Consider the following 57,671-nt stretch of genomic DNA (forward strand, 5'->3'; position numbering starts at 1 on the left):
GAAAAAAAATAAAATTTAATGCAAAAATGCCTGAGTACATCTCAGGCATTTTTTATATTCACACTATTTACAAAAAGATCTCAAAGATAGAACAAACTCTTCTCCAATTTACTTATTAGTCGCAATTAGTATAACATCCTTTAATGCTGCAGCAGCTGCGGCACGAGGATCTGATTTACCTCCTACAACAGTTAAATCCCCCATTGTATCTGTCACATAGTGAATTCCTTTATTTGTACCTTCTACATTGTACAAAGGGTGGTCTGCTGTGAGCTGTTTTAATACTACACTTGCTTCTACTTTCCCTTCAATCGATCTTATTTCTCCGATTAATTTAACCTTCCCCCCTGCTTTTTTAGCAGATTTCACAGCTTCAAATGTACTGCCTGTTATCCCTTCTACATGAATATCATCTATACTAAGTTCTGCACCCATAATCGTATTAGCAAGAATTAAAGTTTTAGCAGCCGTATCCCATCCTTCTAAATCCGCCTTAGGGTTATGCTCGGCAATTCCCTTCTCTTGCGCTTCTTTGATTGCTGACTCCAAGTCTATTTCCCCATTGTACATTTCAGACAAAATATAGTTTGAAGTTCCGTTTAGAATCCCGTGTATTCTAGAAATTGTGGTCCCTGCTAAACTATAAAAAGCTACATCAGAAGTCGGTAATGCCGCAGCAGTTGCACCACTATATTTAAGTTGACTATTATTCGCTTGTGCTATTTTTGCTAATTCTGGATATTTTAATACAATTGGTCCTTTGTTTAATGTAGCTACGCTAATCTTATGTTGTAACGATTTAGCAATATGTGAAATTGCTGGTTCACCGTTTTGTAGATTTGTCGGACTAGCTTCTACCAAAATGGTAGCTCCAGATTTTTCTATAGCATCTAAGGTGGTTCCGATAAAGGACTCTCCATCCTGATAAGTATTTACCTTCCTCTTCGTTTCTTTGATATCAATAATCTTTTTCAGATCTAATCCAGTACGATCTATTACTGCTCCTGACGAATCTGCCACTGCAACAAGTGAGATATCTAATCCATATTCTAGTTTTAATAACTCTTTCTTTTCCAAAAGTAAACTAATAAAATTCCGACCAACCTGTCCCAATCCTAGTAAGGCAATGGGTATGTTAGTTGTTTTATTTTCCATCTTGTATGCCCCTTCCCTATTACTATCCTAATATATTATAAAGTATCTATGATTGTTGGGCGAATTACTCGTTAAGATTTAGCAACCTTTTGATAAAGATAATCTGTGATTTTTTTTGCCATTTTATTACAAAGATTGGAATAGAGTGCATACTAATAGAGATAGATCGTTGCGTTTTTTTAAAGCCTACGATTTTTTCCCCACTAATAATTCCCAATCGTTGCGGTATTTCCAATCCCTACGATTTTTCTGCACTAATAATTCCCAATTGTTACATTACATCCACAGTCGAGAGAACCACAATCATTCAAAGGAAATAATAGAAGCCCAAATCACAGTGATTTGGGCCTAAGAAGAATCTTGTCTTAATTAAGATTTAACTTTCTTAATCATATTATGAACTTTCTCTATTTCTTCAGCAGAAACTACTAAATAATAAACACCATCAATTTTGGTCCCCGTGCCTTGCATCATATAGCTAACAACACTTTTGCGCGTATCACGGTAATTTAGCACTAGATCTTGCATATCCTTAAAATCCATATTCGTAACAACATTATCACCTAGTACTTCAATCATATCGTCAATTTTATTAATAGATTTAATGCTAGCACCTCTGTCTATAACTGCCTGAATGACTTGTCGTTGACGTTTTGTTCTTCCGAAGTCTCCATCAGGATCTAAGTGTCTCATCCTAACAAACCCCATTGTTTGTGCTCCATTTAGTTCAAGTTCACCTTTTGCATAGTGGTAATCCTTTTTATAAAAACCCTCATCATACCAATCTAGTTCGTTATTTACTGTAATTCCACCAACAGCATCAACCATGCCTGATAAGCCTTCCATATTCATACGAACATAGTAGTCTAATTCGATATCTAATAGATTCTCGACCGTATTAATACTCATATCAACACCACCGAAGGCGTAGGCATGATTAATTTTGTCTTCGGTTCCCCGTCCGACAATCTCCGTTCGTGTATCACGGGGGATGCTTACAATTTGCATGCTATCACCATCAGGATTAAGGGACAATACCATTAAGGCATCTGAACGACCACCGTCCGTGCTTCTTTCATCAACACCAAGTAATAATATATTTAAAGGCTCTTTATCTTCTATTTTCTGCTTCGCTATCGATGTATCAATTGTATCGACTTGTTGATGAATTTCATCATTTACTGTCTGTTTTGCATTGTTCCAAACAGCGAAAATAAATCCACCACCTCCAAGTAATACCATGAACACCACTGCCAGACTAATAGTTAACCAACGTCTTTTCTTTCTTTTTTTAGTAGACAATCTACTCTTTGCCATTAATAATCTTTTTCTCCTTTAAAGGAACATGTTTTGGAAATATTATACTATAATCCCAAAAAAAATATCTAGCTAATGAATATTTTTTTCACACAGAATAACTAGAGTTATAATCTTTTAATTACTGCCCGAACAGGACTTCCATCCCCTTCCACGATGTTAAGGGGTAACGCACTCAAAAAGTAAGCACCTTCATCCACATGTTCCAATACAAGGTTTTCTAAAATATAAATGCCATTATCATATAAAGCATGATGGGTGAATAGGTCTTTACTATCTAATGGATCGACTGATGGCATGTTTACTCCTAATAACTTAACACCCTTTTCTGCTAAGAACGGTGCAATATCAGGATCAAGAACAGGTATTTCTTCTGGAAATTGTTTCGGGTTACTTGGTAACGAAGTTCGTAATAGTACCCGTTCAACCCCTTCTAGATCAAACTCCTGTAGTGTACTTGCTTTGATAATTGATGTGTGGGACACGTCGAGTACTATCGACTCACCAATATATACATCAACGTCAACAGCAATGATCTTTTCTCCGTTATTTTCAAAATGAAATGGGGCATCAACGTGCGTTCCCAAATGTAAGCTACCTGTCATTTGTCCAATGTTTGCCGAACCAGTTTCCTGCTTCGTATATGTAGTCTTGTACGAAAAAGGTTGGTCTTCTGGCCAGTGAGCTATATCATCGGTTAAGGGTTGTGAAATATCGATCCATTTACTCATGCTATAATACCTCGTTCATTTGTATATTTTTTATACGATTGCTCTTTAATTATTTGTTTCAGAATCGCAACAGTTCTCCATACATCCGCAAAGCTATTGTATAAAGCTACTGGTGCAATTCTAATACCATTCGGAGCTCGGAAATCAGGGACTACCCCTTCTTCCTTTAGCGCCTTACAAATACGAGCTGCCTCTTTATGTTCTAAAAATAGATGTGCTCCTCGTTTCGACTCTTCCACTGGGCTTTTCACTGAAAAGCCACATCCGCTCAATTCATGCTCCATCAATTCCAATAAGTAACTCGTTAACTGAAGTGATTTGTTTCTTATTCTGTCTATACCTGCTTCTTCAAATAAGCTTAATGAACCAATAATTGGAGCAATACTTAGCACATGTGGTGTCCCTATTTGATAAGCTCCCGCGTGCACTTCTGCTGTTAATTCATGCTCCATGTCAAATTGTTTATCCTTCCTAGAGCTAAACCAACCGGCCAATCCTGGCTGTTTTCCAAAATGCTTTTCGTGTACAAATAATCCACCAACACTTCCTGGTCCGCCATTTAAGTGTTTATAATTACACCAGAAAGCAAAGTCAACTCCCCAATCATGCAGTTCATGTGGAATAGCACCAATCGAGTGACACAAATCAAAGCCTATAATAATACCACGACTATGCGCTTCTTTTGTTATCCGCTCCATGTCTAAAACTTGACCACTACGATACAACACTCCTGGTAAGACAATTAACGCAACCTGCTCCGTCATCGCCTCGATAATGTCATCCTCACAAAGTAAATGCCCATCAGGACTCTTCACCTGGACTAGGCCTTTGACTGGATTAATATTTCTTAATTGTAATTGACTTTTTAGAGCGTAAATATCCGATGGGAAATTAAGTTCATCTGCAAGAATTTTAAATTTTGTTTCATTCGGTTGAAAAAAAGTAGCTAATAGTTGGTGTAAGTTCACTGTTGTTGATCCAGTTACCAATACCTCATCGGGTTTAGCACCAATTAATTCAGACATTTTATTACCTAATTCCTCCGAAAGATAAAACCATGGATTTTCACCCTTAGTCCAACCATCAATACCATATTGCTTCCAAGCATCTATCATCGACCCAACGGTACTTTCCGCTCTCTTTGACAATAAACCTAACGAATTACCATCCAGATAAATTGTGTCTTTTTTGATAAAAAATTCATCTCTTAAATAATGTAAAGGGTCTTCCTTATCAAGGCTTTGTGCATAGGTAAGTGTATATTTTTCAATCATTTTAATCCCTCCAATAGTGTAGTCGATTTGATATTAAAGTCGTTACATCTATTTTAATCGATTTTCGCATGTTTTGTTGCTTAGAGTTCTCAACTATAGCATTTTGACTAGTAACTTCCCTAAATAACACATTTTCCACATGTATATCATAAGTGAAAAGTTATCAAATTTAGGCATATCCTAATTTGTGTTAACCCTTAATAACTTGAACAGATCGTGTTTTTACGATAAGATTTTACATAATAATAGTCTTGCAAATCATACTAAAGTCGAGTATACATTTCCATTTTAGTTAAAAAGATAAAGAACGTACATATTGGGAGGGACCATTTTGTCTAATGGATATCAAGATTCAAAGTTAAAAGTGTTTTCACTAAGCTCAAACCGACCACTAGCGGAAGAAATTGCATCAACGATTGGAATTGAACTAGGTAAATCTTCGGTTAAAACCTTTAGCGATGGAGAAATACAAATTAATATTGAAGAGAGTATTCGAGGTTGTGACGTTTTTGTTATCCAATCTACAAGTGAACCCGTTGATCAGCATATTATGGAATTGCTAATCATGACTGACGCATTAAAAAGAGCATCTGCTCGGACAATAAATGTTGTAATTCCATACTATGGATATGCTCGCCAGGACCGAAAAGCAAGAGCTCGTGAGCCAATAACCGCAAAACTAATTGCAGATCTTATCCAAAAGGCTGGTGCCTCTAGAGTAATTTCGGTTGATTTACACGCACCTCAGGTTCAAGGATTTTTCAACATTCCTGTAGACCAGCTTGCTAGTATTCCAATTCTTGCAGATTATTTAATTCAGAAAAGTTTAGAAGACGTTGTAGTCGTTGCACCTGATCATGGAAGTGTAACAAGAGCTAGACAGTTAGCTGACCACTTAAAAGCACCAATTGCCATTATTGATCGTCGCGGCCCACGTCATAACATTGCCGAAATCAATGTTGTAGGTAATATTGATGGTAAAATCGCTATTATTATGGACGACATTATTGATACAGGTAGAAGAATAACTGTCGCTGCTAATGCACTATTACAAAATGGTGCAAAAGAAGTGTATGCTTGTGCTTCCCATCCTGTGTTATCAACTCCCGCAACTGAAAAGATCCAGGAATCTGATGTAAAGGAATTAATTGTTACTAATACGATTCGAATTGATGACGAGAAAAAATTCGATAAGCTTACTGAATTAACGGTTGCTCCATTGATTAGTGATGCTATCATTCGAGTATTTGAAGAAAAATCATTAAGTTCTTTATTGAACGAAAAATAATGTAAAACCCCCTTCGCAACCAAACGAAGGGGGTTTTGATTATATCAATTTTCTACGGTTATGAACATGAAATGCAAATCCAGCAACGATTAAACTAATCCCCAGTACTAACCAGTTATAGATAGTAGTAGCAGTATTAGCCAAATCTTTTCCTTGTTCTGAATTATGATCCGCTGTATTACCAGATTGATTGTCACTTTGGTCTATCTGCTTTTCTGTATTATCCCCATGATCACTGTCATGATGAGTAGGTTGATCATTTGGAATATCAGGTTCCCCTGGTGTTGGTACAGATGGATTACTAGGTTCTGGATTACTTGGGTCAGGATTACTAGGTTCTGGGTTATCTCCGCCCTCTCCTCCATCATTAGGATCTGATGGGTCAGTCGGTGGCTCTTGATCTAGTTGCTTTCCTTTTACGAATGACCAGATGTTTGATCTCGTTTCACCCGTGAATTGATCAGAAGCGACCGTGTACCAAGAATACGTTTTCCCTTCTTCTAACCCCTTCCAAGTTACCTCTGCATAATCACCACTAGACACATTCTTAACTTTGCCGATTTCGTTATCCGTATAAACATTCACTTCAAAATAATCTGTTGCTACACGTTTTTCTTCCGGTTGTAAATCCAAGGAAAGCTCAAACTCATCTTTACCAGGATACACGTCAGAATCATAATAATTGTAATCATCCATATATGGTGAGTACGTGTTAACGATAATTCGGTTATTGTCTGTGTCAAAGTGTAAGAGACGCATATAGCCTTGTCCACCTTCTGGACCTGCTTGATAATCAGCTAGAATTTGATAAACATTACGGTCAGCTTTCCCATCACCATTATCATCAATCTCATCAACCAACAGCTGACTCTCATGATAGTGACCACTTAGAACAGCAAACACATTTTCATTTGGTACCACTACTTTTTCATAAATTTTATCCCCTAGTGGATGTCTGGTACCAGTTGCTTGCAAATATTCATGGAAGCTAAGAATCGCTTTACGATCTGGATGAGCGGCTAGTACTTCATTAACCCAATCAAGCCCTTCTTCATCAACACCCCATCCAAGATAAACCATGATATAGTCATTCCCACCAACAGACATTAAATCATAGTGTCCTCGGTTGTTTAAGTATGAATCACCGTAATATGGCTTAGCTTCAAAGCGGTCAGCGCCAAAGTACTTGTAATACTCCGTATAATCATTTGTCTTTTGACCAACATCATGATTTCCTGCTAATACACCATAAGGAATGTTGGCATCATCTAGAGTCTTCATAAATGTATCTGCATGCTCCCACTGGTACGGTTGGTCATACTCATCTACTAAATCTCCCGTATGGAAAACATATTGAATTTTCATTTCTTCTTGTTTTTCCGCAATCCATTGTGTTTGTCTTTCATAAATATTTGGATAACTTTCTGAGTAATATTGTGTATCAGACATCCAGACAAACGTATAGTCGTATTCTTCTGGACTAGTAGGTATTTCATCCTGGACCATTACATTTACCTTACTGTTCTTAACATAATCTCCAACTGGAACGGTTCCTTTTAATTGAAAATCCTCTTGTCCTGCTATTTGGTAATCAATGATTTGCCATCCACCAACTGAATGGTTCCAAGCATACATCGTCACCTTTCTTCCTTCTAGAGAATTACCGTTCCAAACCAATTCAACAATATCATTCTCATCAACATTACTATCAACCGTTACATCAAAACGATGGTAAGGAAACTTCTCTACAGAATCGGTTACCATGTATTTCTGATCCAATTCTGAGACATTAGTAATATCCTCTTTTGTTAATGTTGTTTCACCAGATGGTACCTGAGTATTCGGGGGTTCCACATCCGCGGCATTACTATAGGATTTTACTGACTCGGTATTACTTGGATCATAACGATACCCCTGATAGAAGCCTACATCGAGTGGATCACCATTTGGATCAGTTACCTTCACCTTTAGAACTGGATCTCCTTCAATAGGACTACCTGTTTCTAATTCACTCTCTGGCAATTGTGGATTTTCATCAACAACAGTAAACGTAATTGTCTTTTCAACATGATTCCCTACTTTATCTGTTGCCGATATTTCCAACTTGTGTTCTCCACCAGTTAGTTCTCCGGATGAAGTTTGATATGGAGTTGTAATAGTCTGGCCATCTAATTTAATTTCACTTTTATCCAAACCAGCAATCTCATCCACGATTTCTATGTCTACATCAATTATACCTTTATATTCCTTGCCGTCTTCTATTTCAGAAACTATAGTTGGTGCCGTATTGTCAACCAAGACCTCAGCCTTGACCTCTTCGTCTTGATCTACAGCACTAATTACGTGTGTACCGTCTGAAAATTTTGTAGTATCCCATAGATATGATTTAGACTGCGCTTGTTCTGTAGTTACGTTGAAAATAAAGTCTTGAGATGGTCGGTAATTTCCGTCATCCCCCATATCAATTACCTCTTCTGGATTGCTAAATGTTGCATCCTTAAGTATGGTCCCATCAGATAGTACTAACCGAACATTTCTAACATTATAATCATCTCGATTATCCGTTGATTCCAAATCAAATGGAGATGCTTTTGTGCCTGCTCGAATCGTTATCGCATTTTCCCCTACCGCTAATTGATCTGCCCCAATCGGAACAGTAATCGTCTGCCACTGTGCAATCCAGTCATCAAAAATTTGAATTGCTTCGTCGCCGATCGTCACACCATTCTGAAAATACGTATTGACTCCACTTACTTCAAAAGCAAAATATGCAGGGTGCTCTAGCGACTGAAATGTGCTTTCTGTTACCTGCTGTCCATCAATCGCCAGGTTAACATTGTCTGGACTATCTTTCTTTGATGTCCCTTTTATAACTACATCTCTAGTTAAAACTTCTCCATTTTCAACATTCAAACGTAAACTCGCATCACTCAAGTCACTTGTTATATCAATTCGAAACGTTTCACTCGTAACCTGGTTCGTACCATCTGATACGACATAATAATATTCGACAAACTCCTTAGCAATAATCTCAGGTGAATAAATAATGTGATGGTACATCAAGTCATCATAATCTTGTTGCAATAAAGCTGTAGAAAAACCCTCTTGATCATTAGTTCGGTAAAAAAGTTCCACGGTTTTAACAGCAATATCATCCTTGACATCTGCTCTCAAATGAATATCTTGTTTTTGGTTAACCTCAGTTACCTCGGTTAGATTTTCTATAGTTGGATCTACTGTATCGACAGGCTTAGTAACAGTTTGCTTAGGAACTTGAAATGCTTCCACTGTCCCAGGAGTAGCATCGGTAACTCCTGCACTAACTTTTTCCATAACATTTGTTCCATCAACTGGATATTTATAAACAATCCCCTTGTCTGGCAAAGTGTCATCCGCAGATTCTACATCGTTGTAGTAACTTACAGATAGTTCAGTCCCCGCGTTACTAGCAATAATCAATCCTCTCATACTGCTGTTAGACATACCTGCAGAGTATATTCTAACGATATCCTTATTTTCAACAAGATTTGTTCCGAAATTAGCATTAAAGTCTGCAACAGTCTGGTTATCATTTTGACCATTGATAATCCAGAACACCAACGTTTCCTTAGAAGGTATTTCTACATCTTCTGGAATAGATGGCCATACGATATCACTTTCAGGATCTGTTCCGTATCGATACTGGATTTTATAGTCCTTTAAACTTATAGGTTGATCCGTATTGTTATAAATCTCAATGAACTCATATCCATCAGCAGAACCAACATTTGTAGTATCTGGAACTACCTCTGTTAAAAGCAAGGATGGTAGTTTACTATAATCTACATCTTCTTCGATAACTGTTATTGTTTTTTCTTCAGTCTTAGTAGTATTTATACCATCACTAGCTTCAATGAAGTAAATGATGTCTTCTTTTACTTGCACGCCAGGAATTTCACCACTGTATTTGTTCGGCGTCACTGCGTCTACACTCATTGCCAAAGACTTAAAATCAGTGTCTCCCTTGGATTTATAATAGATAGTAGCCGTTGGAACAGCGGTGTTATCCTCCACAATTGCCTCTATATGGATAGAAGAGTAGGCATCAACTTCACTTACAGCTTGATGATTAATTGTTGGCGATTCGTTATCCTCAGGGATTTCTGGAATGGTAGCCGGTTGTGTTGGAACTTGTTCAGCCTCGATAACACCTGGTGTTGGTGTAGTTTGAGAGACCATCTTGACCATATCTGTCCCTTGCTTCGGATAAGTATAGTGTATATCCTTTCCACTATTGTCATTATCCTTACTTAAATAAGAAGCGGCAACAATCTCATTGCCTTGGTTATCTTTTATCACAACAGCACGGTCCCCACTGTTTGCGAAACCAGGTAGGTTTGTATCCGTGATTTCAATAACTTGGTTGCTAGTTAAATCACTAGCAAAATTACTATTAAAATTTTCAAATGTTTTTCCACCATTGTTATTCCACAAGACCAACGTTTGTTGCGATTCGATTGTCGTTTCAGGAATTTGAAACGTAACTTCCTTTCCAGTATCCGTATAACGATAAACGAATGTATAATTATTTAACGGGAGCGCCCGATTCGAATTGTTATAGATTTCAAAGTACTCAAAGTAATCTGTTCCTCCACCTTGGGAGTTAGGTGCGAGTTCAGTCACGAGTAGATGTGGGTAACTGTCAAAGCTTTCTTCCACTGGTTGCTTTATCGTAACTTCTACAGGCGACTGGAAATTCGTTGGGTACGTAATACGATGATTCGGATCGGTTACCATAATCAAGTAACTTATAGAATTAGAGACTAGTTCTTCCTTTGGAATGATAGCTTCATAGCTATCACCTTGTTTTGTCATTTTGATAACTTGATAATTAGAATCATTTGGTAATTGATAAAATACCTTTGCAGTAATATCTTCGGTATCATCTGTGATGTGTGCCTGTATTTTTAAATCTTCCCCAACCCCAATTTCTTGGATTGATTCATGAATGATAGTGGGTGCACTTTGGGTCGGAATATCAACTGGTTGCTCTGGTAGTTGTTCCTTAACCGTACTACCTGGCTTAGGCTCCGTAATAGCTTGAAATTTATTCATTTCTATACCAGACTCTGGATACTTATATTCGATCACCTTGCCGCTAGCAATATCCTCTGCTAGATAGTTAGCTAGGACTATATCTTTATTATCATTAGATTTTATAACCACGGCACGGTTACCATTATTGTAAAAACCTGGTGCACCAGTGTATTCTACTATTTGTCCCTTCGTTAGAGAACTCTGATAATAATTATTAAAGTCTTCTAACGCTTTACCTGCGTTGTTAGCCCAGAAAACAATCGATTGGCCTGCTTGCAATGTCGTCGGGGCAAAATCCATGCCTACATCTTCTTTACCGCTACCATCCGTATAGCGCAAGAAAAATTGATAATGGTCTAACGTTATAGATTGATTGGTATTATTATAGACTTCAAAATACTCGTAATTATCAGCACCATCATTATTAGCCATTATTTCTGTAATTAATAAAGGGGCTAATTGGTTATAGTCTACCTCAACAGTTTCTTCGGGCTGTGATGCAGCTTCCGTTTCAGTACTAACATCTTCCTCCTTATTTTCTGTGGATGGCTGACTAGCTAATGACGGTTTGGACTTTTCTAATGAAGCTTCAGCCTCATCATTCGGAGTGACCTCTGTATTACTTTGTTCTTCAACTTGCTTTGCAGAGTCGTCTTGATCTGTGGTCGTTTCCTCAGTTGTTGGAGTTTCCTGTTCAAACGGCAGTGAAGGAAGCTCTGCCTTGTCTTGATTACTAGATTCTGTGGATTCGGCTGGTTGATCAGCCTGCTGGGAAGTTGGAGTATTTTCTTGTTGTAGTGGTGAGTATTCCTGGGTTGCCTGCTCACTATCATTGGCTGATTCAGCTAAAACACTAACACTTGGAAGTATAAATGAAACATTCATAAATATAACGGAAAAAATTAAGAAAGATGACACCGTTCTCCTAAGTCGAGACTTCGTTACCTTCTTCATATGTACCTCCTCGTAAGTTTTTGTCATACTTTGTATTGTAAGCCTCAAACTTTAAGCGATCGTAAAACTAATGTAAATCTATGTAAAGTTATAGATTTAATCTACCTATAAATTACTATCTACCTTTACTAAATACTCTTGTTTCAATTAAGTTTACTTTGCCTCTCTTTTACAGTCTTGTTCCTATACATCCCTCTAAACTCACAAAAAAATTTCACACCTTTCTGGGCGAATGCATAGGATATCAACGTGAGAGGTGGTGACAGCATGAAAGAACAACAGTTAAATGAATCTGCAATACAGGTGGAAAAAGAAGAATTTAAAAAACGTCAGCGTCGTGACAAATTAAAGCAATTACTTACGATTTCATCTCCTATTTTCATTTTACTTTTATGGGAGCTGTTATCGCGAACTGCCTTAATTGATCCGCGCTTTTTTCCACCACCAACAAAAATATTAGCAACACTTTATCAAATGGGATTAAGCGGAGAACTATTTACTCATCTACAAGTAAGCTTACTCCGGATCTTTGCTGGATTCTTACTTGGTGTCATTCCGGCAATTTGTATCGGGCTATTGATGGGGATGTATTCTCCTATTCGCCATTTCTTTTCACCACTAATTATGGCCTTAATGCCAATACCAACACTGGCCATGCTCCCAATTATTTTGATTGTATTTGGGATTGGTGAATTTTCAAAAATGGTTACCATTGCTATTAGTGTCTTTTTCCCTGTAGCCATTAATACAGCTGCCGGGGTTACGAATATTGACAACATATATGTAGATGTAGCCAAAAACTATGGAGCAAATGCAAAACATTTCTTTTTCAAAATTGCTTTACCCGGTTCACTTCCAGTCATGCTTGAAGGTATCCAAATGGGGCAGGCCATTGCGTTATTAACCATTGTGGCAGCTGAAATGATTGGTGCTAATTCAGGGATTGGTTATGTAATATGGATGAACTATAAAGCCTTCTTGCTTCCAGAAATGTACGTGGGTCTTGTACTGATTTCATTCTTTGGTTATTTCTTTTCTCTTGTCATCCGCGGTCTTCAGAGTAAATTACTACCATGGAAGTAAGTGTTTATCAGGAAGGGAGTGTTCCGATTGTCTAGCAATACTAAAATTGAGCTAGATCAGTTAACTAAAATCTTTTATAAGCGAAATGAAAGTGTGGAAGCAATTAAGAACATTTCCCTGGACATTGAGGACGGAGAATTCGTTTGTATTCTCGGTCCCAGTGGCTGTGGGAAAACTACCTTGTTACGTATCTTAGCAGGTCTAGAAACACCGAGTACTGGTGATATTCAAATTCATCAAAGTGAAAGTGAAAAACCATTACAATCAATGGTCTTTCAAGAACGTGGGGTTATTCCATGGATGACCGTTGAAGAGAATGTCGCCTTTGGCTTAAAAATGCGTCATTTGCCTAAAAAGGAAATCAAAGAACGCAGTGATTATTATATTAAAAAGGTTGGTCTCGAAAAGTTTGCCAAATTGTATCCAAAAGAATTATCTGGTGGTATGAAGCAGCGTGTAAGTATAGCTAGGGCCTTCGCTAATGACCCAGAGATATTGTTAATGGATGAACCATTTGCTGCATTAGATGAGCAAAATAAATTTATATTACAGGAAGAACTTCTAAATATTTGGGCAGAAACAAAGAAAACAGTTTTATTTATCACGCACAGTATTGATGAGGCAATGTTATTAAGTGACAGGATCCTACTAATGAGTTCACAGCCAGGTCAAATAGTTAAGGAAAAGAAGATCGATTTACCTAGACCAAGAACGATGGAAAGCATTCGTTCTAATGAAGAAATGGCACAGGAATTTGTTGATATCTGGCAGCATTTACAAAAAGAAGTGCAAGGCTCTCGTGCCTAGTAAAGAATGTATGGAGAAAGGAAGATTTATTTATGAAACAAAGTATGATGAAATGGTTGGCTATTCCTTTTCTTGTCCTAACTTTGGCACTATCAGCATGTAGCTCCAATACATCAGAGCAAAATGAAGAGGATCAAAAAACAGATCCATCAGATGGTAATACAACTGAAACCGGAGGAGAATCAGGGCAATCAGATGATCCACTTGCACCTTTAGAAGAAACGGCTAAGGTAGTCATTGCTGAAGATGGATCAGCATCAGGTGCAGGCTTTTACATTGCTAAAGAAAAAGGATATTTTGAAGATTACAACATTGAAGTAGAGTTCGCGACGTTTGGTAACAGCGATGAGATGCTACCGGCTGTTGCTGCTGGAGAAGTCGATGTAGCTGGCGGAATTTCATCTGCCTCTTTCTTTAACTCAATCGCACAAGGTATTGATGTTCGCTTTATTGCCGATAAAGGACACAACATAAAAGGCAACTCCTACTTTTCTTTTGTACTAAGAAAAGACTTACAGGATGAGATTAAAGACTATAAGGATTTAAAAGGGAAAAAAGTTGCTGTTTCTACTAAAAATGCAGTCGATGACTATATTTTCCAACAGATGTTAGAGCATGCAGGATTAACTAGAGATGATGTCGAGTTTGTTTTAATGTCTGACTTCGGTAACATGATGGCATCCTTAGGTAATAAACAAATTGATGCTGCTTTGCAAATTGAACCATTAATTGCACAAGGCATCACAAATGATATCCATGTCCGTTTTGGGGATGCAACTGATTTTGCACCAAAAGCCCAGATCGCTATGGTACTAGGTTCACCTAAATTTTTAACTGAGCGACGAGATGTAGCTACACGTTTCATGGCAGCTTATCTTAAAGGGGTTCGTGACTATAATGATGCATTCGTAAAAGAAACAGGAACTAAAGATGAAATCATCGACATTATGACAAAGCATACTGCAACAAAGGACCCAGAGGTTTGGAAAAACATCGGTGTCGTTGGCTTAGATCCAAATGGAGAAATGTTCATCGATGATATTAAGAAGCAATACCAATTCTATAAAGAAAATGGCGCTATTTCTTCGGAATTGGATTTTGAAAAAGTGATTGATACTTCCTTGGCTGAAGAAGTCGTAGAAATCATCGGCGAATACGAATAAAGTCAATATTAAAAGCACCTCTCATTACTTTGGAGAGGAAAAAGCACCCCCTGAGTCGTATTTAAATTAAAACGACATTGGAGGTGCTTTTGTTTTGTCTTTCACTTATGTTGCAGCACACTCATTTTTATCTCAAGCCAATTTCACATACCTTACTATATCCATAATGACGCAGTTGAGGTTAAATCTGCAGTAACTTCTTATTTTTTAATTAGTTGAGTGCAAATCCGACGTTGTGGATTGTGAATCGAAAGGAGTTCTAACGTCGCGAATTAGATAAATATCAAGAATTCTCTATGTAAAGGGCTCCTTACATTGCGAAATTAGCGGAACAATAAGATTTCGCTTTGTTAAAGGGCAGCTAACCTCGCGAAATTAGAAATATCATAAGATTTCGCTTTGTTAGAGGGCACCTAACGTCGCGAAAATAGAAATATCATAAGATCTCGCTTTGTTAGAGGGCAGCTAACCTCGCGAATTTAGAAATATCATAAGATCTCGCTTTGTTAGAGGGTAGCTAACCTCGCGAAATTAGCGGAACAATAAGATTTCGCTTTGTTAGAGGGCAGCTAACCTCGTGAAATTAGCGGAACAATAAGATTTCGCTTTGTTAGAGGGCAGCTAACCTCGCGAATTTAGAAATATCATAAGATTTCGCTTTGTTAAAGGGCACCTAACGTAGCGAAATTAGAAATATCATAAGATCTCGCTTTGTTAGAGGGCAGCTAACCTCGCGAATTTAGAAATATCATAAGATCTCGCTTTATTAGAGGGCAGCTAACCTCGCGAAATTAGCGGAACAATAAGATTTCGCTTTGTTAAAGGGCAGCTAACCTCGCGAATTTAGAAATATCATAAGATCTCGCTTTGTTAGAGGGTAGCTAACCTCGCGAAATTAGCGGAACAATAAGATTTTGGTTCGTTATATTGCCTATCCAACTTCTTACTGGTGATTCTATAGATACTACGACAAAAATAATTACGATGCTGGCCCTTCTTTATTACATTCAAATCTTAAGTATACTTCCCTACTCTACAACCTTTGTTTTAATTCCTTCAATTCCTGTTGCAAGTTGGTGATCAACAACTTCTGCATCCTCTATATGTTGCATGATTGCCTGATTAATTTTATCAAAAATTGCATTAGTCTCCTCGATATTGCTGATCATCCCACTAGATAATTGATTCTGTGTTTCAATGGAAAATGAAGCAGATTTGGTATTATCTCTCACGATCTGGACAATCGCCATCATATCTTTCATTGTAACCCTAGTTTGTTCGTTTATTTCCATTGAATCTCTTAATACCGCTTGATTCTGTATCGAATCTGCTTGTGCCTCTGCAATTTTATCTTGTATTGTACTCGTTACTTCTGCAATATGTCTTGTGCTATCCGCTGTATTTTCTGCAAGCTTACGAACCTCTTCTGCTACAACAGAAAAACCTTTGCCATGTTCACCTGCACGAGCTGCTTCAATCGACGCATTTAAGGCTAAAAGATTTGTTTGTGAGGCAATATCATTAATTACATTCACTATTTCTTTAATGGTATTAGAATGATCTGATAGTTCCTTCATACTCGATGCTGTTCGGTTCATTTGATTCTCTAAGCTATCCATCAGCCACTTATTTTGTTCCATCTTGTGTTCATTCTTATCCGTGATATCGATAAGCTGCTTAGAAGAATCAAGTAATTCTTCTCCTTTTATAGCCAATCCTGTTGCATGTTGACTTGATTCAGCTCCTAATGTTCGCACCTGATCAAACCTAGACTTAATCTCCAAAACTAAGTCAGATAAATCATGATGCTGTGAATTTACATGCTCATGCTGTTTAACCGTACCAAGTAAATCTTCCTCTATTTTTTTATAAACATTTGCCTGCTCCTGTAACATAGATTCTTTTTCGTGTTCCAGTTTTAATATATAGTTGTTTGCCTGTTCTAATTTTTCATTCAATTGACTTATTTCTCTTTTTTTCATTACCATCTGATTGCCCTCCTAGTTACTATCTTTGTTGATTTTATCAAACAATCAGTTGTTTAGTAGTGCGCAAGATTACACCACGAAAAACTCTAATAAAGATTACTTGTTTATTTCTATCAAATGCCACACAAAAAGGATTAGATTGATTAAAAGTCTAATCCTTTTTGCCCCATTATTCTGTTAGCCTAACTCCACTTCGATCGCAGAAACTAATCCTTCCCTTATCGCTAAAGCTTCTTTTTCATTTAAAAATGGTTGATCAATCTTCCTTTTATTTCCATCATAGAATAATAGTGTATAGGATTTTACTTCAGCCTTCCTATCACCAAATGTATGTTTCTTAGAAAGGTTTCGGTAAGTCACATCTATTTTGCCTAAGAACGTAAAGGAAACTTCCCCATGATCATCAAACAACCAATTAGGTAAGATTGGCGTTAATTGTAACCTTAATTCACCCTCTTCTTGGAGGAATACCTTTTTACCGATAAACATGTTTTTCCACATTCCTAAAAACTCTGCTGTTGAGCCACTCAAACGTGCTACAAAGCCCTGGCCGTGGAAATTTGGATTTGGATTAACAGAGCTAGCAAGGAATGATGAATTTTCTAACGTACTTCTTCCATACACTTTCGGATCTAAAAATGGAATAAGTGATGTTTGGATATCGTTATAAAATTCTTCATGTAAGCCAGCCTTTATCAACTCTAATAAATATTTATACGACATATGCAAAAATACCGATTCCCGCTCTAACCATCCCGGAGTAAATGCTTTTATTCTTCCGATTTCAAATGATTCTTCATTCAAGCTTACGGATGTTTTATACATGTGTATCTGCTTGTCAAATAACTCTGTTTCTTTAATAGTTTGATAGATTTTCTTGGCCTTTTCCTGTTCACCGACTGTTTTCATTGCTCGTGCCGGTCCTTCTAAAAAGTATGGAAGCACTTTAGGGGTAGAGAACTCCTTCACTGTTACCTTAGGCAATCCATAAGCAGTCAGAACTTCTTGACCACCTTCATCCTTCAACACTTCATAATCAGCGACATCGTATGCTAGATATGTTGGATATAGCCCATTACCAAGTTCTTCAGCTTTAGCAATTCCTAAATTGATTTTCTCTAAAAACTTCTGATAGATTTGGACAACAAGTGTTAGCGGTACAGTTACCTCTTCTCCCTTTATTCCAAATCTAATTTTCTGACGATACGTTTCTCTTAATGTAGCGACATGATTCCAATAAGTAAAATCATCTAGTTCTTTGTCAAAATATTGGTCTAGCTCCCCACTAACACAGTTTAATAAATCATTCATTTCAATAGGTAGTGTCATCTCTTCTTGTGAAAATTCTTTAGCAGTAGACAAAATAAATTGAATCATTCGTTTAAGCTCGAAGGTTTCACTAACTCCTGAACCAAACAATCCAGGAAGACCATTCATCGCATCATTCCAACCTGGCTTATTTGCTTCCATCTCAATTCCTATACCGAATGGATCGAGCGTGGCAAACTTAATCAAAGACGAGGACACTAGCTTCACAAACAGGTTTGAATGATAGATATCTCCATGCCCATTATCGGTTTTTAACCAATTCGTTTCATCCAGGCTTACTCCTAATTGGGACATCTTTTCTTCGTCTTCGGTTACAGATCCATACTGTCTTACATTACCTTTCGAGAGAACGTATTTTTCACTCCTAGGTAATACCATTACAGGACTATCAAAATACTTGTAACTATTATCCCTAAAAAGAAATTCCTCTAATTTATCTGGAAAAACATCAAGGTAGCTTTCTACTAAATCTAGGTTATATGTCCAGTGATCAATCCAGAATCCTTCCCCAAAAGCTGCTTCAATATTTTGCTCAGAAAGTTTTAGAACTTCTTTTAAAAATTCCTGTTTATCAACCTTTAAGTGAACCTCTTTATCAGAAATAAAGTTAATAAGCTTACCCGGTGTAAATTTTCCAGAAAGAAGCTGTAGTAATTCTTTATGATCGCTTAATACATTTGTCCTAATGATCTTTTCTAAATTAGATTGTTCCTCAGCTCTTATTTCAAACGAACAACCTTTAACTAAAAGTGGATTATAACCATCCGCTTGAATTAAACTCATGAACATTTTCGTATTAAAGCTACCTATTGCTGGGTTAAAATAAATATCATTTCTTCTATTTTGATTCATATCTCGGAAATTACCATTCCCCTGCGAGTAGTACTCTGGAGCAATGGTAAAGAAGTTATAATCTCGCTCTTGGTCTCCATGTTTGCGAGAATATAGATGATAAACAAAACCATCCTGACCATTATCTAAAATATAAGGGTAACCTCCACGTAAAAAGTTATCCAAATAGTTTTGGCGGCAGTACTCATCAAAGATGTTATGACTCGTTTTGGTTTGGACATTATTAGTAAGGTCTCTTACTAGTTTGTTAGCAACATTCTGCTTTTTCTCTATGTAGTTAAAGCTAGCAATTTTGTTTGCTTGTTTATTAATTGTACTAATATCAGCAGTATGACCTATTACAGTACAGATCCTCATTTTTTGTTTTGAATCCAATGTTCTCGCAACTGGGGTAAACCCACAAGGTACTTTATTAGCAGTGATCTGTTCCTTATCCATTAACGCTTCTAAACTCTCCATTCCAAAATTATCTGGATGAAGCAATGAATTGTTACTACCAAATATTATGTCTGCATCCACGATCGGACTGATTAGCTTCCCCTCTTCACTAAAAGATAAATAGAAGTGGCCACCATTGATTTCACTTACCTCTGCTTCATCCCCCATACTTGCTCGCACATGATAGTACGGAATCTTTGCATCTAGGTTATACACTTCCATCCAACTTCGTAATAGATTCCCAACTTCCTTGTACCCTGCATTTTCTACCCCAAACGGAAGAATTTCTGGCAATCCATCTAAGACTTCCACCTCTATCGTCTCTTCATCTAAATTAGAAATTTCCACTTGTCTAACCAAACCAGCAAAGTTTGCTTCAGGTAAATTGAAATAGTGCACCTTCACCTTTAGATTTAGGTCTTGATTGACTTCCTCAATACTGAGTTGATTTGGCTGGATGTACATATTTCTTTTAATATTTTTATTTGGTGTCGGTTGAAAGGGTTCATAGATATCTCCTGAATTGGTAAACTTTATAAAGGTTCGAAAACCACTCGTCGAGACATTTTTATAAGCAATATTTGCTGGCGAAAACTCCATGATTGGAGCGTTTTTATCTTGTACACCAAAACTTGAAATCGCCTGTCCTCGGTTAACATAAAAGGTCCACATCGGAATTCCCATTACACCAGCTATTCCTGGTAAAAAACTAGAAAATGTTTTTGCCTTATCAAAATCCTCAATAATAAATCTTTTCTTCTCATCAAAACGATAGCTTCCATAATCCATAAAGTAATAAACTCCTTTTAAAAAACTAATAGATTTGTTCTAAAACATAATTAAAACGTTTCCATTCATTCTTTTTGCAAGGTACTATTGCTGATTTAAAATTGCATTGAGCGAGAAAACATGTCATTAAAATAGTATTCTAGGTTTGAAACAATCCAAGTAAATTTTATAAACAATAACAAAGAAATCGTTTTCTTTCGATATGCTACCATTATATAAATAATACAAAAATATTTAAAGAACTACTTTTGTCTATTTGAATTTTTTTAATCATTTAGTTCTTAATACCTACTATATAGTAGTGATTTATTATTAAAACTTAGTGTTGTCTGTTGACGTTTTTAAAATTTCATGGAATAATTTAAATGAATGCGGTTTCATAAATTTTGTAAATCTTGTTTATCACGAAGAAAGGAGGTCTGTATGCATATTGAGGAAACCGTTTTCTATAACTGTAAATAGGAGGATCTTATGAAGAAAACCTTATATGTTTTACTAGCTTTACTATTAGCAATGACACTCATCCCTATACAATCGTTAGCATTTCAAGGTGAAGTAACATCCGGTGCTGGTTCCTATTCTACCGTTCTCCCACCCGGTGCTACAAATGTTCAGGAACAAATCTACAAAACAGACAATTACCAAGGAAAAATGCCAACGAATGACTGGTGGAGTAACCTAGCTTGGGATAAGTACTCAGAAGCACAGTACCCTCACCCCCTTGCAGTTAAAAATCAAGAGGATGGATTTAGAATTTATAACCCTAGCTCTAGAATTACTGCTAACTCTTCTTGTGTCTGTGGCTGGATTAATGATATTCATGATTTCACGGTAGGTCACTCTAATGCATCTACTTTTCCAGACGCTAAAGTCAACGATTCTGACGATTGGTTTGTAAGTGCTTTGTATGAAAGTGGTTCAAACTCTATGGAGGTTACTTACGGACACGGTTCGCCATATGTCTATTTTGATTTTGGCGGAGGAAACCCTGAACTATCGTTTTATACTGCACCTAATGTTTGGTATGGGGACAGTTCAGGTTCTGTATTAGGTGTCACAATAGAAGGCAGTCACTATGCTTTATTCGGGCCATCTGGAAGTACTTGGGCTGGCGTTGGGAGTAAAACATTGACTAACAATCTCAATGGTAAAGATTATTTTTCTATATCAGCACTTCCAGACAATTCACCTGAAACATTAGAAAAATTTAAACAATATGCATACTCCCATATAACAGACACGAAAGTAGAGTGGGCATATGATGAACAAACAAGCTCTGTAACAACCAATTACACATACACCACAACTGCAAAAGAAGGTTCGCGAACAGGTACAATCTTTGCCTTGTATCCACACCAATGGAAAAATATGAATCGATCCCTTCTTCCATATACCTATAACTCTGTTAGAGGACTAATGAAAACAGCGGAAGGTTCTTCTTTCCAAACAAGCATGACATTTACTGGAGTATTACCTTCATTACCTAATAAAGGTTCCTATGACGTCAATCAACTAGCACAATATGTAGATGAAGCAGAGGCAGAAGAATATTCAGAAACACCCGATACGTATTGGGTCGGAAAACGATTAGGTAAACTAGCAACACTAGCTCCTATCGCCGATCAAGTTGGCGATACGACCGCTTCTAGTAAATTTAGAAATGAAATTAGAAATAGACTAGAAGATTGGTTTACAGCGAGTGATGCCTCAGGAAATATAAATAGTTCTGAACTATTTTACTACAATGAAAACTGGGGAACCACAATCGGTTATCCTGACAGTTTTGGAACAGCAGATCAACTTAATGATCATCACTTCCACTATGGATATTTTATTAAGGCAGCAGCCGAAATTGCCCGTGTAGATAAAGATTGGGCAAGTGATTCCAACTATGGTTCGATGGTAGACTTTTTAATTCGTGATATAGCTAACCCAGATCGTAACGACGACCAATTCCCGTTTTTACGTAATTTTGATCCATATGCAGGTCATTCATGGGCATCTGGGCATTCACGATTTGGCGATGGTAACAACAATGAATCCTCTTCTGAAGCAATGAATGCATGGGCCGGTCTAATTTTATGGGGGGAAGCAACAAATGATGAGAAAGTTCGTGATCTAGGAATCTACCTATATACCACTGAAATGAATGCAATAAATGAATACTGGTTTGACGTAAATGAAAATACACATCACCCCGATTTTGGACGTTCTACAGCTAGTATGATATGGGGTGGTAAAACAGTTGGAGATGGTGTATGGTGGACAGCTAACCCAGAGGAAGTTCACGGTATTAACTGGTTGCCTATCACTGGAGCATCTTTATATTTAACCCACTATCCTGAGTACACAGCAACGAATTACAATGCACTAGTTTCTGAAAATGGTGGTACAAACTTTGATGTTTGGGAAGATTTGATTTATATGTATCGAGCCATATCAGATCCAGGAGATGCCAAGTCCTTATATAACGAAAATATTGCGGACATGGTTCCTGAAGCTGGTAATTCGAAAGCAAATATGTATCACTGGATATACAATTTAGACGCAATTGGAAATGCAGATCCTACAGTAACAGCTGATTACCCGATTTATGCAGTATTTAACAAAAACGGTCACAAAACGTATGTCGTTTACAATATGACAGATCAAACAAAAACAGTTCATTTCTCTGATGGCCACTCTGTTACAGTCGCACCAAATAGTTTCAGCACAGGGAACGGAGAAGGTAGTGGAGACCCTGGTAATGACGGAGATCCAAGTGAACCATCACCAGACGCAGTTACCTTACCTGCGAAGATTGAAGCAGAAAACTATACTGCCATGAATGGCGTTGAGCACGAGACAACTACTGATGATGGCGGTGGCGAAAACATAGGCTATATTCACACTGGCGATTGGTTAGAGTATTCCATTAATGTTCCAGAAGCAGGCACATACAATCTGGAATACCGAGTAGCTAGCCAAACTTCAAACGGTCAAGTTCAATTCCAATCTGTTTCTAATACGTTAGCTACAACAGATATTCCTAATACTGGCGGATGGCAAAATTGGCAAACTGTTACCGAAACAGTTGACTTAGCTGCTGGTGAACAAACGGTTAGAATTTACGCAACTGGTTTCGACTTCAATATTAATTGGTTTAAAATGTCACCGAGTAATACAGGTGGTGGAAACGATGGCGGTAGCCCCGATGAGCATGTAACAGAAGATTATACAGCTGGAGTATCTAGTAATTCTGCTGAAGAAGCAATTGTTTATTTCACACCAACAACTACGTCTAACTATGTCGATTTACACTATACGATTAATGGTGGTAATCAACAAAACTTTAGAATGACAAATAACAGCGGAACATGGAAGAAAACAATTTCTGGTCTAAATAGTGGAGACACGATAGAATATTGGTTCACTTACGAAAAACAAGGACCACAATATGATTCACCACATTATACGCATACGAAATAGATAACTAAAAAACTCGCTAAACAAATTTGAAATTGTTTAGCGAGTTTTGTTATGCCTTAACCATATTTTTTAGTGTGAGAAGATGAAAAAAAATTCCAGTCCCAATTAAATGATGGAACTAGAATTATAGCTTTACTTTTCAAACCAACCGTTATTTATTGTTTGTTTATACCAATAAAAACTGTCCTTTTTCGTTCTCTCCAATGTATTAAAATCAACATGGACTAAGCCAAAACGCTTGTCATAACCTTCTGCCCACTCAAAATTATCTAATAAAGACCACGTTAAATAACCTTTTATATTTACACCTGTATCGATACTGCGTCGAATCGATATTAAATGCTGTTTTAGGTACTCAATTCGCTTCTCATCTTTAACGCGACCGTTTTCTACTCCATCATTATAGCATGCACCATTTTCCGTTATATAGATTGGTATCTGTCCATACTGTTCGGTAATCTTTGCTAATATTTTATAAAAACCTTCCGGGTAAATATTCCAGCCAATATCCGTTTTCTCATAGCCTATATCTAGCTTTTCTACATCCAACAAGTCTTCATTTGGCTTATATCTTCCAACGCTACCTGTATAGAAATTGATCCCTAGAAAGTCGATTGGCTGACTGATAATCTCTAAGTCGTTATCTTCTATAGTAAGCGTAGCACCCTTTTTACTGAACCAATTTATCATAAAATCTGGATAACGACCCTTAATTACAGGATCTAGGAACCAATCCTTGAAAATTCCCATCCCCCGATTACTCGCATCTATATCTTCTTGTTTAGAAGAAAAAGGTTCAATCCACTCTACATTTGGTGCATATCCCACTTCACCTTCTATGCCCGAGTTTCGGAATTCTATGACAGCTTTTCCATGCGCAAGCATTAAATGGTGCGATATGTTTACTGCAAGTTGAAGGTCTTGGTTTCCAGGCGCATGTACTCCATCGTAATTGGATAAAAAGGAAACACACCAAGGTTCATTGATCGTAATCCATTTTGAAATCTTTCCACCAAACTCCTGAAACATCAACTTAGCATAATCTGCAAAAGCATCGACTACTTCTCGGTTATTCCAGCCTCCGATATCCTGAAGTGACTGGGGAAGATCCCAATGATATAGGGTACACATTGGCTCAATTCCATTTTCCAAAAGAGCATCAACAAAATCATGATAGAATGCTAGCCCCTTTTGGTTTACTTCCCCTCGTCCATCAGGAAAAATCCGTGGCCAAGATACTGAAAAGCGGTACATATCAATACCAAGTTCCTTCATTAATTTAATGTCTTCTTCATAACGATGATAGCTATCGCAGGCTACATCCCCATTATCACCATTCTGTACTTTGCCTGGAGTATGGGAAAATGTATCCCAAATGGACATCCCACGTCCGTCTTCATAGGCTGCGCCTTCAATTTGATAGGAAGCCGTTGCAGCCCCCCACTTTATATTATCCGGAAACTTTATTATCGCCATAATTCTTACCCTCCGTCTATTGCCTATATAAAAGGGGACTAGGCAGGATTTCTCAACCAGTTACATCCCCCCACACGATTCTCTAACAACTAACTCGGAATCAATAAATATAGGTTTTATCTGTCTTTCTTCATTAATTAGGTCTACTAGCATATGTGCTGCTAATTTACCAAGTCTATCTTTATGCTGTTTCACAGTAGTTAACGTTGGATAGCTAAATCGACAGGCATCAATGTCATCACATCCGATAACCCTTATATCTTCTGGAACTCGTAATCCTTTGTCCTTAATGGCTCTTATTGCACCGAAAGCCATCATATCGGACGCAGCGAAAATCGCTTGAGGATAGGAACCCGAATCAAACATTTTATTCATCGACTCATAACCACTAGTCTCATAAAAGTCACCTTCATGAATCCAAGCTTTATTAATCGGGATACCCAACTGTTTCATCGTATCCTCAAATCCAATTTTTCGATTTCGAGAAACGACTGAATCTGTTCCACCACCAATGTAACCAATATTTCTTTCACCATATAAATATAGTTGCTGAACTACTTTAGCAGCTAGGTTTTTATTATCTGTCATGACGTAACTAGCCCTATTTCCTTGCAACTCGATATCGATCCCTACACAAGGTATATCATGCTTAGCTAATTCATAGATAGCCTCTTCAACCTGATCACCAGCTATAATCACGCAGCCATCAATATTAAAATGACGACACCTTGCTAAATAGCTTCCATTATCCTGATTAAAGCTCTCGTTTGAGAACATTAGAATATCATACCCCAAAATCCCAACCGCTTTCTTAAAAGCAGTTACAACCTCATTAAAGAATGGGTGTGTAAAATCAACATTAATTTTACCTGCATATATTAAACCGATTAGTTTAGATTTCTTTGTAGCTAGTGCCTTAGCAGAAAAAGTCGGCTGGTATCCTGTTTCCTCAATAATAGTCAATACCTTTTTCTTCGTTTTCTCACTAATGCCACTATAGTTATTTATAATTTTAGATACAGTCCCTGGTGTCACGCCTGCCATCTTAGCTATATCTTTTATTGTAAGGTTCATTTTTATCTCCTTCGATCATTTAAGAAATTGGTTTCCTAAATGTAGGTTACTAAATTTCCTAACAAAAATCAAAGTAAATTTACTTTACAGCACCATCTGTGATACTGGAGATAAAAAGTTTATTGAAGAATAAGAAAATAATGACTAGTGGAACTGTAGCCCAGAATACACCAGATAGCAACATCCCAAAGTCTACTTTGAATGTATTATTTAGTGATGCTAAAGCAACTTGAATGGTGTAAACCTCAGGATCTCTTAACACAGTAAACTGCCATAGGAATTCTCCCCATACAGCCGTGAAGACAATAATCCCCAACGTAGCAAATGCTGGTAGAACTATTGGTAAAACAATACTTCTATAAATTTTAAAATTGGAACAACCGTCTAGTTTGGCAGCTTCAATTAATTCATCGGGTACTGATTCACTTATATATTGTCTCATCAAAAAGATCCCTAACGGATTAAGAAAAAATAACACCATTACCCCTGAAAGTGTATCTAATAGTCCAGCTTTTGAAATTAAATAATACTGCGGAATTAAACCAAGCTGGGGTGGAATGACCATTGTTAATAAAATAGCAACGAATAGTGCATTTTTAGCTGGAAACTTAAATTTCGCAAAAGCAAAACCAGCAAGTGAGCTTATTAGCAATACTACGATCGTTACTGTCGCACAGACAATTACTGTATTCCACATCGATTGGAAAAAGTTAATTTGCTCCAATACCTTTTTGAAATTTTCTACTAACATTCCACCCGGAGTAATCGTTGGGGGAATAGAGTTATAAGCTGCACTAGGTCGAGTAGCCATTACAAACATCCAGTAGAAAGGGAATAAGGACAAAAGCGACGCAAGAGTTAAAAAGCTATAAATTAATACCCTACTTAACGACGGTTTTTTCTTTTTTACTCTTTGGCTCATTACTTTGCACTCCTTTTCTTTCTACCCAACCTATTTGTTAGTAGTAAATTTACCGCAGCAGCAATGATGATAATAAACAACAGAATAACAGCTGTTGCAGATGCCGTACCAAATGACTGTAATCTAAAGGCATCACGATATAAGTACATAACTACTGTCATCGCTTCATCTCTAGTAAAGGCACTAGAACCTAAGAATACGGTCGGTTCTGCAAATAACTGTAATGCACCCACTGTTGAAAAGAACACGGTCAATAAAATGAACGGCTTCAACAAAGGCATCGTGATATAAAGTAGCTGTTGAAATTTGTTAGCACCATCAATCGTAGCTGCTTCATATAAATCATTAGAAATACTTTGAATCCCTGCTAGATAGATAATCGTGTTATACCCTACCCATCTCCAAAAGACCATAATAGAAATAGCAATTTTAGTTCCCCACTCCGATGTAGCCCAATCGACAGGATCGAAACCAAACAACCCTAATACGTAATTGGCCATAGATGACTCATGATTACTAAAAAGAACACTAAATATAAGTGCTACGGCAACCATTGAAGTAATATAAGGCATAAATATCGTTACCCTGAAAAATTGCTTGAATTTTAGAAAGCCAAGATTTAATAGAAAGGCTAAAATAATACCAATCACCAATTGTGGAGCTGTCCCCATCAAACCGATAACAATCGTATTATAAACCGATTTCCAAAATAGATCATCCATTAACACTACTCGGAAATTTTCCAATCCTACAAATTCCATTGGACTTAATCCATTCCAATCCTGGAATGCTAAAAATATACTATAAATGGTCGGGTATAAACCAACTAGAGCAAAAATAATAAAGAATGGTGCAATATACATATAACCAGAGATCATGTCCTTTTTTTCTTCTGAAAAGTACCTTTTATTAGGGACATTCTTCTCCTTATTAAGATTCACTTTAGTAGAAGGCATTTTCTCTCCCCGTTTCCAAGTTCTATATGGAAGATGGTGCTCAAATGAACACCATCCTCAAACTCTTACTTTTATCTACTTACTAATTCCTTCGCACGCTCTACAGCACCATTCCACTCTTCTTCAGGATCGCCACCGTTTTTCACATTTTCTAAAGCTGTTAAAAATTCATTGTTAACCGGTACGTATTTCTCACCTTTATAAGGTAATTCCGTAATATCTTTTGCTGCCTCGGCAAATACAACAGATGTTACTTGCCCACCGAAGAACTCATCTTCGTTAGAAGTAAACCCTTCCATTTCATAAACTGCAGGTGCAGAAGGGAATAACCCATTGCTTTGGAATGATTTTAATTGGTTATCTGCATTAGTTAGCCACTTGATAAACTCATATGCTGCTTCTGCATTTTCTGTTTCGGATGGAACAGCTAAGTAAGACCCACCCCAGTTAGCGGAGAATTCAGTTGGCAATGTTGCCACTTTAAATTTACCGGATGCATCAGGAGCGTTTCCTTCCATCCATCCTTTTAACCAACCAGCACCTAACTCAACTGCAAAGTCCCCATTGTTAACTGCGTTTGCCCACTCTGGTGTCCACATTGTGAAGTCACCCACTAAACCAGCTTCATTTAATTCAACCGCAAAATCATACGCTTTCTTCACTGCACTACCGTCTTGATCTGCAATAAACTCACCATCTGTATTTAAATATAGCTCAGGTGCAGCGTCTAGGTAAGCGCGATAAGCCATTTCCATACTATCCACGAAAGGCTTTCCTGTTTTGTCTTTCACTTGTAAACCAGCTTCTTTAAATGCTTCAGGAGAGTTGATTAATGCTTCCACTTCTGCTGGCTCTGTTGGAAGTCCTGCTGCTTCAAACACATCTGTACGGTAGTATAAAGCTTTAGGGCCTATATCAGTTGGAAGACCAAACAGGAAATCACCCTCTGCATTTTCTCCACCATTCCATTTCCATTCTAAATAGTCCCCTTGAATTTCTTCTGCGCCTAAATCATATAGATTCGCAAATCTATCTTGTGCCGCTTTAAAACGGTCTAGTTGATCAATTTCTAACATTGCGATATCTGGTGCACCACTTCCCGCAGATAAAGCAGTGAATAACGCATCATGGTGCTCCGCATTCTCAGAAGTTTTAAATTTAATTTTTACATTTGGATTTTCTTTCTCATATTCCTTAATTAACTCTTCATAACCTGTGGCGCCAAATGTCCAGAATGTCAGCGTCACATCTTTATCCCCACCACCATCTGATGAGCCATCTTCGTTTTTATCGTCACTACAAGCAACTAAAGTAAAAGCAAGAATTAAGATTAATAAAGAACCAAAAATGCTTTTTATGTTTTTCATGTAAATCCTCCTAAAATAAATATAATAAAAGAAAAAAGATACCTTAAGAAACTATTACTACTAGACACCCCCAAACCGGAAATCGGTTTCTAAATTTAAACTAATATCGATTAAGAAAACGTTAACAATTAGATTATAAACATAACTTAATGCAAAAATCAACCCTTTAGTGGTTAAATTACCCACAAATTTAGAAATCGGTTTCTATTGTTTCGTTATTGTTAGATTGTTTCGTACTTTTCCTCTAACTTTCAACGACTAAAAAGAGTTGTCTTTAAGCGACAACTCTTTTACAACTATAGTTTATAGTTCGAACCACTTATTACTAATGGCTTGCTTAAACCAATAATAGCTATCCTTCTTTGTACGCTCAAGTGTACGATAGTTTACATGAACGATACCAAAACGCTTACTATAGCCCTCAGCCCATTCAAAGTTATCCAATAAAGACCAAGTTAAGTATCCTTTCACATTTACACCTGATTCAATCGCCCTACTTAATGCAGTAAGGTGTTGTTGTAAATAGTCAATACGACCGTTATCACGAACACGACCATCAACTGGTTCATCATTATAACAAGATCCATTTTCTGTTATATATATAGGAACATCACCATAGCGGTCAGTAATATGTGTTAGCACATTATAAAAACCTTCAGGATAGATAGGCCAACCTATATCTGTCCGTTGATAGCCGAATTCAACCAGTTCCCAGTCAAGTAATCCTTCATTTTCTTTATAGCGCGCAACATGTCCTGTATAATAATTAATTCCAAGAAAATCAATCGGTTGATTAATAGTTTCCATATCACCATCTTCAATGACCAGTTCAACGCCCTTTTTCTTGAACCACTCTACCATAAAGTCTGGGTACTCCCCTTTAAACACTGGATCCATAAACCATTCTATATACCAACCTACTTCTCGACGACAAGCATCGATATCCTCTAGTTTATTACTATAAGGATGTAACCAAGTAGTATTTGGCGCATAACCAATTTCCCCATTAATCCCTAACTCTCTAAACTTTTGCACCGTTTTACCATGTGCAACTAATAGATGGTGAGAAATCTGCGTAGCCAACTGCAAATTTTGATTACCAGGCGCATGCAACCCGATATAGTTAGACAAAAATGCTATACACCAAGGCTCATTTAATGTAATCCAATATTTAATTTTCCCAGAGAATTCCTTGAACATCGTTTCCGAGTAATTAACGAATGCATCAATTGTTTCTCTGTTGTTCCAGCCCCCTTTATCCTGCAAGGCTTGCGGTAGATCCCAGTGATATAGTGTACACATCGGTTCAATGCCTGCCTCAAGTAACTCATCAACCAAACGATGATAATAATCTAACCCCTCTTGGTTCACTTCTCCTGTACCATTAGGGAAAATACGAGGCCACGCAACTGAAAATCTGTACACATCTATTCCAAGTTCTTTCATAAGTTGAACATCTTCTTCATAACGATGGTAGCTGTCACAAGCTACATCACCATTATCTCCATTTAGTACCTTTCCAGGAGTTTTAGAAAATGTATCCCAAATAGAACCTCCCCGTCCACCTTCATTTGTTGCTCCTTCGATTTGATAAGATGCTGTTGCCGTACCCCATTTCATATCTTTCGGAAACTGTATAATAGCCATTATAAACCCTCCATGTCTTACAAGTTATTAATAAATCTTTGATAAGCAATATCTCCATGTTCCGGTAAAAATTCGTGTCCAAATTCATGATATAGTAACATCGTCTTTTCAGCAGTTATCTTATTGTAAGCAGCATACTGACTAGATGGTAAGCAAATGTTATCTCGTAGTCCTGTAACCCACGAAACATTTGCCTTAATTCGATTCGCTAGATTTTGAATATCAATATAACCTAAACGATTAAACACTTCATCATTTCGAGCATGCGTTGGATCAAAGCACCTAAAATAGTATGCTATCTCTTCATATGCTGAATTTTGAATATCCATTTCCCACATTCGCTTATAATCTGATAAAAACGGATGAACAGCAAATAACTCTTTCACTCTAGGTTCTAATGCAGCACAAGCAGTTGCTAAAGCACCACCTTGAGATTGACCATATACACCAATCCGGTTTTGATCTACTTCTTCCATAGACATAAGAATACGAACTGTTTGAACAGTATCCAAAAACACTTGTCTGTAGTAAAGATTGTGTGGATTCGGATCATCGATTCCTCTGATAATATGACCCCGAAGAGTAGGACCTTTAACCGATAAGTTATCTTCTGATAATCCACCTTGCCCTCTACAATCTAATGCTAGAACCATTACTCCTTCTGCTGCATACGCCACCTTGTCCAGCCAATCACCAGAATCCACAGAATATCCGTGAAAGATTGCTAGACCTTGCCCTGTTGCTTTTCCTTGCTTCGGTTTTGCAAATTTACAATGTACTCTAGCACTACCTACTCCAGTAAAATAAAGATGATAACAATCTGCAAAACTAGTTTTAAAATTAGCGGGAACAAGCTCATAATCTAATGATTGTCCATCTAATACCCGTAAAGCAGATGCCCAATATTCATCGAAGTCATCAGGTCTCGGGCTTTTTCCCATGTATTTCTCTAATTCTTCAATAGGCATATCTATGTGCATTTTCTACACCCTTTCAACAATAGAATGTTACTTTGTAAGTATTTCATCAATATTAGCTAGCTCTTCATCCGAAAAATCTAAATTAGCTAAAGCCTTTACATTTTCCTCCACTTGTTCGGGTCTACTAGCACCAATTAAAGCAGAAGCTACTGTTCTATTCCGCAATACCCATGAAAGCGCTAGTTGAGCAACAGATTGATTACGCTGATCCGCTACTACTTTTAATCGCTTTACCTGTTCCAAACTTTCTTTTGTAACCTGGTCCTCTGAAATGGAATCTACTTTCTTCGCTACTCGTGAATCACTAGGGATCCCATTTTGATACTTTGTTGTTAACAAACCTTGATATAGTGGTTGATATACGATTGCCCCTAATCCTTCCTCTTCTAAAACAGGAAACAAATCCCCCTCAGCTCCTCTTAGGAACATCGAGTACTGGGGTTGATGGACAATAAATGGTGTTTTTAGTTCACGAAATAGTTTTGCTGCTTGTTGTGTAACATCAGACGGATAATTAGAAACACCCACATATAGTGCTTTCCCTTGCTTAACAACAGTATCTAATGCTCCTACTGTCTCCTCAATCGGCGTTTCCGGATCGTATCGGTGAGAATAATAAATATCGATGTAATCTAGTCCAAGTCTAGTTAAACTCTGGTCCAAACTTGCAAGCATATACTTTCTGGAACCAAAATCGCCATACGGACCAGGCCACATATCGTAACCTGCCTTTGTAGAAATGAGCACCTCATCTCGATATCCACTCAGTTCCTTATGAAGAATTTTCCCGAATGTTTCTTCTGCGCTGCCTGAAGGTTCACCATAGTTATTAGCCAAATCAAAATGAGTAATCCCCAAATCAAAGGCCGTTTGTACCATTTTTTTGGCAGTTTGATAGCTTTCCACTTCCCCAAAATTCCGGTACAACCCAAGTGAAATCGCAGGCACTTTCAAACCACTATTCCCACACTTTCTGTACTCCATATCATCATATCTATTTAATTTCGGTTGATAATTCACAAGATAAAACCTCCTATAAAAGATACCGTTTTCATTATACCATATTATTACTTAATCGTTAACTTTAAAAATAATTTTGTATCACTAATTTTTTAAGTATATTAATAAATATCTATAATACTAAGTTTCAAATTCGAATATATTCTACATACTTAAATAAAAAAGGTGAATATTTCATAAATGGGAATATATGGTACAATTAAAGCATCATTCTTAAGAATTTTATATATTTATTTTTATCTATGGGATGGAGGATGAGAGATAAATTTAAGGAACTATGGAGAAATGACATAGCTCTTTTTCTTACTTCTATAATACTAACTACTCTTGCTCCGCTTCTAGCAGATCAGCTAATTAACCTAGATGGTCCATACGTCGAAGATATAAAAATACTGCTTTTTTTCATGGCAATCATTTATGTACTGTCAGTAATACTTCTGCTGATTTTTAGAAGACTATTGGGAAGTAAAAATCAAGAAGTGAGTTCAGAATATATATTCCTATTTTCGGTTTTAGTCGGTTATTTTTTCACTATCATACAGTAATAGTATTTCAACTTTAGAACTGTTTTCAAATGAGTTTTGTGATGGTTGTTTCATAATAGAACTTAATAAAAATAGAGCAACGATTTTATTAATCGTCGCCCCACTTGCTCAAGCTTTTTCTACTGCTTCAATCCATGTTTTAGCCATTAACATATTACCTGTCGTATTCATATGAACACCATCGATTGTTAATGAGAAGTCACTACCAACTTTTAAATAGTCTACAAACGCAGTATGTGTAGGTACTAATACTGCACCAAATTCATCTACCATCTTATGAACAACATCTACATATTGTTTAAGAAGTACGTTCCCTTTTGCTTTAACGTCCTCTTCAATAATAGTAGGTTCCATAATAATCATTTTTGCATCCGTTTTCTCTTTAACTTGGGTTAATAAATCGCGGTATATCGCTTCAAATTTTCCAACGGTTACCTGTTCTAGATCTGGATTATCCAACTGTCTCCAAACGTCATTAATTCCAATTGATACAGAGACAACATCTGGCTTAAGATCGAATACATCCTCCGTCCATCTTTCAGCTAAGTTTGTAATACGATCACCACCTACTCCCCTATTAAACATGTCAAATCTGGTTGCAGGATAGGTGACCCGTAGATAGTCGTGAATTAACATAACGTAGCCAGTACCAATCTGATCTGACTTTCCGTCTCTTCCCCATTCTGTAATACTATCTCCTATAAAAACAATACGATTTCCAAGTTCCATTTTTAAACCTCCAAATGGTTTATCTATTTCGCTAATACCGGTTCATTACTATACCAATGTTTGACGATTTCTTCCGCTTTTTTACCGTATATATCAAAGTCTTTATCTTTTTTGGCGTCCTCCAGTGGGTAAAGCTTTGTTTTCCAATCCCACCAAAAGAAGCCTGCAAACCACGGCTCATCCCAAAACACTTTCATAACCGAGCTATAAAAATTAGCTTGTTCCTCTTCATCAAAAGGTAAATCGGTATGCTCAAAGTCCCATGGCATAGTGGCGCAACCAGCTGCACTTCTACAACCAATTTCCATGAAAACAATTGGTTTATTAAATTTTTCATGTAGCTTTTTCATTTTCACTTTAACTTCTTCCCACTTTTTGATCATATTTTCTTCACTATCACCTGCTTTTTCTGCAACAGGATAATAAGCGCTAGTTCCAATAAGATCCACTTTATCAAACCATGCTACACCTTCTTCTTTTCCATGGTTCGCATTATAAATAATTAGGCCTTTGTATTTTGAGCGCACCTCTTTGATTACCTTTTCCCATCTCGCTGTTTGGCTCTCAGTATTAATCATCTCACAACCTATACAGAACATTTCACAACCTAGTTCTTCTGCAAGTTCTGCATAATGAAGTAGGAAATCTGAGTATGATGAGAACCATTTTTCCCAATGATCTACCGCATCCTCTGGGAACCCAATTCTCGCCCTCCAGATCCCATCTCTACAATTAACAACTGGTTTCAAGCATACTTTTAATCCCAATTCCTTCGCTTTTCGTACAGCAAACTCAATATCTCTATCCGTCATTGTTTGACCATAATCAAAAGATATTTCTGTAGAATGGAAACTATCTTGAAGCGCGTAGAAAGAAAGCGCAATCCATTCACTACCAGTCGCCTTTAGTTTTTCTAGTGATTCAACCGCTTCATTCGTGCGGTAGGCACCTCTAGTTGTATTCCACCCATAAGTCATCCCTTTTATAAATATTTCCTTCATGTAGAAACCTCCTTAAGATATAACACCTGAAGTTGATTCACGTAGCATAATTTCTCCTGCTAACATCACTTTTTCAAACGGCGCATCTTTTTCTTCAATTCTCCTCATTAACATTTCTACTGCGCGCTTACCCATGTCCTCCTTAGCAACGTTTATGGTTGTTATAGTTGGACTTTGCTTATACGTAAATTCTTTATTATCAAATCCAGCAACAGATACATCTTCTGGAATACGGACACCAGCATTTGTTAGTACTGATACTACCCGAGCAGCTATATTGTCATTAGCACAAACAAATGCAGTTGGAAAAGTATCCTGTCCCCTATTCTTACTTAACCATTGATAAAATTGTTCTTCCACTTTAAATATGTCTAAATTCATTAGTTCGGTATCTAACTCGTTCAGTATCCCTTTCATTTCTAGTACACTCTTTAGTCCAAGCCATCGATCATAAAAACTTCTTGAATAATGTATATCTCCAACATACTGGATTTTTGTATGTCCAATTCCCATTAAATAGTTAACTAAATTCATACTGCCATCAAAGTTGTTATTAAATAGCGTGTCACAAGGTAACAGGAGATCTTCATAATCTACCATTACAATTGGCGTGTTCATCTTCTGAACTTCTAATAAAAGATTGGATGAAACAACCCCGACACTAATGACACCTAGAAACCCGGTAGGATTTAATATATTGGAGAGTACCTTTACATTCGTCTCCGTTACTACTACTGCTCCATAACCTAGCTTTTCCAGACCAGAGGAAATACCATCAACAATCCCACCCCAATAGGAGGATTCCATCGTCTGATACCTAATATTAGGCATAAGAACAAGGACATTCCCTTCTTCCTTTAGTCTATTGGTTTTAGATGCATTTGATAATTTTATACTGCTAACCTTACTATTCTTTTGAGCGAAATAACCTAATTGAGATGCTGTATCAATCACTTTACTACGGGTCGACTCATTGACACCTTCTTTCCCAGAAAGTGCTTTAGATACTACATATTTTGATACACCTAAATAATCCGCAATTTGCTGCATTGTTACTTTCTTTGCCATAATACCAACTCCAACAGCTCTTTTTTGTTTCTATTATACTGTAGTTTGCATCTAATATGGGACGCTCTGTTACGGAATGACCAGGCGGAAAGTAGAATTCCATCATGGTACCCATGTTTAATTAGTTATGTGATATACACTGCGCACCTTTAATTGTTGCTCAAAGGCTTCTCGGGTTAGTTCCATACTAAGACTAGCTTTATCCACTTTAATTTTTCTACTATTTCCCGCTGATAAATCAAAATAATTATCTTCAAATTTAGCATCTGCTTCTTCTAATTCTAATTCAATATATTTCGTAAATGCTTCTGTTTCAACTGAAACAATAAATGCATCTTCTACCTCACTAACATCTGTTTTAAGATTTGGATTAAGAAAGTCAAAATGCTTTGGCTTCGTAAACAAAACTGTTGAGGAACTATAGGTTTCATCTTCTATTATTAATGTACATTCTAAATACGTATTCAATATGTTTTTATCTGTTAAAACTTCTTTGAAATCAAGCTTTTGACAGCTCTTAGCGGAAAGAGCATCCACCTTTATATCCACATACCCTTCCTGCAATATTTGCGTAGAATGATTCCTCAGTTCCCATTCCACTCTACAGTTAACCGCATCTAATGTATCATTCGTCACGAACAAATCTGCCGTTTTCCCTTCTTCTGCAACGGAAAGTAGAATAGGGTCATAGAACTTTTTCGTAAAATAGTGCAACGCCTTCCAACGTCCGTAATAATCGATACTTGACCAAGAAGCTACTGGCCAGCAATCATTCAATTGCCAATAAAGAGAACCCATACACCTTCCTCTATTTCTACGCCAGTGCTCCACCCCATATTTAATAGCTTCCGCCTGTAGAAGTTGCGATGTATAAAGCAAGGAATCAAAATCTTTCGGATACAAAAAGTTCTCTGATAAGTAAAATAGAATCTTTCCATTAGCTGCATCATTTTTCTGATGTTTCTCCATTACTCTTGAAAAAATATTGCGATCTTCTGGTTCAGTAAATGTTTTAACCGTTTTTAATGACGGGAATGACTGAAAACCAAACTCAGAGCAAAATCTAAAATAAAAGTTTCGATAATCCGTGAACGGCTTTTGACCGTGCCAAACTTCCCAATAATGAACATCACCAACATCAGGATTTCTCGGGTCTCCAAAGCCACCACCTGATGATGGGGAAGAGGACCAGTAAAATGTCTCTGGATCAAATTGTTTTACTAGATCAGGTAAAATGAATTCGAACAATTTAATATAATCTCTTCTTTCGGATGGATCCTTTGGCCAACCCCAATACTCCATCGCCTCTTCTACTTCATTATTTCCACACCAGATTCCTAGACTTGCGTGGTGCCTAATTCGCTTAATGTTATCAATCGCTTCTTGCTTTACATTCTCCTCAAAATCTTCTGTTAGTTCATAAACACTACACGCATACATGAAGTCCTGCCACACTACTACTCCATAGCGGTCACAAAGGTCATAGAAGTAGTCATCTGGATAATGTCCACCACCCCAGACACGAATCATATTAAAATTCGCTTCTACACAGTCTTGGATTAACTTCTCCGTTCTAGACTCTGATGCTCTTGCTAATAAATTATCTTCCGGTATATAGTTGGCACCCATCATAAAGATCGCATGGCCATTCACGATAAACTCAAATGACTTGCCCCACTGATCAAGTTCATGTTTTACCTCAATAGTGCGTAATCCAATTTGATACATCTTTTCATCTAGTACACTATCCTTATTACTTAACGTTTTTACTTCTACTGTATATAAAGATTGCGCACCGTATCCTCTTGGCCACCAAAGCTCAGGGTTTTCTACTATAAAAGTAATTGTTTCACTTCCAAAAGTCGAAGGTATATTATTTATTTGCACTTCACCCTGTGGGTTGGTGAGCTTAACCTGAAGTTGCACATTTTCAAGATTTCGTTTTTGTACTTGAACATTTACTTCTATCTTCACTTGGTTGTTGCTATGATCTTGATTAATATATACATCATCAATTCTCCCAGTACTCCAAGCTAATATCGAAATATCCCTCCAAATACCTAAGTCAGGTATCTTTGGACCCCAATCCCACCCAAACATACTGTGAGATTTACGTAGATGTGGATACCCTTCTATAGCATGATCTACCCCCATCAATGGATTTTGCACTTGTCTTTCTTTGATATATTGTATTGGGGAGTAAAGCTTAATAACCAATTCATTTTCACCACTAAAAATATAAGGCTTAATTTCAAACTCATAAGTACGATGCATGTTATTTGTTTTAGCAATTGTATTACCATTTATTATAATTTCCGAGATGGTATCTATCCCTTCGCTCCGCAATACAACGTTCCCTTCCTTTAGAAATTCATCTGCCACATGAAAGTTTCTAGTGAAAATGTAATCCTTAGAAGCTATATCATATGCTTGGTCTTCATTATCACGATAAAAAGGATCCTCAATCAGTCCAAGTGATAACAAATCATGCATTACTGAACCAGGAACTGTTGCGTCCATCCATTTTGATTCAGTTGATGGTTTCATTTTCCACAATCCATTTAAATTAATCTTTTCCATTTCATCACCTGACCCCTTTGTTATTTTTGTTATCATTATTATTTAATTTTGTTAGCTAAATTATATCACACAGCGCTAACTTTTCAATAATATTCTCATGTTTTTTAAACAGAAGATAAACAATGTTTATTCATTTTTTTAAAAATGTTATTTTGTTAGTGGTTATTATAAAAATGATAATAAAACGACACCTTATATAGATAAAGTGTCGTCCTTATTATTTAATAACTATCACTATTTTTTTATGTCGCAACATCTACAGACTCACCAATAAGTAATAGGTTCTAACGAAGCGAATTCTTAAAGCTCTCTGATTTCGTAACGTAAGAAGCCTTCCCAACGTCGCATCGCATTTGCACTCAACTAATTAAAGTGTAAAGAATTGAATATAGTTACTGGTAACTTTCTCTCAACTGCGCTGTTCGTAAGCACGAAAGTATGCGAAAAGAACCTTGGATTAAATAGAACTATAAAAATCTTTGATTACTTTTTCAGCAGGCTTCCCAAAAACAGCATAATCATCATCTTGATTCGCTTTATTTTCCTGATACAAAATAGCCTTCCAATCCCATAATCCAAACCCTTTCACCCAATCTCTTTTACACGTCGCCGCAAACATATCTTTGTAAAATTCCTCTTGTTCCTTTAGATTAATGTCACCCTCAAGAGACCAATCATTAGGAACATCAGCTGAGCCATTACGGCTAGGGCACCCTGCTTCCGCAAAGAAAAATGGCTTTTGAAAAGGTTTAATAATCTCTTCAATACGGTCAAGCTGATTTTCCCAATCACCAAGTGGATAATATCCACTCGAAGAAATAACATCTACTGCATCCCACCATTTCACATTTCCTTCTTGATATTTATCGGTATTATACGTAATTAAACCATGATAGACTTTACGCACCTCTTCAACTAAAGCACGCCACTCTTTATCTTTTCGCTCTGTTTGAACCATTTCACACCCAACAATAAACATCTCACAATTTAATTCTTCAGCAATCTCTGCATAATGAAGTTGGTAATCCGTGTAACTCTTGAACCAATCAGACCACTTAGGTTCACATGGAACATCAATATCAAAGAAATTTATATGCGCTCTCCAAATCCCATCTTTTGGATTAACAGTAGGCTTGATCATCACTTTCAGATCAAGAGATCTAGCATATCGAACCATATCTATTAGTTCTTCATCACTTACCATATGGTCTCCCTTATAATCGATCTCAGTCGAAAATGCCGTTTTCTGATGTGCAGCTAGAGCTATTATCACATAGTTACTCGCCGTCCGTTCCTTCATTAACTTGAGCGATTCCTTTGCTTCCGGCTTTTTAAAATCCCCTTTTTTCGCTCCCCAACCGAATGTAAACCCCTTAATATACTCCATAATCTCGCCCCTTCTCTGTTGCATCCTACCATCCTGTAGTACAACTCTAGTTCTCTTAGTTTCCGAAAATAAAAGGTAAACCTCGTTAGGTTTACCTTTATTTTTTATAGTTTTCCGTTTTCTTTATCATCCGCTACATCTTCATGGTTTTCCTTCACGTACGAAACTATTTCATCAATTGTCGTGTATGCAATACCAACATAAGTGTCAGCAGCACCATAGTAAATCGCAATTCTTCCCGTATCTGCATCCTGTAATGTTGCACAAGGGAAAATAACATTTGGCACAAAACCTCTTTCTTCATACCACTTTTCAGGAGTCAGCACAAAATTCTTTGCTCTGTACTTCACTTTAGATGGATCATCAAGGTCTAAAATTGCCGCACCCATGGAATACACAAAACCGTTACACGTACCAGTTACACCGTGATAGAACATTAACCAACCTTCAGACGTTTCAATCGGAGCTGGTCCACCACCAATCTTTACATTTTGCCACCAACCGTCACCACCCTTGCTCATTACATGACGATGCTTACCCCAATGCACGAAGTCAGGACTTTCACTTAAGAAAATATCACCAAATGGTGTATGACCACTGTCACTTGGACGCGACAACATAACAAAGTTGCCGTTAATTTTACGTGGGAATAATACACCATTACGATTGAACGGTAAGAACGGATTCTCTAAACGTACAAACGTTTTAAAATCAACTGTTTTCGCAACACCGATTGATGCACCATAAAAATCTGTACACCAGATAATATAGTATTCACCTTCAACTTTCACTAGTCTAGGATCATACGCATATAAAGGGTTATATTCCTTACCATCTTCATCTATGAAGTCTATCGGATTGTCGTTTATATCCCAATTAAGCGCATCTTCGCTCCAACCCATTCTTAAATGCGGGCGTCCATTTATTGTTTCAGCACGGAATACACCAACAAACTTATCACCATATGGTGCAACTGCACTATTAAATATTCTAGCCACACCTTTTGCTGGATTACGATCAATTACTGGATTTTCAGAATGTCTCCAGACTGGTAGTTCACTTTCTACTCGTCTATCTTGCCAAGGAATATTAGGCAAAGCATTTCCAACTATTTTTACATTCGCCACTACTAAAACCCCTCTCATTATGTTAAATACAACTCACTTGTTAGTCTTAGTTTTTTTATAGAATAGGGATGTCCATTAAATTTTATTTTACTGAACCTGCTGCAAAGCCATTGTAAATGTATTTTTGTAATGCGAGAAACGCAATTAAAGTCGGGATAATCGCAATCATAATCCCTGCACAAATAATTTCCCATTCAGATCCGTAAGGCCCTTTAAATTTAAATAAGGCTGTTGATATTACATGCAAATCAGATTTTGGCATGTATAGGAACGGGGTATAGAAATCGTTATACACATTAACACCTTTTACAATAATTACCGTTACTATCGCAGGTTTTAATAATGGTAAAACTATTGAACGATAAATTCTAAAATAAGAAGCACCATCTAACATCGCTGATTCATCTAGCGAGACAGAAATAGATTCCATAAATTGAAGGAAAATATATACAGCAATAATGTCTGTTCCTAAGTAAAGCACAACTGCTGCCCACATCGTATTAAACAATCCTAGATTATTTACAATTTGAAATGTAGCTACTTGAGTAGTTACACCTGGAATCAATGTAGCTAATAAGAAGGCACCTAGAATTAACTTACTACCTCTGAATTTAAATCGATTTAATACGAAAGCCACCATTGAACCTACTAAGGTTGTTCCAATGATTGAAATCACAAGAATAATAACCGTATTTTTAAACCCCATTAACATATTACCTTCACTAAAAGCACGTTTAAAATTAGCAATGTTTGTCCAGTCGCTAGGAGGTGTTAGAGGACCAGTATTGGAATATTCTGTACCTGTTTTGAATGCTGCAAAGAATACTACTAAAATCGGTAATATAGCAACACAGGCACCTAATATTAAGGATGCATATTTGAAGACATTACCTAAAGATCGATTTAATTGCCCCATATTAATCATCCTCTCCAAAGAACTTTTTCTGAATGACTGTCACAATCACTACAATGATCAATAAGATTACAGCCATCGCTGAACCTAGACCAATTTTTCCATACTTGAATGCTGTATCGACTGTTTGGATTACGAAAGTCATACTGCCATTCGCACCACCAGTCATAATGTACGGAATTTCAAAGGCACTTAAAGCACCGCTTATTGCTAGAATTAAGTTTAATGAAACTATTATTTTAATACTTGGTAATATTATATATCTGAACTGATGCCATCTATTAGCACCATCAATTTCCGAAGCTTCATATACATCACCTGGGATAGAAGATATCGCACCCAAGAAAATGATAAAGTTAAAACCCATATATCTCCATACAGATGTTCCCGCTAAAGATATGTTTATTAGATCAGGGTTTCCCAACCACAATTGAGTAAAGTTACCTAGACCAATTGCCGATAGTACCGTATCTAAGGCACCATCCGGTCTAAAGAAAAATAAGAACATAAAACCAATCGCAACACCATTTAATAAGTAAGGGAAGAATAATACCCCTTTAAAGAAATTCTTAAGTCTAACTTTAAAGCTCAAAATAGTCGCAAAATATAAGGCAATTGCCATTTGAACAAATGTACCTACAAAATAATACAAACTAACTGTAAATACACGGAAATATTCCGGATCCGTAAATACCGTCCTATAATTTTCTATCCATATGAATTCTTTCTCACTAAATCCATTCCAATCGGTGAAACTATACCAAATCATATTAGCTACTGGCAAAAAGGAAAAAGTAATTAATAGTGCCATTGGAACAATTAAAAAAGCAGCAATAATAATTTTCCTCTGGTTGCGATAGGATATATCTGGGAACCTAAACATAAATTTCCTCTTGTTACGAAAGGACATATTCGAAAACTTAAACATAAATTGCACCCCCTAGCTTTTTGGTAAGAACAGGAAAGGAAAGCGCAAAGACCGCACTCTCCTTTGTCCTTATCACTATTCACTCAATATCTATTTATTCAGCAGTGACTTTTTCATAAGCAGCTTTCCAATCTTCATTCCAGCTGTTCATTACATCATCATAACTCATGTCTCTATTACCAATTGCAGCTTCGATAAGGATCTTTTTATTTGGTTCTAACCATAAACCAACTTCAGATTCTTTATCAATTTCATCCAATAATCCCTTTTTGTCTTCTGGGGATGGCGTTAACATGGAGAATTCCCATCCTTTTTCTTCCCCAGCTGCTAAAGCTTCTGGAAGTGGAACGTCTTTAGCGGCACTAATTCCACCCGCTTGTTCTACTGAGTAACCAGATTCATTAATAAACCAATCAACCCACGCAAATGCAGCTTCTTTATTTTCACTATGTTTGTTAATAGAAATATTTAAGTCAGCACCCAATGAGAAAATAGTTTTTTCAGCATTAGTTGGGAATGGCATAATAGCAATGTCATCAGCATTTTCGCCTGCACCTTGAATTTGTTCAAGAGCCCATGATCCTAAAACCATTGTTGCGATTTCACCATTGTTCATCATAACTTTTGATTTTTCCCAATCAGTAGTTAATGGATCTTTTTCGATTAACCCTTTTTCAGCAACATCATACATTAATTTATAGTGCTCGTAATGTGGATCTCCCTCATCAAACGGAGTCGGGTCGTCTAACATATCAACATTGTAGTAATCAACACTACCAGCAGTTGTTGTTACAGCACCTTCCCACTGAGTTAGCGGCCAACCCGCTGCATAGTTAGTGTACATTGGAATAGCATCCGTATTATCTTTCACTTTTTGTAAAGCTGCGATAAAATCTTCTGGTGTTTCAGGAATATCTGTTACTCCAGCTTCCTCAAATACCGCTTTGTTATAAATGATACCAGTGTATGTTACAGCAATTGGAATACCATAAACAGTTCCATCAACTGCTCTTTCCTCTACACCAAGGTATTTTTCAGACATATCATCTAACGAACCCATCGGCTCGAAGAAGTTAGGAATATCTTCAATCGGAACTTGTACCGGAAGATATTGAACATCACCATAATCTTCTGTATTCATACGAGGCATAATTTCACCACCGTAATCAGTAAGAGCTTCAAACTCAACATTTACATTTGGATATTTCTCTTGAAACTTCGCCTTGTAATCTTGATATACCGAATCAACGATATCAGTACGGTGAGTAATTACTGTAAGATCTCCTTCTATTTCTGAAGGATCTTTATCTTTCCAAGTTTCAGCTACAGGTTTACTATCTCCACCTTTGTCTCCGCCACTTTCTCCGCCTTCATCAGACGAACAACCAGTGAAAATCATAAGTATTGTTAAAACGCTTGCAATTAACATCAAAAGTTTTTTACTCATTTCTTTTGACCCCTCTCTTTTCGTTAAGTTAACGTTAAAGTTATTAACAACCTAATAATATAATGAAAACGGTTACTAGTCAATAGTTTTTTGCTATTTTTTGTGAATTAATATTAAGTTAACTCTACATGTAACTATGTAGTGGTTACATTAAGTGATTTCACAATTAAAACTACGCGATCAAGGTTAACGATAATTGTTCTACACCTTTACCGTTTAACACCATCTCCTGTAATTATAGTAATAATATCTAGAAAGACTTATAAAAAGAGGTGTGATTTCATTAATCACACCTCTTTTTAATCTGTTTCTATTAATTTTTTAATAGCGATTCTGATACCAAATGAGTAAATAATTGGTCCGAATGCCACAAAGAACACTATATTAAGATAAGCTGCTGCTAATAAAATAATAAATAAAGAAGTTACTAATAACGTTTGAACAGGAAACTTCAAAACAGAAACAAATGCAAAAGCAAACGAATGTTTAATAGAGAGATTTCTGTAAACTAAATAATTTACCGTGTAACTTAACGTAACAAACGTCATAAATAAAATATAAACTGCAACTATTATTCCAATTACAGCCAGCCTATTCTCTACCTTAAGTAATAAAAGTAAGGAAGCTATACTCATAATCATGACCAACGAAAATATAAAAGAAGATAATTTATATTGATTATAAGTATCATTGTACTCATTAAAAGTAACCTTAAGATCTGCATCCTCTTTTTTACCTTTTAGAATTGAATCTATAGTTAAATATAGAGCAGCTATTGAAGGTATAATGCTGTATATAATTAGACCTTTGATTAAAGATATCCAAAAGTAAAAGCTGACTACAATAAACTTGTACACCACTTGAAAAAAAGTATAGATTTTTTTATTCACGATATCCCTTCCTCATTTTATATTACAGAGTAACAGTAACTTTTGTAAAAACAACCCTCGTTCACCAAACAAACTTATGTCAAGTATCTTTACACATTGTCACAAAGATATGTGTTTTAATACCTCGAGGGGATAGGAATCCGGAGCTAGACAGCTTTTTAGCTTTCTTATCTTATAAAAAGAAAACAAGGTAATTTACTAATTACCTTGTTCCACAAGTCCAGATAATGATTTCACAGAATCTCTATATATGATTTTACCTTTTACAGAAACTCTGCCAAAGGTTGCTGAATTGTCATCCATTTTCTCACAAATAAATTTCACCGCATTTTTAGCCATTTCTTCTATATCTACCTCTACAGTAGTAAGATGAGGTGCTGTTAACGTTGCATAAATATCATTATCAAACCCAACTACCGAAACATCTTCTGGAACTTTGTAACCACAGCTATTTAATTTTGTAATGAGTAAGTGCGCAATTTGATCGCAGTTACATACAAAGGCAGTGGGGAGTTTATCAGGAAGTTCCAAGTCAATATAGACACCTCGCTCATCACGATCCTTTATTACATAATCCTGGTTTAGGTTTATTTTGTGTTCCAGTAAAGATTTATAGTACCCTAAAAATCTATCTTGAATACTACTCGTTGTAAATAAATTCCCTACATACCCGATTTCCTTATGGCCAGACTGAATCAAATAATTAGTAATTTCATACGCACCATAGAAGTTATCGGTAATAACAGCATCTACATCCCCATTTTCATCATAAAAATCTAAAAATACTAGCGGCATGTTTATACTTTTCATAAGGTCTATATACTCTTTGTTCGTTTGACCTAACATAATAAAACCATCGACTCTTCTTTCATGGTAAATCCTTGGAAGATTCAAGTTCTCTTCGTCTTCAGAAGGTAAAATATGAATAATTCCATAATAATTACTTTCCTCTAATACACGAGCGATAAATTGATATACTTTTAAATAAAAGGATTGCGATACACCTGTAAACCTTTCAGGAATTATAACACACACGTTATAAGAACGTCCGTCCTTCATCGATTTTGCCATTGTATTGTATCGGTAACCCATTTTCTCAGCTAATTCTTTTATCTTTACTTTCAATTCTTCACTTACGCCATCTTTATCGTTCAGGGCTTTCGATACAGTCACACTGCTTACATCTAGCTTTTCAGCAATATCCCGCATCGTAACATTTGTCTTCAACCTAACTCACCCCCTACAGTCTTCAATATAAAAACAGTAAAATACATTTGACTATTTATTGCTATCATAACATTTTTTGATAAAAATTACTCTATTTATTACTTTATATATTACTTAATTATAAAGTTGCGTTAAAAATGTTCATTATTTGTTATCGTTTAGCAGTTTTTCATTCTTTTCAACTAACTCTTTACGCTGTTGTGCATTTTCGAGGGAGCGATAACGATCTTCTGGCGTGTTGAATGTATAATCCATCAATTTATCAATCGTAGTAGTTGCCACATGCATGCGTGTATCACTAGAAGCGTAGTAGACAAACACTTGATTATCTTCATTTACAACTGCACCATTACAGAAAATTACGTTTGATACATCTCCAATTCGCTCATTATCATAAGGAGCAATAAAATGTCCACCTGGTAACGCAATAATCTTAGTCGGTTCTTCCAAACTAGTTGCGAATGTATAAAGGACATACCTTAAACCAGCTGCAGTGTTACGAACACCGTGCGCAATGTGAATCCATCCTTTATCTGTCTTAATTGGTGCTGGTCCTTGACCATTTTTCACTTCGTAAATAGTATGATATTTTTTTTCATGGATTATTTGCTCGTGTTCAATAACTGGATTCATTATATCTTCCGTTAAGCCGAACGCAATACCTCCACCTGAACCAGTTGAAATAAAACCATCTTGTGGACGAGTATAAAACGCATATTTTCCATCAACAAATTCTGGATGCAATACAACATTACGTTGCTGTGGAGATGGCGTTTGAATATTTGGTAGGCGTTCCCAAGTCTTCAAATCCTTCGTGCGCACCAAACCCGCTTGCGCGATCGCGCTAGATGTATCAAACTCTAAAGCTTCAGGGTCCTTACTTTCAGAGCAATAAATCCCGTAAATCCAACCATCTTCATGCTTTACCAAGCGCATATCATATATATTGATTTCTCCCTTATCGATATCCTCCCAAGTAAGTGGGGTATCAATAAAACGGAAATTGTCTATTCCATTGTCGCTTACTGCTAATGTGAAAATAGATTTACGATCTAAACCCTCCGTACGGACTACTAAATAATATTTACCTTCATGATATATGGCACCAGCATTAAAAGCTGCATTAACCCCTAATCGTTCCATAAAGTAAGGATTTGTTTCTCTGTCTATATCAAACCTCCAATGAACTGGCACATGATGACGTGTAATTACCGGATATAGATAGCGATCATAAACTCCATTATAGAAATCCTCATTAACTTCATTCTTCCTCGTAAGTAACTCTTCTTGTTTTTCAACTAGTTTATAATATTTTTCATGTATCATTATTTTGTCATCCTCTCCATAAATTCTAAGCAAAATCTACTATTGTGGTAAGATACTTTCCACGGCTCACTTATATTACGTTCTGCGGGGGTACCATCATTATCGACAGACCAATACCATTCGCCACCCACGCGGTGATCAACAACAAACTTTTTAATATATTCCCACTGATTATTAATTAATTCTAAGAACCTCTTATCACTCGTTCTTTCATAAGCGTTCAAATAACCAACCATCGCTTCCGCTTGGACCCACCATACTCTCGTATAGTCGATATGGTCCCCCTCTTGTTCGTTGATTAAAGAACCATCCATTTGAGTAGCATAATCTGCAATATTGTAGGCAATATTTGTAACCATTTGATCATAGTCTGGAACATTAAGATCTAGCGCCTTAATTGTTTCATCCATCAACCAACTAGCCTCTATATCATGGCCAAACGATTTAAGGTCTATTAAACTATTCCAATGCTTATCAAAAAATACACCTAGGAATTTTGTATCCTTGTTATAGATTTTTTCATAATGAACTTTCATCAAATTTTCCAGCTTTAGTCTTATTGTGTCCGTTGGATTCGCTTTATAAAGGTTTGTGTATGCTTCCAATACATGAATATGCGTATTCATTGTAATTTCAGCGATAACACCATTTTCACTAAGCATTTCATTTGATGTCTCATTCCATAGACGATCAAATTCCTCTTTATAAGCATTGCGCTCACTATCAAAGCCTTTATCCTCTATAAGCTCGAATAATTCATTAGCTAACTGAAGTGCATCCTCATTTTTACTAGCACGGTAATACTCACTTAGTGCATAAATACCGAAAGATTGTGTATAAACGTGTTTACGAGTATCCTTTGGGTTACCTTGATAGTCTAATAACCAATAAAGTCCTTTAAATTGATGATCATATACTTTTTCAATTAAAAATTTGTAAAGATGATCTGCTTGTTTAAGATACTCTTGTTTTCCGGTTACTCGATAAGCAGCAGAAAATGTCCATAAAAACCTCGCTGTAGCAATACCACCTTTATCAGCCTTTTTGTCTAACGTTAAATTATAATCAACTTGACCATAGTAACCGCCATTTTCATCATCTTTTAATTTCATCCAAAAAGGTAAAATGTGTTCTTCTAAATGTTTCGCTATTTCATCCCTTAGCATGTTCACGCTTACAAATACCTCCTAAAGATACGATATACTGTTGGTTTATCGATAACTTAATAAGTTAATATTACTTAGGTTACGTTATTTTGTCAATCACTTATTGATAACTTATGAAGAAAGTTCACCCTAAAGGTTTTTAATTTTAGAACGCGAGAGAACTGTCCATTTTCCCCATAAGAAAAGCACCCCACAGTATAAATACTACGGAGTGCTCCATCGTTAATTTTGCAACTTCTTCTTTCTAGTTAGTAAGAAGGCTATTCCCCCAAAAACTAACATTAATAAACCTAACACAATCCAATTGAACTGACTAGTCGCAGTATCTGGTAATTGATCATTACCAGAGTTACCTACCAAATCATCAGCTATTTCAAAAACACCATAAGTACTAAAGTGCTCTACTTCAGCTACAACTTCACCTGTCTTTTTATTGTATGAAACAGGAGTGATAAATTCTTTCTTTACTCCTTTTCCATCAATAAACACAACTTTAAGGTCTTCCCAATTGTTAACTTTGTCAGGATTAACCTTAAAAGTCAATGTAATCGGATTATCATTGAAATTAGTTATTTCTTTTCCATCAGATAAAAGTCTGAAGTCGATGATCTGACTTAAAGCATCTTTATTTTTATTCGCTACTTTTTCGGTTACTTCTCCAAATATAAACTCAATATTTCCTTTTCCTTTTATTAGAGAAACAGGAAGTAAAGCAGTAACATTTCCATTGGTAAGTTGAATCTTGTACCCAGATTCTAATTTATTGATTTCTCCCTTACTAATCTTCACTCTTTTAGCAACTTGTTCAAAAGAGTACACTTCGCTTGTATCGTTTCTAACTAAAGTTGACTCGTTAACTACTACCTCTTTAACTGGTTTTCCCAGCTTTTTTATCCCATCTGTTTGTGGTTGCTCCGAGCTACCCGTTCCTGGACTTTCTGTTTCTGGTTCCTCCGAACTACCACTTCCCGGATTTTCTGTTTCTGGTTCCTCCGAACTACCACTTCCCGGATTTTCTGTTTCTGGTTCCTCCGAACTACCGCTTCCCGGATTTTCTGTTTCTGGTTTCACAACCTCTTCTAAACTAGATACTATTTGTATATAGTCGATATACACATTGGTAACTCCTTCAGTACCAGCTGGTGCAAAGAACTCTATTCCAATCTCCTGAACTGAATCTTTTACTGCTAGCTCAGTAATATCGAATTCGATATTTGTATAACCATCAGCATTAATACTCACTTCACCAGAATCAGTCCATGCCCAATCGCCTCCTGTTTTAATAAACAGTTTTGCGAATAGAGGATTTTCCCCAATAGTTCCTGTATTATCATACTTTAAACTAGCAACCACAAAATTGTATCCCTCTAAATTATAGCCTTTCGTTTTCTTGAATTCTGATTTAGCACCTTCTCCAAGAGCTACGGTAAGTTTCGCGTTACCCTCTTCAATAATCGCGTTTCCACCCGCAAATCCTTCAAGGTCAGATTCGAAACTGAAGTTAAGCGGTTCTACTTCTTTTGGGTCATCTTCTATATCTGGAGCAGATGGAACATCCGGTGCATTTTCATCACGAACAGCTTGCAAATCATCTAAATAAATGGAACTTTCAACTTGATTACCACCAGAATACAGAGCAAATTCCGCTACATTCTTAAGCCTTTTTGCATCAATAATCGCAGATTGATTTGACTCCCAATGGGCTGGTGCAAAATCACTATACGGTATCGTAATTATTTCTTCATGAGTTTGCTCCAAGTCAACCTGAGCCTCAAAGCTCACTCCGCCTATCTTGATTTGTATCGTTAATTCGTTACCAGGTAAACTTTCATTCTTTAACCACAATTGAAAAGCATTCGTTCCTGTCCAATCAACTCCTCCAAGAGAAGTTTGTCGTCCTCCATAACCCATGCTACCTACAGTAAAATCAAACTTCATTCCATAGTTTCCGCTATTTTTGAATTCTTCAGACATAGATACAGGAACGGAGTCACCATTGCTTGAATAGGAATTACTTAGCAAAGTATCATCGCCCATGTACCCTTCAAAGTCATCAACTAGCAAAGGATTCTCCGGAGCTTCTACATATGAATTTAGCAATTCTATATTATCTATGTAAATTGCTTCCGTAAGATCTAGGCCACTCCCAACTAAAGAAATCGCTAAACTATTAGCATTGTCTATTAAAGTTTGATCAGTCAAATCAACTGAAACTGGATATTTGTAATAGTCTACACCTTCAACTGTTACCATTTCAAGATCCGCAACATTTGCTATAGTTGAATTCTGTCCAAACTTTTCCGTCCAGTCTGGTGGAAGCTGTACAACACCCCTTACACTTGCACCTTCAGTTCCAACACTGACAGGGAGTAATGTTTCAAATTTCACTCGGTTCACTTTCGATAAATTAACGTCAGTTAAATCAGTAAGCTCTAATTTTAGTTCTTGCCATGTTTCAGAAATGCCCATTCCCGATACTTGGAATTTAACTTTTCCATCTCCATTTATTGTAGCATGCTCAAACGCTGTCACTTCAGCATCCGGCCAAGTTCCATTAGTTTTAATACTGCCTATATTTTCATCAAATGTATATTTCTTAATAGAAATCTCTGAAGCCTTGACAAATAACTTTAACTCTTTTGTTTCTACGTCTCCACTAGATTTTATTACCTTCACAGTCACATAAGTTACCCCACCATTAACAGAGGCAGAAGGTGTCCACTCCGCGGAATAGTATCCATGATCATCAAGAGTCAGTTCATGTTCTAGGTCAGATCCTTCTTCTACATACACAACGTTAGAAGGAGTATCATTTAACACTCTAACACGAATCGTAGTGGGTACAGCTTTAATAGTAGAACCTGAAACAGGCGAAGCTACATTTACGACTGGAGACTCAGTAGCCACTTTAGTATCAATGTGCTCCGCAGTGAAAATTTGTCCCTTTACTTCATCACGAAACGCAGTAAAGGCGTCAGCTTCAAATTTTATAAAATTAGGTAACAACTCATGGTCCCCACCTAAATCTCCATTCACATCTTTATAAGGCACATACATATTATTCGGCCAACCAAAATTCGCCCACGTTTGCATATATGCTATGTTTCTTGCTTTGTCGTCCGCTTTGATGGCATCTAGTAATCTGGTGTACCAATCTAGTGTATTCCCAGATTCGTTAATACCTTGAGCACTGTAACCATACTCTGTTAAAGCGGCTATTTTCCCTTTTTCTGTAGCTAGGTCTACTAACATACCTAAGTCTTTTACTACACCATTAATCCAAGAATCACTACCCGCACTACCTTTATCGTCATAGCTATCAACACCGATGATGTCTACATATTCATCACCAGGATACGTTCTCATATAACGATCAACGTCACCGCCATACCCACCTCCTGGAGAATAACCATAAAGAATATTATGAACATCTTTTTCATCTCTTAAATATTCAACAGTATAACGGAAGATAGCTTTATATTGTTCCGTAGTAGTTGTGGAAGCTCCCCACCAGAACCAACTACCATCTTGTTCGTGAAATGGACGAAAAATAATCGGAATAGCATTTCCATTGCCATCCTCTACCGAATCCGCTAGAGTAGCAAGGTTATCCAACCACACATTAAATTCCGCGTGCTTCGAACCACCTGGCAGAATATTTTCTACGACACTTCCTGTTGTATCATTGTAATTACCACCAGTCACAAAATTAAGCGGGTGCATACTCAGCGTTATAATTCCACCCAACTCATGCGCTTTTTCCATAGACGCTGCAACATTTTCAATACTTTGTTCAACGTTTCCTTCTACACCTGGCTTCTCTCTACCATAAATACTCCCTGTATCCCAACCAAATACCGCCGGGTAGTCTCCTACAGCATTTTTCACTTCTGATTGTTCGGAAGCTATACGAGGCGCTGCATTAGTAAGTGTTAACCCCTCGTCAATCGCGTGTTGTTGACCAAACAATATTTGTTGGCCACTGTTATCTCTAAAATAATCAAATAGTGCTCTAGTATAATCAGAAGCTTGTGAATCTACTAGATTCATGTCTGAATCTACTGCTGCTGATACTGAATTTCCCCGGAAACCCATAGGCCAAGAAGAAAAGATCAATACAGCTACAAAAAGAATGGTAATAAATTTTTTAACCTTTCTCATTTAAATCCTCCTTCTAAAAATATGATCTTGGTAGATACTCCATCTAAGTTTTTTTGATAAATTAGTTATTCAATTTAAGGAAGCGCTACCAAAATTATTATACTAGTTCTACATAAATAACGGAAGCGTTTTTATTTAAAAATTACCTTAACGATTACTTACTTCCCATTTCGCTTTATTCGTTGATATTATAGTGTTATTAATAAGATAACAATAAATGAAACTAACTTGTATTACAATTAATAACTTATATTTATTAATTATGTAAATTTTACGTTAAGGTTAATACCAATTTCCGTATAGTTTATAGGCTTATTTACATGTTTAATATACCAAACTTATTTATACCTACTAAAGTTCCACCATAATTATTTCCCTTTAACAAAAGTTTAAAGCACAGTCCATATATGGATTGTGCTTTATTTCGTATAGACCAATCATTTATCAACTTCAAATTTGGAAAAGGCTTCCTCAAGAGAGTTAGCCATCGAAGAAAGCTCTTGTGACGATGCTAGTAACTCTTGCATGGAAGCATTTTGTTGTTCGGTAGCTGCCGCTATTTGTTCTATACTTTCAGAAGTACGTTCTGAAACAGCTATAATATCTTCAGCTGATACTAACATTTGATCCATCTTGTCGTTCGTTGTCAGGATAGTTTGACCAACATTGTTATTATGATCAGAAAGTATATCTACCGATTTTAGTATCCCCTCGAAGATACCTCCAACTTCATTTACCTTTTCAACCCCAACACTTACTGACTGTGTACTATTCTCCATCATAACAACAGCGTCTTTTGTGTTACTGTTAGATTTATCAATAAGCTCTTGTATCTTTTTAGTAGCACCAGCTGTTTGCTCTGCCAATTTCCTTACTTCAGCCGCAACAACAGCAAACCCCTTACCATGTTCCCCTGCACGCGCAGCTTCAATTGTAGCATTCAATGCCAGTAAATTTGTTTGAGATGAAATATTACTTATTAAATCAACAATCGCACCTATTTCTGTTGCATTATTACTAAGTGAATTGATAATAACCGCCACTTTTTCAACATTCATCTGAATATCTTTCATTTGTCCAATTGAGTCTTCAACGTAATTAGAACCCCGATTAATGGTACCCTTAGTTTCAGATGTTAATGTTAACGTTTCTTGTATTTGTTCCGTAACTAGTGACAACTCTCTAGATGCAGATTGTATAGTCATATTTGTATTTTGAGATGTTCGAACTTGTTCTTCAGAACCCAAAGCAACTTCAGAAATAGTTGAAGCTATTTGCTCATTCGCATGGGTTGTTACCTCTGCATTTTCTTTTAAAACATCTGACATTTCTGTAACAATACTTGTTGTTTTCAATAACTGAGAGATTGAGTTTTGTAAATGATCAGCCATATCATTCAACACTTCGGCAATTTCACTAATTTCATCTTTCCCCTGTTTATCTAAGCGATTACCAACTAACTTTCCAGCTGCTAATCGCTTACAAAAGTCAACTGCCTCTTTTAACCTCGTCGTAATCATTTTACTAACTAATAGTATAAACACAATTGACAGAACAAGCGTAATAAACACGATCACAACATTTAAAATCATATTCGCGTTTGATCTGTCTTCCATCTCACCTCTTAACACAGTCCTATCTTCCATCATAACTTGCTTCAGTTGTTGTAATTGATCAATTGCGTAATTCCTCAGAGTCGTTGCTTGATTATGTAAATCTGTTTGAACGAAAATGTCTACACGTTCATTATTTTCTCTATATTCAGCCGTTGTCGGTAAAACATCATTAACAAAAAAATCATCCATTTGGTTATTAAAACTCATTACTTTTTCAAATTTCTTTTTGTCATTCTCAGTAACGAATCGCTTTTCTATCTTGTTCGCTGATTCATTAAACAGATCCACTTGGTTTTGATAATCCTCTTCGGTTGTTTTCGGGTGTTGTTCTGTTAATATATCCGTAATAATGATATATTTTTGCTTAAAGATAGAAGCCATCTCCATTATTTCAATAGACGTATCACTTTTCACTTCTACCTCTTCCGAAAAATTCAAGAGACTTTTCATCGAATAACCAGTAAATACAGATGATAGTAAAAATAAAACTAATATAAATCCAAATACAACTCCATACTTTTTCCCAATTTTGAAGTTATGAAATACCTTATGCACTCTATTACTACCCTGCAACTTATATTTTTGGGGCTTTAGTTCCTGTCCAGATTCGTTCAAGTTACTGACTCCCCTGTTTATTTTCTCCCTGTTGATTAATTTATCCTTGAATGACCCGAACGTAACTTTCCATTTCTTCATCATAGAGACGCCTCCTTTAATTGCCACTTAAACCCTATTATGAAAACGGCTAAAAAATATTTATTAAGTTATCCATAAAGTTATATTAACTTAATAATTCGTAAAAATAAAGTGTTATTTTGTCGATCTAGCACAGGCGAACTAGCAGACCTATTTAACTATTCATGAGGTTAACACAGTTATTAAAATCCTGATTGGAATAGTATTATTTTCATTACCTAGGGAACCAAGAGACACTCCAAAAATAAGCTATACACTTAATATGTATATCAATTAAGATCCAGATGAATATTTCGGTGGATAGAATTTAACAAATCAAGAACTATTATCCACGGATATACCAGGCATCCCAACACCAATTGATAGATCAGCGATGGAAGTATGGAAACTTACCTATACAAAATAAATATGAATAAGCCTGATAAAAAGCTTTTAACTAATATCAAAAAAGATGTAATGGATAGAATGCGGTTGGATAAGCGTACTTTACTAAACTATGAAAGCGGTGGGTGATTACCCACCGCTTTCATAGTTTAGTAACTAATTTGATAAAGTCGAGCACTATTTACTACTGGATGCTTAATAGTTAAAACCCCTGATTCCGAATGGTATGGATGAAAAATGTAATAATTGAATTTTCCACTTTCTAGAATTCCAAATATAAGATATAAATCATTTTCTTGTATATTTAAAATTTAGACATTATTTGATCTCCTTTTTTTTAAGCGGTTCATAAATATCATTAACTCCTACATTCTTTTATTTATACCTTTAATTGACTTCATATTTTTTACTAATCACTACAACCTTATTTATAAAAATATGAGATCCCTCAAATAGGAAGTAAATCTTTTTTTCCTCAGGATCTCATTATAGAAAAGTCATTAACTTACCGCTTCTGATGCCGACTTCATACGGTAGAATTCTCCTCGATTAGCAAGTAATTCTTCATACGTACCTACTTCTACACATTCACCATTTTTCATAACAACAATTCGATCTGCATCACGAATAGTAGATAATCGATGGGCAACAATAAATGTCGTTCTCCCCTTAATCAATTCCTTCATTGAATCTTGGATGAGCTTCTCAGAAATATTGTCTAGAGCAGAGGTCGCTTCATCTAAAATAATCATTTGTGGGTTGCGGATAAACGCTCTAGCTATTGCAATTCGTTGACGTTGCCCACCAGACATTCGATCACCATGTTCTCCTATTTTTGTATCTAATCCTTCTGGTAAATCTGCAATAATATCCCTAAGATTAGCCATTTCCACCGCTTGTTGAAGCTGTTCTTCGGTAACTTCAGCCAGGCCATACGCAATGTTTTCTCTTATGGAGCCAGAAAATAATATTGTATTCTGTGGTACTACAGCCAGTTTCCTACGATATTTAACCATACTTAAATCATCCATTGGAATATCATCGATAATAATTCGACCATTCGTCGGTCTGTAAAAACCTGTTATTAAATTGAGGATAGTTGATTTACCTGCACCAGATTCACCTACAAAAGCAATACATTCACCTGGTTTCACTTGCAAATTAAAATCACTCAATACATGTTTAGCTGTGTCTTTATATCTAAAATCAACCTGTTCAAATGCAACCTCCCCTCGGAAATCCCTTAATTTGGTTTTCCCTTGGTATTCTTGTGTTTCTTTTGCAAAAAGAATCTCCGAAACAGAATGAACAGATTCAAATCCTTTT

The 57,671-nt window shown here is 36.5% G+C and carries 38 protein-coding genes (2 of these 38 cut by a window edge); 7 read left to right on the forward strand and 31 right to left on the reverse strand.

Annotated features, from left to right (window positions below; translation table 11 throughout):
• On the forward strand, positions 1–19 hold the end of the coding sequence (locus H7K77_RS07350) for a PTS fructose transporter subunit IIABC (RefSeq protein WP_186577085.1). It extends 1,865 nt beyond the left edge of the window; the window shows 19 of its 1,884 coding nt (coding positions 1,866–1,884); its start codon lies off the left edge, out of view; it ends in the stop codon at positions 17–19.
• A gap of 89 nt (positions 20–108) precedes the next feature.
• Here the strand turns inward: H7K77_RS07350 and H7K77_RS07355 are convergent, their stop codons facing one another.
• The 4 genes from H7K77_RS07355 to kynU all read right to left on the reverse strand — a co-directional run bounded on the left by H7K77_RS07355 (position 109) and on the right by kynU (position 4,477).
• Complete coding sequence (locus H7K77_RS07355) at positions 109–1,155, reverse strand: homoserine dehydrogenase (protein WP_186577086.1); 1,047 nt, start codon at positions 1,153–1,155, stop codon at positions 109–111.
• Positions 1,156–1,524: 369 nt separating this feature from the next.
• Positions 1,525–2,472 carry an LCP family glycopolymer transferase gene (locus H7K77_RS07360; RefSeq protein ID WP_186577087.1) on the reverse strand — a complete coding sequence of 316 codons (948 nt, stop codon included), beginning with the start codon at positions 2,470–2,472 and terminating at the stop codon, positions 1,525–1,527.
• 107 nt (positions 2,473–2,579) lie between these two features.
• Positions 2,580–3,203: an arylformamidase gene (gene kynB / locus H7K77_RS07365; RefSeq protein ID WP_186577088.1), complete on the reverse strand. Its 624-nt coding sequence runs from the start codon at positions 3,201–3,203 to the stop codon at positions 2,580–2,582.
• A complete protein-coding gene (gene kynU, locus H7K77_RS07370) occupies positions 3,200–4,477 on the reverse strand; it encodes a kynureninase (RefSeq protein WP_186577089.1) in 1,278 nt (425 codons plus the stop codon). Before kynU ends, kynB begins: the two co-directional genes overlap by 4 nt.
• Before the next feature lie 331 nt (positions 4,478–4,808).
• On the opposite strand from kynU, the gene H7K77_RS07375 reads away from it, so the two are divergent.
• A complete protein-coding gene (locus H7K77_RS07375) occupies positions 4,809–5,765 on the forward strand; it encodes a ribose-phosphate diphosphokinase (RefSeq protein WP_186577090.1) in 957 nt (318 codons plus the stop codon).
• 39 nt (positions 5,766–5,804) lie between these two features.
• Here H7K77_RS07375 and H7K77_RS07380 read toward each other — a convergent pair whose 3' ends face one another.
• Complete coding sequence (locus H7K77_RS07380; protein ID WP_186577091.1) at positions 5,805–11,795, reverse strand: lamin tail domain-containing protein; 5,991 nt, start codon at positions 11,793–11,795, stop codon at positions 5,805–5,807.
• 267 nt (positions 11,796–12,062) lie between these two features.
• Between H7K77_RS07380 and H7K77_RS07385 the strand changes: the two genes are divergently transcribed.
• Genes H7K77_RS07385 through H7K77_RS07395 form a run of 3 tightly spaced genes read left to right on the forward strand, consistent with a single transcriptional unit; the run spans position 12,063 to position 14,848 of the window.
• Positions 12,063–12,878, forward strand: a complete 816-nt coding sequence (locus tag H7K77_RS07385) for an ABC transporter permease (protein ID WP_186577092.1) — start codon at positions 12,063–12,065, stop codon at positions 12,876–12,878.
• Positions 12,879–12,905: 27 nt separating this feature from the next.
• Entirely contained in the window at positions 12,906–13,685 is a 780-nt protein-coding gene (locus H7K77_RS07390) for an ABC transporter ATP-binding protein (protein ID WP_186577093.1), read from the forward strand.
• 44 nt (positions 13,686–13,729) lie between these two features.
• Positions 13,730–14,848, forward strand: a complete 1,119-nt coding sequence (locus tag H7K77_RS07395; RefSeq protein WP_186577139.1) for an ABC transporter substrate-binding protein — start codon at positions 13,730–13,732, stop codon at positions 14,846–14,848.
• Positions 14,849–15,876: 1,028 nt separating this feature from the next.
• Here H7K77_RS07395 and H7K77_RS07400 read toward each other — a convergent pair.
• The gene (locus H7K77_RS07400; RefSeq protein ID WP_186577094.1) at positions 15,877–16,836 is read right to left on the reverse strand and encodes a methyl-accepting chemotaxis protein; all 960 of its coding nucleotides are present in this window, start codon (positions 16,834–16,836) and stop codon (positions 15,877–15,879) included.
• 177 nt (positions 16,837–17,013) lie between these two features.
• Positions 17,014–20,244, reverse strand: coding sequence for a cellobiose phosphorylase (locus H7K77_RS07405; RefSeq protein ID WP_186577095.1), 3,231 nt, complete (start codon positions 20,242–20,244; stop codon positions 17,014–17,016).
• 471 nt (positions 20,245–20,715) lie between these two features.
• Here H7K77_RS07405 and H7K77_RS07410 point away from each other — a divergent pair, with 471 nt between their 5' ends.
• Complete coding sequence (locus H7K77_RS07410) at positions 20,716–23,712, forward strand: glycosyl hydrolase (RefSeq protein WP_186577096.1); 2,997 nt, start codon at positions 20,716–20,718, stop codon at positions 23,710–23,712.
• A 132-nt stretch (positions 23,713–23,844) separates the two neighbouring features.
• Here the strand turns inward: H7K77_RS07410 and H7K77_RS07415 are convergent, their stop codons facing one another.
• The 8 genes from H7K77_RS07415 to H7K77_RS07450 all read right to left on the reverse strand — a co-directional run bounded on the left by H7K77_RS07415 (position 23,845) and on the right by H7K77_RS07450 (position 33,154).
• Positions 23,845–25,188, reverse strand: coding sequence for a GH1 family beta-glucosidase (locus H7K77_RS07415; protein WP_186577097.1), 1,344 nt, complete (start codon positions 25,186–25,188; stop codon positions 23,845–23,847).
• 60 nt (positions 25,189–25,248) lie between these two features.
• Positions 25,249–26,262 carry a LacI family DNA-binding transcriptional regulator gene (locus H7K77_RS07420; protein ID WP_186577098.1) on the reverse strand — a complete coding sequence of 338 codons (1,014 nt, stop codon included), beginning with the start codon at positions 26,260–26,262 and terminating at the stop codon, positions 25,249–25,251.
• A 79-nt stretch (positions 26,263–26,341) separates the two neighbouring features.
• Complete coding sequence (locus tag H7K77_RS07425; protein ID WP_186577099.1) at positions 26,342–27,184, reverse strand: carbohydrate ABC transporter permease; 843 nt, start codon at positions 27,182–27,184, stop codon at positions 26,342–26,344.
• Positions 27,184–28,140, reverse strand: coding sequence for a carbohydrate ABC transporter permease (locus H7K77_RS07430; protein WP_186577100.1), 957 nt, complete (start codon positions 28,138–28,140; stop codon positions 27,184–27,186). The genes H7K77_RS07425 and H7K77_RS07430 overlap by 1 nt, the downstream gene beginning before the upstream one ends.
• A 71-nt stretch (positions 28,141–28,211) precedes the next feature.
• The gene (locus H7K77_RS07435) at positions 28,212–29,507 is read right to left on the reverse strand and encodes an ABC transporter substrate-binding protein (RefSeq protein ID WP_186577101.1); all 1,296 of its coding nucleotides are present in this window, start codon (positions 29,505–29,507) and stop codon (positions 28,212–28,214) included.
• Between the two features lie 303 nt (positions 29,508–29,810).
• A complete protein-coding gene (locus tag H7K77_RS07440; RefSeq protein ID WP_186577102.1) occupies positions 29,811–31,154 on the reverse strand; it encodes a GH1 family beta-glucosidase in 1,344 nt (447 codons plus the stop codon).
• Positions 31,155–31,171: 17 nt separating this feature from the next.
• Positions 31,172–32,134, reverse strand: a complete 963-nt coding sequence (locus H7K77_RS07445) for an acetylxylan esterase (RefSeq protein ID WP_186577103.1) — start codon at positions 32,132–32,134, stop codon at positions 31,172–31,174.
• Between the two features lie 27 nt (positions 32,135–32,161).
• Positions 32,162–33,154, reverse strand: a complete 993-nt coding sequence (locus H7K77_RS07450; protein ID WP_407926422.1) for an aldo/keto reductase — start codon at positions 33,152–33,154, stop codon at positions 32,162–32,164.
• Between the two features lie 254 nt (positions 33,155–33,408).
• Here H7K77_RS07450 and H7K77_RS07455 point away from each other — a divergent pair, with 254 nt between their 5' ends.
• Positions 33,409–33,699, forward strand: a complete 291-nt coding sequence (locus H7K77_RS07455) for a hypothetical protein (RefSeq protein WP_186577104.1) — start codon at positions 33,409–33,411, stop codon at positions 33,697–33,699.
• A gap of 108 nt (positions 33,700–33,807) precedes the next feature.
• Here the strand turns inward: H7K77_RS07455 and H7K77_RS07460 are convergent, their stop codons facing one another.
• From H7K77_RS07460 to H7K77_RS07535, 16 genes are all read right to left on the reverse strand, one after another.
• Complete coding sequence (locus tag H7K77_RS07460; RefSeq protein WP_186577105.1) at positions 33,808–34,428, reverse strand: SGNH/GDSL hydrolase family protein; 621 nt, start codon at positions 34,426–34,428, stop codon at positions 33,808–33,810.
• 23 nt (positions 34,429–34,451) lie between these two features.
• A complete protein-coding gene (locus tag H7K77_RS07465; protein WP_186577106.1) occupies positions 34,452–35,429 on the reverse strand; it encodes a glycoside hydrolase family 113 in 978 nt (325 codons plus the stop codon).
• A 12-nt stretch (positions 35,430–35,441) separates the two neighbouring features.
• Entirely contained in the window at positions 35,442–36,497 is a 1,056-nt protein-coding gene (locus H7K77_RS07470; protein ID WP_186577107.1) for a LacI family DNA-binding transcriptional regulator, read from the reverse strand.
• A gap of 117 nt (positions 36,498–36,614) precedes the next feature.
• Positions 36,615–39,113, reverse strand: coding sequence for a beta-mannosidase (locus H7K77_RS07475; RefSeq protein ID WP_235988863.1), 2,499 nt, complete (start codon positions 39,111–39,113; stop codon positions 36,615–36,617).
• Between the two features lie 421 nt (positions 39,114–39,534).
• Positions 39,535–40,464: a glycoside hydrolase family 113 gene (locus H7K77_RS07480; RefSeq protein WP_186577109.1), complete on the reverse strand. Its 930-nt coding sequence runs from the start codon at positions 40,462–40,464 to the stop codon at positions 39,535–39,537.
• Between the two features lie 104 nt (positions 40,465–40,568).
• Positions 40,569–41,609, reverse strand: coding sequence for a glycoside hydrolase family 130 protein (locus H7K77_RS07485; RefSeq protein WP_186577110.1), 1,041 nt, complete (start codon positions 41,607–41,609; stop codon positions 40,569–40,571).
• Positions 41,610–41,673: 64 nt separating this feature from the next.
• Positions 41,674–42,507: a carbohydrate ABC transporter permease gene (locus H7K77_RS07490; protein WP_186577111.1), complete on the reverse strand. Its 834-nt coding sequence runs from the start codon at positions 42,505–42,507 to the stop codon at positions 41,674–41,676.
• Between the two features lies 1 nt (position 42,508).
• Positions 42,509–43,387 carry a carbohydrate ABC transporter permease gene (locus tag H7K77_RS07495; protein WP_186577141.1) on the reverse strand — a complete coding sequence of 293 codons (879 nt, stop codon included), beginning with the start codon at positions 43,385–43,387 and terminating at the stop codon, positions 42,509–42,511.
• Positions 43,388–43,526: 139 nt separating this feature from the next.
• Positions 43,527–44,879, reverse strand: coding sequence for an ABC transporter substrate-binding protein (locus H7K77_RS07500; RefSeq protein WP_186577112.1), 1,353 nt, complete (start codon positions 44,877–44,879; stop codon positions 43,527–43,529).
• Positions 44,880–45,178: 299 nt separating this feature from the next.
• On the reverse strand, positions 45,179–45,769 hold the full coding sequence (locus tag H7K77_RS07505) for a DUF624 domain-containing protein (RefSeq protein WP_186577113.1): 591 nt from the start codon (positions 45,767–45,769) through the stop codon (positions 45,179–45,181).
• Positions 45,770–45,967: 198 nt separating this feature from the next.
• Positions 45,968–46,996, reverse strand: coding sequence for a LacI family DNA-binding transcriptional regulator (locus H7K77_RS07510; RefSeq protein ID WP_186577114.1), 1,029 nt, complete (start codon positions 46,994–46,996; stop codon positions 45,968–45,970).
• 144 nt (positions 46,997–47,140) lie between these two features.
• A complete protein-coding gene (locus H7K77_RS07515) occupies positions 47,141–48,322 on the reverse strand; it encodes a glycoside hydrolase family 130 protein (protein ID WP_186577115.1) in 1,182 nt (393 codons plus the stop codon).
• Complete coding sequence (locus H7K77_RS07520) at positions 48,322–49,488, reverse strand: AGE family epimerase/isomerase (protein WP_186577142.1); 1,167 nt, start codon at positions 49,486–49,488, stop codon at positions 48,322–48,324. Before H7K77_RS07520 ends, H7K77_RS07515 begins: the two co-directional genes overlap by 1 nt.
• A gap of 222 nt (positions 49,489–49,710) precedes the next feature.
• Positions 49,711–53,649: a glycosyl hydrolase gene (locus H7K77_RS07525; RefSeq protein ID WP_186577116.1), complete on the reverse strand. Its 3,939-nt coding sequence runs from the start codon at positions 53,647–53,649 to the stop codon at positions 49,711–49,713.
• A gap of 437 nt (positions 53,650–54,086) precedes the next feature.
• Positions 54,087–55,964, reverse strand: a complete 1,878-nt coding sequence (locus tag H7K77_RS07530) for a methyl-accepting chemotaxis protein (protein ID WP_186577117.1) — start codon at positions 55,962–55,964, stop codon at positions 54,087–54,089.
• Positions 55,965–56,845: 881 nt separating this feature from the next.
• Positions 56,846–57,671 carry the end of an ABC transporter ATP-binding protein gene (locus H7K77_RS07535; RefSeq protein ID WP_186577118.1) on the reverse strand. It continues 971 nt past the right edge of the window, so the window shows 826 of its 1,797 coding nt (coding positions 972–1,797); its start codon lies beyond the right edge, outside the window; its stop codon occupies positions 56,846–56,848.

The organism is Aquibacillus kalidii, from assembly GCF_014280935.1.
GTDB lineage: Bacteria > Bacillota > Bacilli > Bacillales > Amphibacillaceae > Aquibacillus_D > Aquibacillus_D kalidii.

Bases quoted from the DNA above. Each gene is read 5' to 3' on its own strand.
- H7K77_RS07355 (WP_186577086.1), bottom strand. From the start codon at position 1,155: ATGGAAAATAAAACAACTAACATACCCATTGCCTTACTAGGATTGGGA.
- H7K77_RS07360 (WP_186577087.1), bottom strand. From the start codon at position 2,472: ATGGCAAAGAGTAGATTGTCTACTAAAAAAAGAAAGAAAAGACGTTGG.
- kynB (WP_186577088.1), bottom strand. From the start codon at position 3,203: ATGAGTAAATGGATCGATATTTCACAACCCTTAACCGATGATATAGCT.
- kynU (WP_186577089.1), bottom strand. From the start codon at position 4,477: ATGATTGAAAAATATACACTTACCTATGCACAAAGCCTTGATAAGGAA.
- H7K77_RS07380 (WP_186577091.1), bottom strand. From the start codon at position 11,795: ATGAAGAAGGTAACGAAGTCTCGACTTAGGAGAACGGTGTCATCTTTC.
- H7K77_RS07385 (WP_186577092.1), top strand. From the start codon at position 12,063: ATGAAAGAACAACAGTTAAATGAATCTGCAATACAGGTGGAAAAAGAA.
- H7K77_RS07395 (WP_186577139.1), top strand. From the start codon at position 13,730: ATGATGAAATGGTTGGCTATTCCTTTTCTTGTCCTAACTTTGGCACTA.
- H7K77_RS07400 (WP_186577094.1), bottom strand. From the start codon at position 16,836: ATGGTAATGAAAAAAAGAGAAATAAGTCAATTGAATGAAAAATTAGAA.
- H7K77_RS07405 (WP_186577095.1), bottom strand. From the start codon at position 20,244: ATGGATTATGGAAGCTATCGTTTTGATGAGAAGAAAAGATTTATTATT.
- H7K77_RS07410 (WP_186577096.1), top strand. From the start codon at position 20,716: ATGAAGAAAACCTTATATGTTTTACTAGCTTTACTATTAGCAATGACA.
- H7K77_RS07415 (WP_186577097.1), bottom strand. From the start codon at position 25,188: ATGGCGATAATAAAGTTTCCGGATAATATAAAGTGGGGGGCTGCAACG.
- H7K77_RS07420 (WP_186577098.1), bottom strand. From the start codon at position 26,262: ATGAACCTTACAATAAAAGATATAGCTAAGATGGCAGGCGTGACACCA.
- H7K77_RS07425 (WP_186577099.1), bottom strand. From the start codon at position 27,184: ATGAGCCAAAGAGTAAAAAAGAAAAAACCGTCGTTAAGTAGGGTATTA.
- H7K77_RS07430 (WP_186577100.1), bottom strand. From the start codon at position 28,140: ATGCCTTCTACTAAAGTGAATCTTAATAAGGAGAAGAATGTCCCTAAT.
- H7K77_RS07435 (WP_186577101.1), bottom strand. From the start codon at position 29,507: ATGAAAAACATAAAAAGCATTTTTGGTTCTTTATTAATCTTAATTCTT.
- H7K77_RS07440 (WP_186577102.1), bottom strand. From the start codon at position 31,154: ATGGCTATTATACAGTTTCCGAAAGATATGAAATGGGGTACGGCAACA.
- H7K77_RS07445 (WP_186577103.1), bottom strand. From the start codon at position 32,134: ATGCACATAGATATGCCTATTGAAGAATTAGAGAAATACATGGGAAAA.
- H7K77_RS07455 (WP_186577104.1), top strand. From the start codon at position 33,409: ATGAGAGATAAATTTAAGGAACTATGGAGAAATGACATAGCTCTTTTT.
- H7K77_RS07460 (WP_186577105.1), bottom strand. From the start codon at position 34,428: ATGGAACTTGGAAATCGTATTGTTTTTATAGGAGATAGTATTACAGAA.
- H7K77_RS07465 (WP_186577106.1), bottom strand. From the start codon at position 35,429: ATGAAGGAAATATTTATAAAAGGGATGACTTATGGGTGGAATACAACT.
- H7K77_RS07470 (WP_186577107.1), bottom strand. From the start codon at position 36,497: ATGGCAAAGAAAGTAACAATGCAGCAAATTGCGGATTATTTAGGTGTA.
- H7K77_RS07475 (WP_235988863.1), bottom strand. From the start codon at position 39,113: ATGATAACAAAAATAACAAAGGGGTCAGGTGATGAAATGGAAAAGATT.
- H7K77_RS07480 (WP_186577109.1), bottom strand. From the start codon at position 40,464: ATGGAGTATATTAAGGGGTTTACATTCGGTTGGGGAGCGAAAAAAGGG.
- H7K77_RS07485 (WP_186577110.1), bottom strand. From the start codon at position 41,609: ATGAGAGGGGTTTTAGTAGTGGCGAATGTAAAAATAGTTGGAAATGCT.
- H7K77_RS07490 (WP_186577111.1), bottom strand. From the start codon at position 42,507: ATGGGGCAATTAAATCGATCTTTAGGTAATGTCTTCAAATATGCATCC.
- H7K77_RS07495 (WP_186577141.1), bottom strand. From the start codon at position 43,387: ATGTTTAGGTTCCCAGATATATCCTATCGCAACCAGAGGAAAATTATT.
- H7K77_RS07500 (WP_186577112.1), bottom strand. From the start codon at position 44,879: ATGAGTAAAAAACTTTTGATGTTAATTGCAAGCGTTTTAACAATACTT.
- H7K77_RS07515 (WP_186577115.1), bottom strand. From the start codon at position 48,322: ATGATACATGAAAAATATTATAAACTAGTTGAAAAACAAGAAGAGTTA.
- H7K77_RS07520 (WP_186577142.1), bottom strand. From the start codon at position 49,488: ATGCTAAGGGATGAAATAGCGAAACATTTAGAAGAACACATTTTACCT.
- H7K77_RS07525 (WP_186577116.1), bottom strand. From the start codon at position 53,649: ATGAGAAAGGTTAAAAAATTTATTACCATTCTTTTTGTAGCTGTATTG.
- H7K77_RS07530 (WP_186577117.1), bottom strand. From the start codon at position 55,964: ATGATGAAGAAATGGAAAGTTACGTTCGGGTCATTCAAGGATAAATTA.